Consider the following 56,781-nt stretch of genomic DNA (forward strand, 5'->3'; position numbering starts at 1 on the left):
AGGTTGGACGGTTGAAAAGTACGTTTCATGATTCGATTCCGTATTTCTGTACAGTTTTGATTGTCACACTTAGCCGACGCGCCAGCTATAGCGTGTGACGACTAGCAAAAGAGGCCGAATTCTAAACAGAGTTCGGCTTTTAGTCAATCCGCCGTTCCCTCTCATCCTGCCGTGGTCTTGAAAAGGCCACTGCCGAGCGTGAGGATCCAGAGGATCAAGGGCTCCGGATTATACTGGCTACCTGGGGTTAAACAAGGGATCCCTCAATAAAAAAGGCGGCCAGGCCGCCAAAGAGAGAGCTATTTAAGGACTTTCCGCAAGAACTCCCGGGTACGGGGATCCTTGGGATCGACCAATATCTGATCCGGCGGGCCCTGCTCGACGATCCGCCCCCCTTCCATGAAGATCACTCGATCGGCAACATCACGAGCAAATTCAATCTCATGAGTCACCACCACCATGGTCTGGTGCTGGCGGGCCAACTCCTTCATCAGTCCCAAAACCTCGTCGACCCACTCGGGATCGAGGGCCGAGGTGGGCTCATCAAACAGGATCACCTTGGAGTGGGCCGCCATGGCGCGGCCAATGCCGACCCGTTGTTGTTGGCCACCGGAGAGAGAGGCCGGATAGGCATCCTGCTTGTCGGCGAGGCCAATGTCCTTGAGGATGCCGAGCGCTGTGGCGCGGGCCTCCGCTTTTGGCTGCTTCCAGACGGTGATCAGCCCTTCGGCGATGTTGTCGAGCGCTGTTTTGTTGGCAAAAAGGGCGTAGTTCTGGAACACGAAGGAGGCCCGCTTGCGCAGCTCGATCGCCTGCTGTTCGCTGGCCTTGGCCAGATTCAGCTCGAGATCGTCGATGGCAAGGGTGCCCGCATCCGGGGTCTCCAGCAGGTTCAGGCAGCGCAACAGGGTCGACTTGCCGGTGCCGGAGGGGCCGATGATGACGACAATTTCCCCCTTTTTGACCTCCAGATCGATGCTGTTGAGCACCTGATTGCCGTGATATGCCTTGGAGAGGCCGGTTAGCTTGATCATGAACGCCCTCCTTTAATAGGCACGGTTGAGACGGACTTCCAGCAGATGCTGCAAGCGGGTAAAGAAGATCACCACTACCCAGTAGATCAGCGCCACCGCCATAAAGCTCTCGAAGAACTTGAAGGAGGAGGAGGCTTCCATCTGCGCCTTGCCCATGATCTCGGCCACCCCCAGGGTGAACGCCAGCGAGGTGCTCTTGATCATATCGATGAAGTAGTTCATCAGCGACGGGGTGGCGATACGGGCCGCCTGCGGCAGGATGATCCGCTGCATCGCCTGATAACGGCTCATGCCGATACTGAGCGCCGCTTCCATCTGGCTTTTGTGAATGCCGAGGATGGCTGCGCGGATCGACTCGGCCATGTAGGCGGCGAAGTGCAGGGTCAGACCGACGATGGCGGCAGTAAAGGCATCCATCCCCACGAAGATCGGGAACAGCTGCGGCAGTCCGTAGTAGAGCAGGAACAGCTGAACGAGTAGCGGTGTACCCCGAAAGAACGAGATATAGAGCATTGCCAGCCAGTGAATCGCGGGGACGCGAAACACCCGTACTATCGCCAGGGCCAGCGAGAGTACGAGTGCCAGCACGAATCCCCACAGGGCCATTTCCATCGTGGTGCCCAGATATTTGAGCAGGATGGGAAACAGCCCCAGCGTGTATTCGAGGTCAAATTCCATCATTTATTTGTCGGTGATGTCGGAAGCGAACCATTTCTCGGAGATCTGACGCAGGGAGCCATCCTTGCGCATGGCGGTCAGGGCCTCGTCGACCTTCTTCAGCAGCGCCTGTTTCTCCGGGGTCTTCAGGAAGGGCAGGGCGTTCTCGATAGTCTCGAACGGTGCGCCAGCCTGTTGCAGCGGCAGCTTGGACTCTTTGATCAGCTGGGCGGTGGAGACGCGGTCCATCACGAAGGCATCGATGCGACCCAGCGCGACATCCTGCTCGAAGGCGGAGTCATAGGTGCGGATGTCGATCTTTTTGTTCGGGTCGTTCTTGCGCAGCAGCTCTTCGAAGTTGGAACCCAGGTTCACGGCCACCTTCTTGCCTTCCAGATCCTTGATACCGTGGATGGTGCTGTTGCCCTTGCGTACCACGATCTGGGCGCCGTCATAGACGTAAGGCTGGGAGAAGTCGTACTTCGCCTTGCGCTCGTCGGTGATGGTGATCTGGTTGGAGATGGTATCGATGCGGCCGGTTTCCAGCATGCCAAACAGGCCGGAGAAGCTGGCGGTCACGAATTCGACCTTGTAGCCGGTACGCTCGCCGATCTGGTTCCACATATCCACTTCAAAGCCCTGCAGCTTGTCCTGCTTGACGAAGGTGAACGGGAAATATTTGCCAGACATGCCGACCTTGATGGTCTCCTGGGCGATGGCCTGACCGGACAGGGTGGCGAGCAGGATGGCTGCGCCGGAAATCAGTTTGATGGATGTTTTCATGGTGTTTCTCTCTCTCAATGTCTTGTATTTGTAGTTGTAATAACTGGTTTGACCCTGATGTTATTGGAATAAAATTTAAAAAATAAATGACATTTGGTTATATGAAATAACAGGAGAGAAGTAAGGGATCGACCAATCCGGACGGTGGATCAAGCTGTGGGTAACTTTGGGGATGAAATCCGATCCAAAGGCGCTGGATCCTTGAAAGTCAAGGATCTTATTTGCTGGATCCACCGGGCGATGGCTGGAGATCCGGCGGCTAAAAACGTAGAATAGCCGGTCTTTAGTTAATCAATCGACAGGAGTTTAGAGTGACTGCTTCGCTATGGCAGCAGTGCCTTAACCGGCTGCAAGATGAGTTGCCCTCGGCAGAATTCAGCATGTGGATCCGGCCGCTTCAAGCGGAGTTGAGTGACAATACTCTGACCCTGTATGCACCGAATCGCTTTGTTCTGGACTGGGTACGAGACAAGTATCTCATCCGGGTTAACGGCATCATCAACGAACTCTGCGGGGTCGACGGCCCCGCCCTGCGTTTTGATATAGGCAATCGTCCTCATCCTGTTGCTGTCGCCAGAGCGCCGGTACAGGGTGCCGCGCCTGTGAATAACTTGCAGAAGAGCTGGGAAAGCAAGGCTGAAGCCAAGCCCGAGCCGAACCACAAGAGCAACACCAACGTGAACTATACCTTCGAGAATTTCGTCGAGGGTAAGTCCAACCAGTTGGCGCGTGCGGCTGCCCGTCAGGTAGCGGACAATCCGGGTGGTGCTTACAACCCGCTGTTCCTCTATGGCGGCACTGGCCTGGGTAAAACCCACCTGCTGCACGCCGTTGGCAATGCCATCAAGGAGAGTAAAAAAGATGCCAAAGTCATCTATATGCACTCCGAGCGGTTTGTTCAGGACATGGTGAAAGCGCTGCAAAACAACGCCATTGAAGAGTTCAAGCGTTACTACCGCAGCGTCGATGCCCTGCTCATCGATGACATCCAGTTCTTCGCCAACAAGGAGCGCTCCCAGGAGGAGTTCTTCCATACCTTCAATGCCTTGCTGGAAGGTAACCAGCAGATCATCCTGACCTCGGATCGCTATCCGAAGGAGATCAACGGTGTCGAGGATCGCCTCAAGTCCCGCTTCGGCTGGGGCCTGACCGTGGCGATCGAACCGCCGGAGCTGGAGACCCGTGTCGCGATCCTGATGCGCAAGGCAGACGAGAACCAGATCCATCTGCCGGACGAAGTGGCCTTCTTCATTGCCAAACGTCTGCGATCCAACGTCCGTGAACTGGAAGGCGCCCTCAACCGGGTGATCGCCAACGCCAACTTCACCGGCCGTGCCATCAATATTGATTTCGTGCGCGAAGCGCTGCGCGACCTGTTGGCACTGCAGGAGAAGCTGGTCACCATCGACAACATCCAGAAGACGGTGGCGGAGTACTACAAGATCAAGCTGGCGGATCTGCTCTCCAAGCGTCGTTCCCGCTCTGTTGCCCGTCCGCGCCAGCTGGCGATGGCTCTGGCCAAGGAGCTGACCAACCACAGTTTGCCGGAGATAGGTGATGCCTTTGGTGGCCGTGACCACACTACCGTTCTTCATGCCTGCCGCAAGATCGAGCAGCTGAAGGAGGAGAGTCACGACATCAAGGAGGACTATTCCAACCTGATCCGTACCCTTTCTTCCTGATAACGGAATCGAGTGGACAGATGCAGCGCGAATATTCCAACCTGATCCGAATCTTTTCCTCCTAATCACAACGGAGAGCACAGATGCAGCTCGAAATTAGCCGTGAGGCCCTGTTACGTCCTCTGCAACTGGTGTCCGGCGCCCTCGGCGGCCGACCGACCCTGCCGATCCTCGGCAACGTGCTGCTTGATGTCAGCAACGGTCTGCTGTCACTGACCGGTACCGATCTCGAAGTAGAGATGATCGGTCAGGTCTATCTGAATGGGGCCAGCGAAGATGGCCGCACCACAGTACCGGCGCGCAAGCTGCTGGATATCTGCCGTGGTCTGCCGGAAGGCGCCGAGATCCGTCTCAATACCGAAGGCGAGCGCCTGATCATCCGGTCCGGTCGTTCCCGCTTCAACCTATCGACCCTGCCGGCGACCGAGTATCCGAACATCGAGGATTGGGAATCCGTGCTCGAGTTCGATATCAGCCAGCTGGAGCTGAAGAAGCTGATCGATGCGACCCAGTTCTCCATGGCCAGCCAGGATGTTCGTTACTACCTGAACGGTATGCTGTTCGAGAGCGAAGGTCACGGTCTGCGCACCGTGGCGACCGATGGTCACCGTCTGGCTACCTGCCGCCGCGAGGTGGTCGGGGAATCGCTGCCCGATCATCAGGTTATCCTGCCGCGCAAAGGGGTACTGGAGCTGGTGCGTCTGCTGGAAGCGGAAGACAAGCCGGTACGTCTGCAGATCGGTCGCAGCAACCTGCGTGCAGCCCTCGACGGCTTCATCTTCACCTCCAAGCTGGTGGATGGTCGCTTCCCGGACTGGCGCCGCGTCATTCCGCGCAACAGCGACAAGGCCTTGATCGCCGGCCGTGAGGATCTGCGTCAGGCGTTTGCCCGTGCCGCTATCCTCTCCAACGAGAAATTCCGTGGGGTGCGTCTCAATCTGCAGGAAAACCTGCTGCGCATCACCGCCAACAACCCGGAACAGGAAGAAGCCGAAGAGCTGCTTGACGTACAATATGCCGCTGGCGAGATGGAGATCGGCTTTAACGTCTCTTATGTGCTCGACGTGCTGAATACGTTAAAATGTGACCAAATTCGGATTAGCCTGAGCGATTCCATCAGCAGTGCCATTATTGAGGATTTTGAACATCAGGATGCTCAGTACGTGGTGATGCCGATGCGGATCTAGTCGTGTCCCTGGTCAAACTCCAGCTCAGCGATTTTCGCAATATCCAGCAAGCCAGTCTCAAGCTGTCGCCCGGCCTCAACATTCTGGTCGGGTGCAATGGCAGCGGCAAGACCAGCGTGCTGGAAGCCATTCACTACCTTGGTCTGGGGCGCTCCTTTCGCACTCATTTGACCGGGCGGGTCATCCGCCAGGGGGAGAGGGCCTTTACCCTGTTTGCCCAGTGCGAGCTGGAGGGACGTCAGGTACCGATCGGTCTTGCCAAAGACAAGAGTGGCGAGACCCAGCTCAAGATTGCCGGGGCACAGGCCCAGCGGCTGGCCGATTTGGCGGAGCTGTTGCCGGTGCAGTTGATCCATCCCGATGGTTTCAACTTGCTGACGGGCGGGCCTCAGGCTCGCCGCGCCTGGCTCGATTGGGGCGTTTTCCATCAGGAGCCAACCTTCTTTGCCCTGTGGGGGCGAGTGCGGCGGCTGCTGAAACAGCGCAATGCGCTGCTGCGCCAGAGCACCCAGTACCGCCAGCTGGCGTTCTGGGATCAGGAATTGGTGCGGCTGGGTGGTGAGCTGGCCGAGTTTCGCGCCAGTTATTGTCAGGCCATTACGCCCCTGATCAAGGAGATGACGGCGGATTTTCTGCCGGAATTCGATATCAGTCTCGGCTTTTACCGGGGCTGGGAGAAAGATACTCCCCTCGGCGATCTGCTGGAGGCGGGGTTTGAGCGGGATCGGGCGCTGGGCTATACCGGTGTCGGTCCACAGAAAGCCGATGTGCGCCTCAAGGCGAACGGGGTACCCGCTCAGGATATTTTGTCCCGGGGTCAGCTGAAGTTGCTGGTCTGCGCCATGCGACTGGCCCAAGGGCTCTATTTGAATCAACATAGCAGCCGTGGCTGTATTTTTTTAATTGACGATTTTGCCTCTGAACTGGATGTCGACAAGCGCCGCTTGCTGGCCGCAAGGCTGAAGCAGTGTGCGTCCCAGGTGTTTATCACTGCCATCGACACCGGTCAGCTCGCAGACATGATGGATGCGAATGACTGTAAGTTGTTCCACGTGGAACAGGGTAAAATCTCCGAAACGTTAGAGAAGGCAGAGAGTAAGCTATGAGTGAAAATACTTACGACTCCTCGAATATCAAGGTGCTGAAGGGCCTGGATGCGGTCCGCAAGCGCCCGGGGATGTATATCGGCGATACGGATGATGGCTCGGGTCTGCACCACATGGTGTTCGAGGTCGTCGATAACTCCATTGACGAGGCGCTCGCTGGCTACTGCTCCGATATTCTGGTCAAGATCCATTCCGACGGTTCTGTCTCTGTGCGTGACAATGGCCGGGGTATCCCGGTAGACATGCACGAGGAGGAGGGCCGCTCCGCCGCAGAGGTCATCATGACCGTGCTGCACGCAGGCGGTAAGTTTGATGACAACTCCTACAAGGTATCCGGCGGCCTGCATGGCGTGGGTGTCTCCGTCGTTAACGCCCTCTCTGACAAGCTGTTGCTGACCATTCGTCGTAACGGTCACGTCTACGAGCAAACCTATCATCTGGGTGAGCCACAAGCGCCGCTCAAGCAGATTGGCGACAGCACCGGCACCGGTACCGAAGTTCGCTTCTGGCCGAGCCCTGCCATTTTCAGCGATACCCTGTTCCACTACGAGATCCTGGCCAAGCGCCTGCGTGAGCTCTCCTTCCTCAACTCCGGTGTCTCCATCCGTCTGCAAGACGAGCGTGATGGCCGCGAGGCGCATTTCTGCTACGAGGGTGGCATCAAGGCATTCGTTGAATACCTGAACCAGAACAAGACCCCGATCCATCCGAAGGTGTTCCATTTCACCACCGAGCAGGATGGTATCGGCGTGGAAGTGGCGATGCAGTGGAACGACGCCTATCAGGAAGGGGTCTACTGCTTCACCAACAACATCCCGCAGCGGGATGGTGGTACTCACCTCGTTGGTTTCCGTACCGCGCTGACCCGTACTCTGAACTCCTATATGGACAAAGAGGACTACAGCAAGAAGGCCAAGTCTGCCGCCAGTGGCGACGACGTGCGTGAAGGTCTGATTGCCGTTATCTCCGTCAAGGTGCCGGATCCCAAGTTCTCCTCCCAGACCAAAGACAAGCTGGTCTCTTCCGAAGTGAAGACCGCAGTTGAGCAGGCGATGGGTGAGAAGCTGGCGGACTTCCTGCTGGAAAACCCGGGCGATGCCAAGATCGTGGTCAACAAGATCATCGATGCGGCCCGTGCCCGTGAAGCGGCCCGCAAAGCCCGCGAACTGACCCGCCGCAAAGGCGCGCTGGATATCGCCGGTCTGCCCGGCAAGCTGGCTGACTGTCAGGAAAAAGACCCGGCTCTCTCCGAACTCTACATAGTGGAAGGGGACTCTGCTGGCGGTTCCGCCAAGCAGGGTCGCAACCGTAAGAACCAGGCCATCCTGCCGCTCAAGGGCAAGATCCTGAACGTAGAGAAGGCCCGTTTCGACAAGATGATCTCCTCGCAAGAGGTGGGCACCCTGATCACCGCACTGGGTTGCGGTATCGGTCGCGACGAGTACAACCCGGACAAGCTGCGTTATCACAACATCATCATCATGACCGATGCGGACGTCGATGGTGCGCACATCCGAACCCTGCTGCTGACCTTCTTCTATCGTCAGATGCCGGAAATCATCGAACGTGGCTACGTCTACATCGCCCAGCCGCCGCTCTACAAAGTGAAGAAGGGCAAGCAGGAGCAGTATCTGAAAGACGAAGACGCGCTGCTGCAGTACCAGACCGCCATGGCGCTGGATGGTGCCACTCTGCACGTCAACGAGTCTGCCCCGGCTATCGGTGGCGAGGCACTGGAGCGCCTGGTCAACCAGCACCGCTCGGTGACTCACCTGATCACCCGCATGTCTCGTCGTGCGCCGGAAGCCGTGCTGACCCAGCTGATCTATCAGCCGGAGTTGAACGAAGCGCTGCTGAACAGCGAGAGCGATCTGCTGGCCTGGTGTCAGGGGATGGAAGCCGTGCTCAACGAGAGCAACCACGGTATCCAGTACCAGATCCAGGTTCGTCGTGATGAAGAGCGCAGCCTGTACGTGCCGCACGCAGTGGTACGTCAGCACGGGGTTGACCGCGAATACCCGCTCAGCTACGACTTCCTGCAGTCCGGTGAGTACCGTCAGCTGGTTTCTCTGGGCAAGGAGATCGCCAACCTGATCGAGGAAGGTGGTTTCATCAAGCGTGGCGAGAAGGTCAAGCCGGTTGCCAACTTCGTGGAAGCCGTCGAGTGGCTGATGGGTGAAGGCAAACGCGGCATCTATATCCAGCGCTACAAAGGGCTGGGCGAGATGAACCCGGACCAGCTGTGGGAAACCACCATGGATCCGGAAGCTCGCCGCATGCTGCGCGTCACCATCGACGATGCCGTCGGTGCCGACCAGCTCTTCTCCACCCTGATGGGGGATGCAGTAGAGCCGCGTCGCGACTTTATCGAGACCAACGCCCTGCGCGTAGCCAACCTCGACGTCTAATTCGACGCTGTCAGTTCGATATAAAAAAGCCGCTCCCTGTGAGCGGCTTTTTGTTTTTCTGGCGAAGGAGGTGCACGTTCCACGTGAAACATGGCTCCGTCTTGATGGTGCCGGCTCAGCCCAGTTCGGGGGTCGGGCAGTAGAGGCGCAGACGATGGCCATCCGGATCGAGCGCCATGCAGGTGTAGCCAAACTCCATCTTGGTCGGCGCCTGGATCAGGGGGAGCCCGCGCGCCAGCCACTCGGCAGACAGGCGATCGACGGCATCATCATCGGGGAGGGCGAAGGCCAGCTCCATTGCTCCGGCCGTTTGGGTCACGGCAGGTTCAACTGTGGCGCTGGACCAGAGTGCCAGTCTGGCGCCAGATTCGAATACGAACATGGCAAAGGTAGGTGACTCCTCCACCGGTTCACGCCCGAACAACTCGCGGTAGAAGAGCGCGCTGCGGGTCGGATTGGTAACGTAGAGGATGGTGAACTGGGGGACTAACATGGTGATGCTCCTTGCTGATGAGATGGCGCATCAGCGCCGACCCCGTCAGCATGGCGCTACCTGCTGTCAGTTTCTGTCAGCAATGAATTTCGGCTGCGGGATCTGCTGGGTGGCGCGCCACTCCTTCAGCAGGCTCTCTCTGCTTTTTGGATAGCGGCAATCTTGCGGTTGCATCCGGGTGATGCGATCCACCCGAAAGTGGCGAAAGCCCTGACGCAGTTCGCACCAGGCCACCAGTACCCGTACCTGGTCGAAGTAGCCGAGGGCACAGGGCCAGACGGTGCGCTCCGAACTCTCCTCATTGAGATCCCGATAGCTCAGGCTCACCTTGCGTTGCTGGCGGATGGCGCTGCGCAGCGGGGCTTCATCGGTGAGGCTGTCGTCGCGGGAGGTGCCGATCAGCAGGGCATTGCTCTGGAGCTGCTGGCGATAGCCGGCGGGCAGCACGGCTTCTATCTTGGCCAGCGCACTGCTGGCCGATGCACTCAAGGCTCCGTCACCGTGGGCGACTACCCAGCGCGACCCCAGCACCAGCGCATCCAGCTCCTCTTCACTGAACATCAGTGGCGGCAGCATGAAGCCGGGACGCAGCACATAGCCGATCCCCGGTTCGCCTTCGATATGGGCACCTTGTGCCTGCAGGGTGGCGATATCCCGATAGAGGGTGCGCAGGCAGATGCCAAGCTGGCTGGCCAGCTCCGCGCCAGTGATGGCGTAACGGTGGCCGCGCAGCAGCTGGAGCAGGGTCAGCAGGCGTTCGGAACGGGACATGGAATGACTCCTCGGGATCTCTGGTTAGCCTGCCATAGCGGAGTGAGCGGGTATAGAGGATGTCATCAGACATTGTTGCCGCGAAAAGATCGTCGCCACTCGCTGGGGGAGATGGCAAAGCGGCCGCGGAAGTGGTTGCGCAGAGAGGTGGCACTCTTGAAGCCGACCAGCTCGGCGATGCGCTCGATGGAATGGCCGCTTACCTCCAGCAGCTCCTGACTGCGCCTGAGCCGCTCCGCCAGCAGCCATTCACCCACCGAGAGGCCGGTTGCCTGATGAAAACGGCGGGTAAAGGTGCGCCGACTCATCAGGGTATGGGCTGCCAGAGAATCCAGGGTGTGAGGCTCGGCCAGATGGGCACGCAGGTGGTCGAGCAACTGGTTCATCCGGACATCGCGGGTGGAGGCGGGCACCGGCTGCTCGATAAACTGGGCCTGACCCCCTTCCCGGTGGGGCGGGATCACCAGCCGCCGCGCCACCTTGTTGGCGATGGCCGAGCCGTGGTACTGGCGTACCAGATAGAGGCAGCAGTCCAACCCGGCGGCAGTGCCTGCCGAGGTGACCAGCCCATCGTCATCGACATAGAGGGCGTTGGTATCGAGCTGCACGCAGGGAAAGCGGCGGCAGAAATCCTGTTCGTACTCCCAGTGGGTCGATGCTTTGCGACCATTAAGTAGGCCGGCGTAGGCGAGCACATAGGTGCCAAGACAGAGCCCGACCAGCCGGGCACCTCTGGCTCTGGCGGCAATCAGGGCATCGAGCAGCGCTGCGGGTGGCCGTGCTGCCGGGTCGTGCCAGAAGGGGATGACGATGACCTCCGCCTCGGCCAGCACCTCCAGCCCATAGGGAGCCTGAATGGTGAAGCCTTGTGCCGAGTGTGCGTGGCGGTTGCCATCGCCGCAGCAGATCTTGAGCTCGAACAGCGGCTGGCCCGGCAGAATATCGCCGAAGATGAGGCAGGGGACGGCGCAGTGAAAAGGGCTGAAGTGATCAAAGGTCACCACGGCAACGATCGGGGTGGTCATGGAGTTGGCTCCTCTCTACGCGCAGACCTCTCATCATAAGCATTTGGCAGTGAAAGCCGAAGGGCCGTGCGCGCTGTTCGGCATGGCCCAGTCAGTTACAGCGAGAGAGCCTCGCCATCCGCCGGTATCCGCACCCGATCCATCATGCCTCGCTCGGTCAGATAGGTATGAAGTTCCTGACGTGACAGCACGGCGTGGTTGACCGCCTCCATATGGCTGGCGATCAGCGTGGCTTGCGGTGCGGCCTGATAAACGGCGGCGACATCCTCCTTGCCCATGATGATGGAACCGAGCCCGGGCACCTGTGCATCGCCACAGTTGAGGATGATGACCTCGGGCTGATGCTGTTGCAGGGCTTGCTCGACCCGGGGATGCCAGATGGTGTCACCGGCCAGATAGAGGCACTGTTCATCGGGGTGGGAGAAGACCACGCCGCATACCTCTCCCATGCGTTCGCCCAGTACCGCCATCAACTGGTCGCTGCCGTGCTGGCCACCAGTCTGCTGCAGGCGAATGCCAGCAAACTCGGGCTGGTCGCTCAGCAGCCTCACATCCTCAAAGCCACTGGCACGAATGGCATCGGCATCTTTCTGATGTTGCACCAAGAGCGGCAGATGCTTGGGGATCAGGGCTCTGGCGGCATCATCCCAGTGGTCTGGATGGTCGTGGGTGACGATAACGGCATCCACATCGACCAGCTCATCGATCGGTAGCGGCAGCTCGACCAGCGGATTGCGCAGATGGCTGTTGGCGGTGCCCTCAAAGCCGGGGAAGGCTCCCTTGGCCGAGAGCATGGGGTCGATCAGAAAGCGGGTGCCGGCATAGTCGAGCAGCAAGGTGGCGTTACGAACCTGGGTAATCTTCATGAGATGGCTCCATGTTGGCTGGTGGATATGCAACCAATTATGGAGTGCGGAGCGCATTGCCATCAGTGGCCCACGGGTCGATTATCATCACTATCGGGCCAACAGGTTGATGTTCTACAGGTCGGTGCGGCCATTTAAAAAATTTGAAAAAATCCCCTTGAAAGGAAAAAGTGAGCCCCTATATAGGTAACAAGGCCGGAACGCTCGACAGAGGTTTCGACCAGGCGCCCGTCCATAAGGAGGGCAAACAATCCGTTATCGCTCATAAGAGGGTAATACTATGCGTTCTATCGACTTTTCTCCGCTCTATCGTTCTGCCATCGGTTTCGATCGTCTGGCCAATCTCATCGAATCTGCGGCCAGCAATGGCAATGCCGGTTATCCCCCGTACAACATCGAGCAACTGGGTGACAACGACTACCGCATCAGCATGGCGGTAGCGGGCTTTACCCAGGAAGAGCTGGAGCTGAGCTTCCAGGAAAATCTGTTGACGGTGAAGGGCAACAAGCAGGCCGATACCGAGCGCAACTATCTCTATCAGGGGATCGCCGAGCGTGGTTTTGAGCGCCGCTTCCAGCTGGCCGACTATGTACGGGTGAAAGGGGCCGACCTGAAAAACGGCTTGCTGCACATCGATCTGGTGCGTGAAGTGCCCGAGGCGATGAAGCCGCGCAAGATCGAGATTAACGGCTGATAGTCTGAATTCACTGAAATTTTAAAATTTCCCGGGTGCCGATGACGGGCCTGTGGAGAGTTGAACCTGTTGCTTATTAGAAGGATAGGAATATGCGTAACCTCGATTTTTCTCATCTCTATTCCAACGCCGTCGGCTTCGAGCGGATGGCCCGTGAGCTGGAAGGTCTGTTCGAGCAGAAGACCGCGGCTTACCCCCCTTACAACATTGAAAAGCGCGATCAGGATGGCTATCGCATTACGGTCGCCGTGGCTGGCTTCGAGCGCGAAGAGCTGGAGCTGGAGACCGAAAACGGCACCCTCAAGGTGAAGGGGTGCAAAGGGGCTGCGGCCGGTGAGCGTCAGTTCCTCCATCAGGGGATCGCCGAGCGCGACTTCGAGCTCGCCTTCAAGCTGAGCCAGCATGTGGAAGTGCAGGGCGCCAAGCTGGAGCATGGTCTGCTGACCATCGAGCTGGCGCGCGAACTGCCGGAGGCGCTCAAGCCTCGGGCCATTCCCATCGGTAAACCCGAGCAGCTGGCGTTGCCCGGCTAAGCAAACCGGATCGCGATAAACAATAAAGGCCTGCATCTGCAGGCCTTTGTGTTTTTGTATCGCTGGATTGGATTAACCGGCGTAGAGGGTGTTGATCTCGTCGGCCAGAATGGCGATGCCGCGACGCACCAGCTCCTCGCTCTGGGAGTAGTTGAGGCGAATGCACTCCTGGCTGTGGCGCCACTCGGGGTCGTCGATGCCGGGGAAGAAGTAGTGACCCGGCACGATCAGCAGGTTCTTCGCCTTCAGTCGCTCGTACAGCTCCTGACAGTGGATCGGCAAGCCTTCAAACCAGAGCCAGAGGAAGAGGGCACCTTCCGGTTTGTGAATATGGAAGCGCGGGTCAGGGATCGCTTCGCGCAGCAACTGCACCGCCAGCTCCGCCTTCTGCTGATAGAAGGGCTTCACCACCTGTTCGCTGAGGGCGATGATCTCGCCGCTCTCGATCATCGGGATGGTGATGGCGGGGCCCAGACTGCCCGGCGCCAGATTGATGATGCCGCTCAGGTTGGTGATGGCCTGAATGATCTTCTCGTCAGCGATGACGATGCCGCAACGGGTGCCCGGCAGGCCCAGCTTGGAGAGGCTCATGCAAAGGATGGTGTTGGCGTTCCAGAATGGCTTGGCTTCGCTGAAGATGATGCCCGGGAAGGGGACGCCGTAGGCGTTGTCGATCAGCAGCGGGATTCCCTTGTCGCGGGCGATCTGATCGAGGTGTTCGATCTCTTCGTCGGTCAGCACATTGCCTGTCGGGTTGGTCGGGCGGGAGACGCAGATCACCCCGATATCGTCACCTACCTGCAGACTCTCGAAATCCACATGGTATTTGAACTGGCCATCGGGCAGCTTCTCGATGGTGGGTTTGTAAGCCACGAAGTAGTCGTCGGCCAGCGCCGAGTCGGCATAGCCGATGTATTCGGGGGCGAGCGGGAACAGCACCTTTTTCTTGCGGCCATCGGCAAATTCACCGGCCAGCAGGTTGAACAGGTAGAAGAAGGCATTCTGACTGCCGTTGGTCAGGGCGATATTGCGAGCCGAGATATCCCAGCCCAGCTCCTTGCTGAGCAGGGCTGCCAGCGCTTTGGTGAACCTGTCTTTGCCCTGTGGGCCGTCGTAGTTGGCCATCGCTTTGACCAGCTCGCCGTTGTCGAGCAGGCTCTTGGCCTCGGCCTGAAAGCGTTCCAGCATGGCGGGGATGGGGGCTGGATTGCCGCCACCCAGCATGATGGCGTCCGGATTGGTCAGCCCCTGATTGAGGTCATCCATGAGTTGGGTAATGCCGGCGTGGCGAGTGAACTTCTCGCCGAACAAGGAAAATTCCATTCAGTGACAGATCCAGATTTGAGTTACGGGGATGTAGCACCATAGCTCAGTTTAAAAGCGGGTGTCGATCAAAAAGATGGGACGTTCCACGTGGAACATGGTGCAAAAATCAAGCGTGGTTAAAAGCACCAACTGTTGGTTTAAAAATGACCGCGCGGGATGCATTTTGCGACTCAATTTGGTATCGAGATATAGTTAATTTAAACAAAATCATCATGTTATGAATTGCGTGAGGATTGGCACAACTATTGGAATAGCTATCTGGTCATCTCAACCATACCGGAGCAAACCAGATGAAAAGCCTGATCGCTACCCTGATTGTGAGTGCCCTGAGCCTGAACGTGATGGCCAACGAAAACCCGCGGCCCGAGCTGGAGAGTGCCCAGCTGGAGCAGGATGTGCAGAGCGAGTTGCAACAGGCATCCCATGCCGTGGTGAAGGATGCGTTGCACAATCTCAAGCCGCTGGCGCTGGATACCCTGGTGGTGGAGGCGAGTCAGGCTGTGGCGACTCACCCCGAGAGTTGAGGTAGCGCAGGGGGGTCTGTCCTGTATGTTGTTTGAAGAAGCTGATGAAGGCGCTGTCGCTGGAGAACTCCAGCGCAGCGGCAATCCGGCTGATGGGCTCGCTTTCTGCCAGCAGCTCCATGGCGCGCAACAGCCGCCACTGCTGACGCCACGCCTGATAGCTCATGCCGGTCTCCCGCATGAAGATGCGGCCAATGGTCTTGTCACTGGCACCCACCCGCTCGGCCAGCCGGTTGAGCCGATCGGGCAGGGCATCCCCCCGTTTCAACTGCTGTAGCCAGTCGCCCAGTCTGGGATCGGTCGGCAGCGGCAACTGCCACGACTCCCGCGGCGCCTGCCCCAACTCCTCCATAAACAGTGCAACCGTCCGTTGCTGCTGCTCTTGCGGTTTGTCCCACGGCCAGAGCGCCATCCGCTCGATCAGTTCGTGCAGCAGCGGATTGACCGCCAGCACTTCGACCGTGCCGGGCAACTCGGGGTGCGGCTGGAAGTAGAGGGAGCGGTAGGCCACCACACCGCGCATCAAGATCCGGTGTGAGGTGCCTGCAGGCAGCCAGGCGGCGCGGGTGGGTGGCAGCAGGCAAACCCGACCTTCCAGCTCCATGGTCATGCAGCCGGATTGGGCGAACAGCAGCTGATGGCGCTGATGCTGATGCAGGCCCGAGTCGTGCCAGCCGAGGGCGGAGGCGATGCCGATCACGCTGCCGGTCAGCTGGTCGGGGTCAAAAGGGTGATCGGGAAGAATAAAGGCCATATGTCCGATTTTTGATGTTTATAGTCCTGATTATTGTAATCAGACAGTCGGCATCTCTCTAGAATGGCGACCTCTTGTGAAGGAGGTTTGTCATGAACAACAAGTTGCCACCGCTCTGGCTGGTGGTGGGATTGATGATGTTTCCCCAAATTGTGGAGACCATCTACAGCCCGGTCCTGACCCACATAGCTACCCAGTTTCGGGTGAGCGAAGGGCAGGCATCCCAGACCCTTTCGGTCTATTTTCTGGCGTTTGCGGTGGGCGTGGTCTGCTGGGGACGGCTCTGCGATCTGGTCGGGCGGCGTCCCGCCATGCTGGCGGGTCTGCTCACCTATGGCGTCGGCACCTTGCTGGCACTGCTGGCCAATCAGTTTGAGACCCTGCTGCTGGCCCGGGTTATCTCGGCCTTTGGCGCTGCGGTGGGATCCGTGGTGACCCAGACCATGCTGCGCGATAGCTATCAGGGCTGCGATCTGGCGCGGGTCTTCTCGGTGATGGGCATTGCGCTCTCACTCAGTCCGGTGCTGGGGTTGCTCAGTGGCGGCCAGCTGGCGAGCGGGTTCGGCTATCTCGGGGTGTTCAGCGGTCTGCTGGTACTGGCGGTAGGCTTGCTGCTGGTGACCTGCTGGCAACTGCCGGAAACCCGTCCGGCCACCACCCGGCAAGTCGCACTCTGGCCGCTGGCATGTCGGATGATGAAAGATGGCGGGCTCTGGCGCAGTGCCATGCTGGTCGCCCTGTTCAACACCATGCTGTTTGGCTACTACAGTCTGGCCCCGTTCCTGTTTGCCGGATTGGGATTGAGCACCGGCGAGTTTGGCTATTCGGGGATCTTGCTGGCGCTGGCGACTCTGCTCGGCAGCCTGCTTAACAAGCATCTGCTGGGGAGGGGGTGGCTGCCGTCCTCTCTGGTCAGGTTGGCTTGCGCTCTGGCGCTGGTCGCCGGGCTGCTGGTCTGGGCGAGTCAGTCCAGCCTCTGGTTCCTGTTGCCCATGATGGGTGTGGTGGTGGCCTTCGGGCTGGCTATCCCCAATGTGCTGAGTCAGGCGCTGCTGGCCTATCGCGAAGTAGCGGGCAGTGCTGGCGCTCTGTTTGGGCTTGGTTATTACCTGATGCTCAGTCTGGGGTTGGCGGTAGCGGCCGGATTGCAGGATCTCGGCCTGTTGCTGAGTGGTTGCGGTCTGCTGGCGCTGATTTGCTGCGGGCGCCGTTCCACGTGAAACATCAGTTGCCGATAAAGCGGTAGCCGATACCGGATTCGGTCTCGATAAGCGTCGGTTGCTGGGGGTTATCCCCCAGCTTTTTGCGCAGGCTGGCGATGACGATGCGCAGGTAGTGGGTGTCCTCCTTGTGGCTCGGCCCCCAGATGTCATTGAGCAGCTGGGTCTGCATCACCAGCTTGCCTGGGTGGCACACCAGCGCCTGCAACAGGGCGAACTCCTTGCGGGAGAGAGGGATCTCCTCGTCTTTCATGGTCACCTTGTGGCTGCTGATATCAAGCGTCAGGCCGCATTGGGGGAAGTGGCGCTGCTCGCCGCTGCTGACGCCAGCCCGCTGGCGCAAGAGCACACGGATGCGGGCCATCATCTCGCCGATGCCGAACGGCTTGCTCATGTAGTCGTTGGCGCCGGCATCCAGCAGCCGCACCTTCTCCTGCTCCGAATCGCGGGCCGACAGCACCAGCACCGGATTGGGGTGGTGTTCGCGAATGGCCTGCAACACCTGAATGCCATCGCCATCCGGCAGACCGAGATCGAGGATCACCAGATCGGGGTTGAGGTGGCGATACTGCTCCAGCCCTTCATTGACCCCCACCGCCTCACTCACCTGATGCCCCTCGGCAATCAGGCTGATCCGCAGAAAGCGACGGATCGCCGCTTCATCATCTATGACCAGAATGTGCGCCATCGAACCTCCAGAGGCGAATGGTGGGAGGGGCTGAGTGACCCGAGCTGGCGGTCAGCCATCAGACCTCCGGTGAATTGAGAGCGAGCGGCAGGGAGATGCGCATGCAGGTTCCGTTGCCATTGGGGCCGGAGAAGGCCCAAATCTTGCCGCCGTGGGCCTCTATCATAGCGCGGGAAATGGCGAGGCCAAGCCCGGTGCCACGGCTGCCGCAATCGCCCACCGGCTGGGTGTAGAAGAGGTTGAAGATCTTCTCCCGATCCGACTCGGCGATACCGACCCCGATATCGATGATGTCGATGATGAGGTCGGGTTCGGCCACCATCACCTTGAACTCGATGGGGGTGCCTGCCGGCGAGTAGCGGGAGGCGTTGTCGAGGATGTTGACCAGCACCTGCTCGATCAGGGCGCCATGGACATAGAGCTGGGGCACATGCTGATCGAAATGGACCAGCAGCTTGTGCTGGCGCCAGGAGGAGTCGAGCCGCTTGCGGGCGCTCTCCACCAGATCCGCCAGATCGACCCAGTCCCGTTTCAGCTGGAAGTCGGGGGAGCCGATGCGGGTCATATCCAGCAGATTCTGCACATAGCTGTGGAGGCGGCGTGCCTCCTCCTGTACCGAGTGGAGCAGTTCGTCACGGTCTTCGGCGGGAATCCGGTCACCATATTCCAGCAGGGTGCTGCCAGCCCCCATGATGGTCGCCAAGGGGGTCTTCAAATCGTGGGAGACCGAGGAGAGCAAGGCTGCGCGCATCCGGTCGGTCTCAGCCTGCAACTGGCTGTCGGCCAGCCGCTCGTTGAGGTCGATCCGCGCCAGTGCGGCGCGAATGTCGGTGAGCAGCGCCTGCAGCTGATGCTCGGCAGAGGAGGAGAGCGGATTGGCCAGCGTTATACCGATCACCAGGTCATCGCTGAGATGGTGATACTGGGCCTCGGCGGCATTGAGGGTGGCGGTGTGGGCCCCGGCGCTCTGCTTCTGGGCCAGACACCAGTCGATGGCCGCCTTGTCGGTCTGGCCGGGCCTGTGCTTCTCGTTGCCGAGCCTGTCGTTGAACTCTTTGTCGATCACCACGGTTGGCTGGCCTAGTGCCAGTGAAATGGCCTGGGCACCTTGTCTGAGCACCTCCTCCGGGCTGCTGGCGGTCGCCAGCCCCTGACTGAGGGAGAGCAATGCATTGCCCAACTGCTGGGTCTCGCGCAGACCGATCAGCTGTTGCCGCTGGCGGGAGGCTAGGCGCCCCGCCGTCATGCCGACGATAAGCAGCACAAACAGGGTGAGCAGATCGCTGTGGTTGGCGACGCTCAGGGAGAAGTAGGGGGCGGTGAAGAGCAGATTGTGGGCGATAAAGCCCAGCACCGCCGCCAGCGTGGCGGGTACTAGGCTGGTGGTGAGGGCCGTCGCCAGCACCCCCAGCACGAAGATGAGCGGCAACGCTGCGGGTGGTAGCCAGTAGGAGAGCCCCCAGGCGGCAGCCGAGGTGATCCCCATGATGGTCACCGCCAGCAGGCTGTGGTGAATATCCTTCGGGGTCGGGATGCGCATCCCCACTTCGGGCTTCTGCTTCTCGGTATCGACCAACGTGATTTCGAGCCCCTGAGCCTGCTTGAGCAGGTGTTGCACCAGCGAGCGACGCCACGGTGCCTTGTGGGGTTTGCCGAGCAGCAGCTGGGAGACCTGCTGCTGTTCGGCGGTCTCCAGCAGGGTGTTGGCGACCGCCGGACTGGAGAGGGTCAGCACCTTGGCACCGAGGTGGGAGGCGAGCGCCAGCGCCTGCTCCACATCGGCCGAGCGGCGGCCATTGCTGTCGACATGCACTACCAGCCAGGGGAGTTGGCGGCGCTGGGCAAAGCGGTGGCCGTAGCGCACCAGCGCCGAGCCGTGCAGGTCACCGAGGCAAACCATCAGCTTGCCCCGTAGCGGCAAGGTGCTCTTGCCTGCAGCCTGCCACTGCAGTTGCAGATCGCCCTCCACATGGCTGGCGGCGGTCTGCATCGCCAGCTCCCGCAATGCGGTGAGGTTGTTGAGGGAGAAGAAGGATTGCAGGGCAGCCTTGGCCTGATGGGGCACATAGACCTTGCCCTCCTTGAGGCGGCCGAGCAGCTCCTTGGGGGGCAGGTCGATCAGCACCAGACTGTCGGCTTCCAGCAGCACCTGATCGGGCAGGGTCTCTTTCACCCTGACCCCGGTCAGCTGCCACACCAGATCGTTGAGACTCTCCAGATGCTGCACGTTGAGGGTGCTGTAGACGTCGATCCCGGCGTTGAGCAGCTCCTCTACATCCTGCCAACGCTTCTCGTGGCGGCTGCCGGGGGCGTTGCTGTGTGCCAGTTCGTCCACCACGGCGATGGCCGGTTTGCGGGCGAGCAGGCCGTCGAGATCCATCTCCTCCAGTCGCTGCTGGCGGTGCATGTGGATCTTGCGCGGCATGATGGCGAGCTTGTCGAGCAGAGCCAGGGTCTCCTGCCGGCCGTGGGTCTCCACCACGCCGATCAGGATGTCTACCCCCTCTTTGGCCTGCTCCCGCACCGCCTGCAGCATGGCGTAGGTCTTGCCGACGCCGGGAGCGGCCCCGAGAAACACCTTCAGCTTGCCCTTGTGCTCCTGTTCCAGGCTCGCCAGCAGGGCGTCGGCCCTTACCTCATCACGCATCCCCATGCTCCTGCATCAAACTTGTCAGCAGGGCGTCAGCGCTTGCTACATCAGCCATTGTTATCCCTATCGAGCCAACCGCCCGTTGCGAAAATCGAGGTCATCACCAAACCGGAATGGGCACCATCAGGCGCCCTTTTGATGATCCAGTTGCAGATTCAGCTGGAGAATGTTGACCACCTGCGGGCCAAGGATACCAGCTTGTGTGGCCGACTTGACCTGCTCCGTCAGTTGGGCGGGATCCAGTCCACGTTCTTTGGCGACGCGGTCGACCTGAGCCAGTACCGCATCCAGCGGCAGGTGGGGATCGAGGCCGGAGGCGGAGCGGGTCAGCATGGCGGGGGAGCTGGTTCCCGGCTGTGCCTTGGCGGCCTGTTCAGCAAACTCTGCCCGCAGCGGTGAGCTCATCCCCAGATTGCTGGCGCTGCCGCCTATGGTGTTGAAATCGCTGGCGGAGGGACGGGGATGGAAGTAGTCAGCCCGCTCGAATTTCTGCCCCAGCAGGGCGCTGCCGATCAGTTGCTGCTTGCTGTCGGTCAGCTGGCTGCCGTTGGCCTGCCAGGGGAACAGCAGTTGGGCCAGCCCGGTCACCGCCAGCGGATAACCCACGCCCAGCAGCAGGGTCAGGGTCAACAGGGTTCTGATTGCTATCATGATTCTCTTGCTCCAAAAGGATGGTTGGGGATGCGGGTCTGACCCGCATCCCGGTTATGTCGTTACACCAGACCCAGGCCGGTAATGACCAGATCGATCAGCTTGATGCCGATAAACGGCACCAGCAGGCCGCCGACACCGTAGATCAGCAGGTTGCGGCGCAGCAGGCTGGCGGCCGAGCCTTTCAGGTCGACACCACGCAGTGCCAGCGGCACCAGCGCCACAATGATCAGGGCGTTGAAGATGATGGCCGACAGGATGGCGCTCTGCGGGCTGCCCAGCTGCATCAGGTTCAGTGCCCCCAGTTGCGGGTAGGCGGCGATGAACAGGGCTGGCAGGATGGCAAAGTACTTGGCCACGTCGTTGGCGATGGAGAAGGTGGTCAGGGCGCCACGGGTCACCAGCAGCTGTTTGCCGACCAGCACCACATCCAGCAGCTTGGTGGGGTTGGAGTCGAGATCCACCAGATTGCCCGCCTCCTTGGCGGCCTGGGTACCCTCGTTCATGGCCAGCCCCACGTCAGCCTGTGCCAGCGCGGGCGCGTCGTTGGCACCGTCGCCGCACATGGCAACCAGACGGCCATCGGCCTGCTCCTGCCGGATATAGGCGAGCTTTTTCTCCGGCGTTGCTTCGGCGATGAAGTCATCCACCCCGGCTTCGGCGGCGATGGCGGCGGCGGTTTTCGGGTTGTCGCCGGTGATCATCACGGTACGGATCCCCATATGGCGCAGGATCTGGAAGCGGGCTTTGATTCCGGGCTTGATGATGTCCTTGAGGTAGACCACCCCCAGCAGTTTCTCCTGAGTGCAGACCAGCAGCGGAGTCCCACCCTGACGGGCGATGCTGTCGACTGACTTGAGCACCAGCTCAGGTACCGCCTTGCGGTCGAGGCTGAGGTAGTTCAGCACGGCATCTACCGCCCCCTTGCGATATTGATGACCGTTGCGATCCAGTCCGCTCAGCCGGGTTTCGGCGCTGAAGGGGATCACCTTGTCGCTCTCCAGCTGACTCGGCTTGGCCATGCTCTTGCTGGCCAGAGTCAAGATGGATTTGCCCTCCGGGGTGTTGTCACCCAGCGAGGCCAGCATGGCCGCTTGTGCCAGCAGGGCAGGGTCGACACCCGGTGCCGGGATCAACTCGTCGGCCATCCGGTTACCGAAGGTGATGGTGCCGGTCTTGTCCAGCAGCAGGGTGCGCACGTCACCGGCCGCTTCGACGGCACGGCCAGACTTGGCTATGACGTTCAGTTTCACCAATCGATCCATACCGGCAATACCGATGGCGGAGAGCAGGCCACCAATGGTGGTCGGGATCAGGGTGATAAAGAGGGCAATCAGGTAGAGGCGCGGGACCTGGGTGCCGTTGTAGTCGAGGAACCAGGGCAGGGTGGCGACCACCAACAGGAAGATCAGGGTCAGGCCCACCAGCAGGGCGTCGAGCGCCATCTCGTTGGGGGTCTTCTGGCGCTTGGCCCCTTCCACCAGTGCGATCATCCGATCCAGCGTGCTTTCGCCCGGATTGTTGCTGACGCGCACCCAGATCTCGTCTGAAACGACGGTGGTATTGCCGGTTACACCGCTGCGATCGGTACCCGACTCGCGAATGACGGGGGCGGATTCGCCTGTGATGGCGGCCTCGTTGACCGAGGCGATGCCGGCGATCACCTCGCCGTCGGCCGGGATCATCTCGCCGCTGCGTACCAGCACCAGATCCCCCTTCATCAGGCTGGTGGCGGGTACCCACTCGCCCTGACCATCTTTGGCATTCGCCACACGACGGGCCTTGAGCTGGCTCATGCCCGCTTTCAGGCTGTCGGCGCGAGCCTTGCCGCGCCCCTCGGCCAGGGTTTCCGCGAAGTTGGCAAACCAGAGAGTAAGCCAGAGCCAGGCGGTCAGCTGCCAGGCCAGCGAGGGGGCGACGCCGGAGAAAGGCTGCCCCAGCAGGGACTCCACGGTCGCCATGACTGCGGCCAGCCAGAGGGTAAACAGGATAGGGCTGCCAAACAGCGCCTTGGGATTGAAGCGATAGAGGGCCTCAACCATTGCCTGGATGATTTGTGATTTCTGTTTTTTGCCCTTCACCAACATGGTGTCGGTGCTCATTGCAGTGGACTTGCTCATTGGAAAGCTCCCAGCATCAGATAGTTGGCCATTGGCATCCGGATGGTGATCGACAGGGTCAGGTTCATCAGAATGCACCTCCGATCAGACTCAGATGTTCGGCCACTGGGCCCAGTGCCAGTACCGGCAGGAAGGATAGGCCACCTATCAGCAGGACGGTGATGATCAGCAGGGTAACGAACAGCGGGCCGCTGATGGGGAAGTCCCCTTCGCTCGTCTCCTGACGGGGCGCGCGGGCCAGCTGACCGGCAATGGCCAGTACCGGAATGATGTAGCCGAAGCGACCGAGCAGCATGGCCAGACCGATGGCGATGCACTGCCAGTTGTCACCGGCGGCAAAACCGGCGAAGGCGGAGCCGTTGTTGCCGGCAGCCGAGGCGTAGGCATAGATGAGGCGTGACAGACCGTGCGGGCCATCATGGCCGATGATGGTGCTGGCATCCGGCATCAGCAGGGTGACACCACCGATCACCAAAACACCGACCGGCATTACCAGCATGCTGGCGACCACCCACTTCATCTCGGTGATACCGAGCCGTTTGCCCAGATAGGTCGGGGTACGTCCCACCATCAGGCCGCACAGGAACACGGTCAGCAACACGAACAGCATCATGCCGTAAATACCGGAGCCGACGCCGCCGAAGATAACCTCGCCCAGCAGCATATTGATCATGCCCACCATGCCACCGAGCGGAGTAAAGCTGTCGTGCATGGCATTGACGGCACCGTTGGAGGCGGCAGTAGTCGCCACTTCCCAGATGCTGGAGAGCACAGGGCCGAAGCGGCTCTCCTTGCCTTCCCAGTTGCCAGTCATGTTGCTGGCGTCAGTGGTGAGCTGGGCGAGGGCGTGATCCGGTTTCAGCTCCTGGGAGAGGGAGACGAAGAGCCCCAGCACCAGCATGAGGGTCATGGCGCCGAGAATGGCGCGGCTGTGGGCCATGTCTTTCACATAGCGGCCTAGAGTAAAGACCATGGCGGCGGCGATGGTAAGCAGGGCGACCATCTCCAGCCAGTTGGAGAGGGCGGTCGGGTTCTCGAACGGATGTGCCGAGTTGATGCCGAAGAAGCCGCCGCCGTTGGAGCCCAGCTGCTTGATGGCGATCTGAGAGGCCGCCGGGCCGAGGGGCAGCAGCTGCTCCTGACCCTCCACACCGTGGAACGGCAGATATGCGGAGAGGCTTTGCGGCACCCCTTGCCATACCAGCACCAGCGCCATGATCAGCGCGATGGGCAGCAGCACATAGAGGCAGAAGCGCACCAGATCCTGCCAGAAGTTGCCAAGGTTGATGGTCTGCTGACGGGCGATACCGCGGAACAGGGCAATGGCGACGGCTGCGCCCGTCCCTGCGGAGACGAAGTTCTGGGTGGTCAGGCCCACCATCTGGCTGAAGTAGGAGAGGCTGGCCTCACCGGAATAGGCTTGCCAGTTGGTGTTGGTCATAAAGCTGACTGCGGTGTTGAAGGCGAGTTGCCAGCTCAGACCCGGCAGTTGTTGCGGGTTGAGGGGCAGCAACCCCTGCGCCATCAGGATCAGGAACAGCAGACCGAAACCGGCGCCGTTGAAGGCCAGCAGGCTGAGGGCGTAGGACTTCCAGTCCTGCTCCCGCCCATCGGTGCCACAGCAAGCCAGTGTGGCGCGCTCGACCGGTGCCAACCAGCGGATTTTGCCTTCAAATACCCGGTAGATGTAGTTGCCCAGCAGCGGTGCCGGCAGCAGAACCAGCAGCACGAAGGCCACCGGATAGATTATTTCTTGCCACATGTTCTAGTTCCTCACTCGTGGTCACGGTGCGTCAGGGCACGCATTGGATTGCTCACGAGGCTCGGCAGTTTGCTGGCCACCGGGTAGATAATTTCTTGCTGCATATAGGTAGTCCCTCACTCGTGACTGCGCGTGAGTGCGCGCATCAGATAGGCCATCAAGGCGAGGACGAGCAGCAGATATAGCCAATTCATATCGACTCCATTGAGATAATTAGCTGCGAGAGCCGATGTAAGACCATATCGACTCTGTTGGTGTCATTGACGCTGGAAAGGGTATGTAAAACAGGCGTAAAGGCGCCATAAAGCGCCATGTGGCAGGCGTAAAATCGGCGTAAAGAACGACGGATTTGCGAGAGAAATAGCGAGGAGGGATCAAAAAACCCGGCCTGAGCCGGGTTTGGGGGAAGGGGTTACATGGCTGTAGAAGCAGGCTGCTCGTGACAGGCCAACTTCAAACGTACCTATCGCATTGTCACGAACTCTTCAGCGCTGGTCGGATGGATAGCCACGCAGTTGTCGAAGTCCGCCTTGGTGGCACCCATCTTCATGGCGACGCCGAAGCCTTGCAGGATCTCGTCCATCGCAAAGCCGATACCGTGCAGACCGACCACCTTCTCTTCCGGGCCGACACAGACCAGCTTCATCCGGGTGGGCTGGCGATGCTGGGTCAGTGCAGAGTACATGGCGGTGAACTGGCTGCGGTAGACCTTCACCTGGTCCTCGCCGTATTCGGCGATGGCTTCCGGTTCGGTCATGCCTATGGTGCCGATGGGCGGGTGACTGAACACCACGGTCGGCACCAGATCGTAGTTGAGGTGTTCGTTCGGCTTGTTGTTGAACAGCCGCTCGGAGAGGCGACGGCCCGCAGCGACGGCCACCGGGGTGAGCTGGATGCGACCCGTGTTGTCACCCACTGCATAGATGTTGGCGACGGAAGTGTTCTGGAACTTGTCGGTCGGGATAAAGCCCTTCTCGTCCAGCGCGATGCCTGCGGCGGCCAGATTGAGGTTGTCGGTAGCCGGTACTCGGCCGATGGCCCAGATCAGGCAGTCGACGGTGAGGTGGCGACCATCTTCCAGTTGCAGGGTAAGGCTGTTGTCAGCGTTCTTGAGCACGGCTTTGGGAATGGCGTGGGTGTGCAGCTTGGGCCCTTCCTGCGCCATGATTTCGACCAGAGTCTCGTGGATCATGGGGTCGAAGTTGCGCAGCGGCGCGTGCTTGCGCACCACCAGATGGGTCTCTGAGCCGAGCGCCTGCATCACCCCGGCGATCTCGACTGCGATGTAGCCAGCACCCACTACGGCAACCCGCTTCGGTTGTGCCTGCAATTCGAAGAAACCGTCGGAGTCGATACCCAGCTCGGCACCCGGGATAGCCGGAATTTCCGGGCGGCCACCGGTAGCGATCAGAATGTGAGCGGCCGTGTAGTGCTCGCCATTGACCTCGATGGTGTTGCTGCTGACGAAGCGGGCGAAGCCCTTGATGACGGTGATCTGGTTCTTGCCCAGCACGTTCTGATAGGACTGGTGAATGCGGCCGATGTAGGCCTGGCGGGACTCGACCAGCTTGGCCCAGTTGAAGTGGTTGAGGGTGGTGTCAAAGCCGTAGTCGGCGCCATATTTCAGGGCATCGGCGATCTGGCCTGCATACCACATAGCCTTCTTCGGTACGCAGCCTACGTTGACGCAGGTTCCACCCAACTCTTTGGCTTCAATCAGGGCAACTTTCTTACCGTACATGGCAGCCCGGTTGGCAGAAGCAATACCGCCGCTGCCGCCGCCGATGGCGATATAGTCAAAATGCTGTGCCATTGCGAGGTTCTCCGCTCATTAAGAATGCAATCACAGCATGATGGGGATAAAGCGGCTGGCTCACAAGAGCCAGCACTCAGTTATGTTGGATCGGCAGGCGAATATGGAACTGGGCGCCCTGGCCCGGTTCGCTGGCACAGCTGATACGGCCTTTCAGCAGTTGCACCACCAGGTTGTAGATGATGTGGGTGCCCAGACCGCTGCCACCCTGACCCCGCTTGGAGGTGACGAAGGGATCGAAGATGCGCGGCAAGATTTCGGGCGGGATGCCGCGGCCATTGTCCGAATAGTCGATAAACAGCTCCTCTCCCTGCTGTTCCACCTTGATGGTGATCTTCTTCGGTTTGTCCCAGTTGTCGAACCCGTGGTTGATGGAGTTGAGGATCAGGTTCGAGTAGATCTGGGTAAAACTGCCCGGGAAGGAGAATATAGACAGCTTGGGATCGCACTGGATATCCACTTCGCACTGGCTCTTCTTCAGTTTGTGGCCAAGCGAGACCACCACCTGATGGAGGTTGTCGGCGAGGCTGAAGTTGTAGCGTGCTTCCGATGACTGGTCGACCGCCACCTGCTTGAAGCTGGCAATCAGCTCGGAGGCGCGCCGCAGGTTGCTCTGCAGCAGCTGCATCGACTCGTCGAGGTTGACGGTGAACTCGTTGAGATAGGAACGCGACAGCTGTTTTGACTCTATATGAGATTTGAAATCGGCAACCCGTTCCTGCAGGTAGGAGGAGGCGGTCACACTGATGCCGATTGGGGTATTGATCTCGTGTGCCACCCCGGCCACCAGCGAGCCGAGGGAGGCCATCTTCTCCGACTCCACCAGGGTTTGCTGGGCTTGTTTCAGGTCGTCGTACGCCTTGCCCAGCTGGTTGTTGGCTTCGCTCAGGCTGCGGGTACGCTCCACCACTTTTCCTTCCAGCTGCTCGTTGAGCTGGATTATCTCCCGCTCGACCTTTTTCAGCTGGGTGATGTCGTAGCCGAAGCCGATCTGGTACTTGAGGTTCGGCCCTTCATAGAAGGGTACGAAGGTCCACTGCAGCACCAGCTCGTGGGCCTGCTGGTCATGCATGATGACCTCTTTGTCCGCCAGTGAACCTTCCGCCGCCAGAATATCGTTCAGCTCTTCCCGTTGCGCCGGGCTGACAAAGAGATCCAGCCAGTTGTGTTGCAACAGCTCCTGCTGGTGGTAGCCGGTCAGCAGTATGGCTGCCGGGTTGATGCTTGCGATGGTCAAGTCTGGTTCCATGCAGCAGATGACCATGTTGGCGGAGTTGATCAGGGTGGCGGAGAAATCCCGCTCCTGTTGCAGCTGTTCCACCGCCTGATGACGAGCGACCAGCTCGTCACGTAGCCGGGTGCGCATCTGGTTGAGGGTGGATACCAGGGTATCCAGTTCGTCGGGTTTCTTGCGCGGCTGCGGGCGGCCTTCCAGCTCCAGCGCCATGTCGAGCCGATCGAGGTTGAACTTCTGGGCGTAGTTGGCGATGCGGTTGATGTGCCTGACCACCAGATAGTAAATGATGATCAGGATACAAAATGAGACCACCAGGGTCTTGATGGTCTGGCTGACCATGATCAGCACTGACTTCTCAATCAGACGCTGGTAAATCTGCTCCAGCGACGCGGCGACAAACAGCTTGCCGACAATTTCCCCCTGATAGGTGAGATTGAACTCCTGGGAGATGTCATAGCTTTCCCGTTCTACTCCCTGGGTCAACAGTGGCACTTCGGAGTTGCCGAGCATCTCCTTGACCATCACAAACTGCATGTTGGGCAGGTTCATGATCCCTTCGATCTGCACTTTGACCTGCTCCTCATCGAGGTTCCACAAGCTGGCGGCAATAGGTTGCAAAAAGGAGGCTTCGATCTGGCCGATGCTGTCTTCGATGACGGCGACATCCTTGCGGTAATCCCAGGCGAGTTGCAGCACCGTAATGATCATCGCCAATACAGTACTACACACCAGAATATAGGAGAGCAGGCGGTATGAGAGTCCGTTGCGGCCTACGGCCTCGGCGGTCTTGGAGATGAGTCCTGACATGGCGTCCTTGCGGTCTGGATGTTGTGTTTTTTAGTTTAACTGCTTCATGGACTTATGTCGTCTTTCCTGCGAACCATAAAAAAGGCCCCGTATCGGGGCCTTGGCAAGTGATTGATGATCAGTGTCCGCCGTTTGCCTTGGGCGGAATGGTTTCATCGAATACCGGCAAGGGTTTGTGCTCGGAAGCCAGATAGGTGTAGATCACCGGCAGTACGAACAGGGTGAACAGGGTACCGATGGCAAGGCCTGCCACGATGACGATACCGATGCTGAATCGTTGTGCTGCACCGGCGCCTGCGGCGTAGAGCAGCGGGATCAGACCGGCAATCATGGCGGCGGTGGTCATCAGGATCGGACGCAGACGCACCTTGGCGGCTTGCATCACGGCTTCCATCCGGTTCATGCCGCGCAGCAGCTGCTCTTCCTTCGCTACTTCACAGATCAGGATGCCGTGCTTGGTAATCAGACCCACCAGGGTGATGAGGCCCACCTGGGAGTAGATGTTCATGGTCGCCAGTCCCCAAGCCAAGGCAATCAAGGCCCCGCTGATGGCGAGCGGTACAGAGACCATGATGACCAGCGGGTCACGCACCGACTCGAACTGGATCGCCAGCACCAGGAAGATGATCGCCAGTGCCAGCGCGAAGGTGGCATAGAGCGCATTGCCTTCGGTGACGAACTGACGGGCTTCACCCATGAAGTCGTAACGATAGCCTTGCGGCAGCTTCTCGTCGGCGGTGGTCTGGAACCAGTTGATCGCATCACCCATGGCCACACCCGGAGCCGGAACGGCACCGATAGTGGCGGAGTTCAGCTGGTTGAAGTGGGGCAGGGCGCGGGGCTCGCCAACCACTTCAATGGTGATCAGGCTGCCGAGCGGGATCGACTTGCCATCTGCGGCCCGCACGTAGTAGCCCTTGATGGACTCCGGATTGAGACGGTATTTGCGCTCGACCTGCGGGATCACCTCGTAGGAGCGGCCATCCAGGTCGATACGGTTGACGTAACCGTCCGCCATCATGGTGCCCATGGTGATACCGATATCCTGCATGGTGATGCCGTAGGCACCCGCCTTGTCCTTGTCGATGCGGATCTTCATGGTGGCGGAGTCGTAGTTCAGATCGAGATCCGAATAGACGAACTGACCGTTACTCTGCGCCGCGGCCAGAATTTCACCGGCCACCAGGAACAGGCTTTCGAAGCTGTTCGGGGTGGTGATGACGAACTGGATCGGCAGACCACTCGATGCTCCCGGCAGTTCCGGGAACTGGAAGGTGGTGATGGCCATACCCGGGATGTCTTTCACCAGATTGGCGACCCGATCCAGCACCTCTTTCTGGCTCGCTTCACGTTGGCTCCAGGGCACCATGGAGGCGATACCGAACGCCTGGTTGGCGTTGAACACCCCTGAGAAGACCTGGGAGAAGGCGATCTCGGGCTGCTCGTCCAGGATCTTGTTCACATCCGCCATGGTGTTTTCGATGTAGTCCAGGTTGGCGTTGGACGGTGCGGTACCCAGCACGGCCATTACCCCCTTGTCCTCTGACGGTGCCAGTTCGCTCGGGATGAACTTGAACAGCAACGGCAGGCTGGCGAACACGATGACGGCGAACACCACGATGACGGGGCGCTTTTTCATCACGGCGTGCAGCATGCTGTCGTAGCGATCGGTCATCCGTTCCAGCAGGTGGTGGACCGTGCTCTCGAATTTGCCCGGTTGCTCGTTGGCCTTGAGCATCTTGGAACACATCATCGGTGACAGGGTCAGGGCGATGATGCCCGAGACGAACACGGCACCTGCCAGGGTCAGGGCAAACTCCTTGAACAGGGAGCCGGTGATACCCCCCATCAGGGCGATAGGTGCGTATACCGCCGCCAGGGTGACCGTCATGGCGATAACCGGCACCGCAATTTCACGGGTACCGATAATGGCGGCCCGGAACGGCTCTTCACCTTCTTTGATATGGCGGTCGACGTTCTCCAGCACCACGATGGCGTCATCCACCACCAGACCGATCGCCAGCACCATCGCCAGCAGGGTCATCAGGTTTATCGAGAAGCCGAACATATCCATCATCATCACCACGCCGATAAGACTGAGCGGAATGGTGATGATCGGGATGATGACCGCGCGGAACGAGCCGAGGAACAGGGTGATGACCACCAGAACGATGGCGGCTGCCTCCAGGATGGTCTTGATAACCTCGTGGATGGACTCGTTGATCGCCACGGTGGAGTCATACATCACGTTGAGACGCATGGTGCTCGGCATATTGCGCTCAAGGCTCGGCAGCAGTGCCAGCACATCGCGGGCGATGTTGATGGGGTTGGCTGTCGGGGCGGCGTTGACCGCCATGACCACGGCTTCGCGACCATTGGCGCTGGCACGATAGACATCGTGACTCTTCTCGAGGGTTACCTTGGCGATGTCCGCCAGACGGATCACCTTGCCGTCGCGGGTAGCCACCACCAGTCGCTTCAGCTCGTCGACATCCTTGACCTGGGTCTCGGCATTGCCATTGAACAGGGTGAAGTAACCGGTCGCCTGACCTGTCGCGGACTGATAGTTGTTGCTGTTGAGCACCGTCATCACGTCGCTGGCAGTCAGGTTGAAGGCCGCCATCTTGGCCGGATCCAGCCATACCCGCAGGGCAAACTCGACACCGCCGTAGAGGTCAACCTTGGAGACCCCGCCGACAGTAAAGAGCTGCGGCTTGATAACCCGCTCCAGATAGTCGGTGATCTGGCTGGAGTTGAGCTCCGGGCTGGTAAAGCCGAGGTAGAGCACCGCCGTGGTTGAACCGGTGGAGGAGGTGACCGAGGGGTCTTCCGCCTCTTTCGGCAACTGAGAGCGCACCGAGTTCACCTTCGCCAGGATGTCGGACAGCGCGGCGTTGGGGTCGGTATTGAGCTTCATGTATGCAGTGATGGTGGAGCTACCCAGCTGGCTGGAGGAGGTCATGAAGTCGATGTTGTCGGCTTGCGCGACCGCCTGTTCCAGCGGCTGGGTGATGAACCCCTGGATCAGATCAGAACTGGCGCCATAGTAGCCAGTGCTGACGGTGATCACCGTGTTGGTCACCTCGGGGTATTCCCGTACCTGCATCTTGAAGATGGCCTGAAAGCCCAGCAAGGCGATCAGGAAGCTGAGCGAGATCGCCAGCACAGGCCGTTTTATAAATATGTCAGTAAATCGCATCGCAGATCTCCGCGCTTACAGCATCGGGGTTTGTGCCGGAACGGCCAGGGCATCGTTCTCGACCACATGCACCTTGGTGTCGTTGCTCAGGCGAACCTGACCCGACAGTACGATCTGGTCACCGGCCTGGATGCCGGAGAGCACATGCACATCGTTGCCACGGCGCTCACCCGCCTTGACCACAACCTGCTTGGCTCGCAGCACTTTCACCTTGTTACCCTCTTTGTCGGTCTCTTCGCCCTCTTTGAGCACATAGACGTTCTGACCGTAAAGGGTGAAGGAGATAGCGGTCTGCGGGATCACGATCTGATCTTTCACCGTCGGCAGAATGATGCTGGCGCGGGCGAACATACCGGAACGGAGCTGACCGTCGTTGTTCGGAATGTCTGCCTGTACCTGGATCAGGCCGCTCTGGAAGTTGACCGCAGGCTCGATGGCGGTGATATGGCCGTCAAACTGGGTTTGCGGATAGGCATCCACATTGATCTTGATGGTCTGGCCCAGCTTGATTTTGGAGATATCGGTCTGGGGCACGGTGAAGCGCAGACGCATCACGCTGGTATCTTCCAAGCGCACGATATCTGTGCCTGGTTGCAGATACTGGCCAAGGAACACATTGCGCAGGCCGACCACGCCGCTAAAGGGCGCGCGCACTTCACGACGGGCAATGGTCGCCTTCAGACTCTCGATATCCGCTTCCAGCGAGCGATAGGCCGCTTCGGCTTCATCCAGCTGCTCTTTGGAGATGGAGCTGGTCTTGTAGAGGTTCTGGAAGCGTTCGAATTTGGCTTTTGCCGCTGGCAGCTTGGCCTGGGAGGCGCGCAGATTGGCCTTCTCCACGGTGGAGTCCAGGCTCAGCAGCAGTTGGTCAGCCTTGACCGGTTTGCCCGACTCAAAGGTGATGGCATCAATGGTGCCAGCCAGTTCGGTGGAGAGGGTCACCCCCTGATTCGGCTCGATGAAGCCGATCGCTTCGATGGTCGGTACCCAATCCTGCGCCTTGGTCACCATGGCGGTGACGGGGAACTCGGGTTCCGGCCGGTTGGCCATGTATTGGGCAATCATCTTCTGTTTGAACAAATTGAAGCCGATGACGCTGCCAAACAAGGCGATCGCTATCAGCAACATAATGGCCATCCACTTTTTCATGAACAGGCTCCTGAGGTGGAAAGATTGGGGGATAAAATGGCATTCCAGCTGGCCCGGATCGCGGTTTCCAACTGCGATTCGGTCAGCGTGATGTTGTGCACCCTGCACTGCAGGGCCAGATGCATGACACTGTCCAGACTCAACACCTGGAGTGCCCGTATCGGTAAATCAATAAACAATCCTTGTTCAACGCCCTGTTCAAAAAATCGGTCCAGAGGCTCCCAGGCGGCCAGAATGACAGGATTGGTCTCCAATTCTGCCCCTAGCGGAGAGCTCTCGTACTGCAATTTGCACCGGATAGCGTTGGGTTCGTTAACAAAAATGGCATGAATATTGAGCCATAATTGGCGAAATTGTTGAAATGAAACTTTATCGATTGCTACATCGGCCATGACCATGGGCACACACTGCAAGATAGTGTGCTGGTGCAGTTGCCGGATCAGATCATCCTTGTCGCCGAAGTAGCGATAGATGGTGCCGGTGGCAACATTGGCCTTCTTGGCGACTTCTGCAATCGACAGACCATGAAAACCCCGTTCACCCAGCACCTCATGGGCCGCGTTGAAGATGCTCTCTTTTTTATCCAGAATCATCAGTGTGACTTTCGATTGAATGAACGTTCATTCATTCTAGATGGGCATCAAATCAAGTCAAGGCAGCAAGGTGATTTGTGACAGCGATCTGCCCCTTTTCGGCTGGCAGCAGGGGAATAGTGGAAGAAAAGTGCGCAATGTGCTTGAAAAAGCAACGAACAGTGTTTCGGTGACAGAAAAGTGTAGACAAACCAGCAACCATCATTAATAATGCGCCCCGTTCGACAGCGTAGCGCCCGTAGCTCAGCTGGATAGAGCGCTGCCCTCCGGAGGCAGAGGTCACAGGTTCGAATCCTGTCGGGCGCACCATCAAAAGTGCGTCGGTTAAACGGGCGTTGTTGTGGAACGAAAACAGCTGTGGTGGCTGTAGCTCAGTTGGTAGAGTCCCGGATTGTGATTCCGGTTGTCGTGGGTTCGAGCCCCATCAGCCACCCCATTTTACAGCTTGTCAGGTACGCGAAGGTGGCGGAATTGGTAGACGCGCTAGCTTCAGGTGTTAGTGCCCCCCGGGTGTGAGGGTTCGAGTCCCTCTCTTCGCACCATACTTGCTGCATGACGAGGATGGCCATCAGGTCGTCTTTGTTTTTTTGAAGTAAACTATTTTGAAAGAAATAGCCTCGGTGATTAGCGCAGTCCGGTAGCGCATCTGGTTTGGGACCAGAGGGTCAAAGGTTCGAATCCTTTATCACCGACCACATTTAGAAAAACCTCGCTTCGGCGGGGTTTTTTGCTTTCCGGCCTCCGCCGTGCCAGTACTCTCTCCCTGTTACGTCTGTTTACACTCTATTTGGGCAGCGCGCCCCGCCTTTCGGTTATGCTTCAGCCTCGAGTCACTGACAACCGGATGTCATCGGCCCATTTCAGGCATTTTTCCATGAATAACAAAATTTCCTTTGCTTGCTCTCCTGCCCTGCTGGCTGCCTTGCTGCTGGGGGGGTGTACCATCAAGCCGCTATCAACCGATGAAATTATGGACTCAATCGCTTCGAGACCGTCGGAAGATCGGGTGATCTCTCCCTTGCTGACCAGCGGCGGCTTTTGTGTCGCAGTATCCCGACAGAAGGTGTTGGCACAACCTTGCAGCGGAAAAGACGATCAACTGTTCGAGTGGGATCTGGGTGAGTTGCGCCTGCAGGATCTCTGTTTGCAAGCTAAAAACGACAGCGAAGTGATGCTGGCCCCCTGTGACGGTCAGGCGCAGTGGGAGTGGCAGAAAGACAAGCTGTTCAATAGCAAGGTCTCCCGCTGCCTCGATGTGGCCGGGCGACGCCATACCCCCGGCACGCCGCTGCGGCTGGCCGAATGTTACGGTGGCGCAAACCAGAGCTTCAGCTGGCAGCGGCCCAATCCCTGGCTGGAAACCCTGAAAAAACAAAGCCTCACATGGTGAGGCTTTGTTGAATCGAATGTCGGGATGAAGAGGATCAGGCGGCGCTGACGCTCTCCAGCTCGAACAGCTTCTCCAGATAGACGGCGACGCCATCTTCGTCGGAGGTGAGGGTCTGCTCATACTCCGGCAGCGCCATTTTCAGGCGGTCATGGGCGTTGCCCATCACGATACCGCGTCCCACCATGGTCAACATCTCGAAGTCGTTCATGCCATCCCCGAAGGCGATCGCCTCGGACATATCGAACCCGTTCTGCTCCAGCACGGCACGCACAGCATTGCCCTTATGCACCCCGGCGTGCATCACTTCGAGGCAGTCCGGCAGGGAGAAAGTGACGTTGAGCTGATCGCCATAGCGCTGGTTGAGGTGTGCCTCGATTTTCAGCAGCTTCTCGTGGTCGCCGATGTAGAACACCTTGTTGATCTGCTCTTTCGGTTCCTGTTTCAGGTCATCGACCAGACGGTAGGTGAACCCTGACTCGTCGTGGAACTGCAGCAGCCAGGGCAGCTCCTCTTCCACCACCCAGTCATCACCCTGATAGACATTTAGGTGGATAGAGGGGTCGCGCTCCAGCGCAATCAGTTCGGCGGCGATCTCGGTCGGCAGCGGCTGGTTGAAAATCAGCTGATCCTGTTTGTCATGGACCACGGCGCCATTGGAGGTAATGAGGTAGATGTCCATCCCCAGCGCATCGCGGAAGCTGCGTACGTCAACGTGATGACGGCCGGTGGCGACCACGAATTTCACACCTTGTTCTACCAGGCGGTGCAGGGTATCCCGGGTACGGGGAGAGATCTGGTGCTGCTTGTTGAGCAGAGTGCCATCGAGATCGGATACAACTACCTTGAACATCATTACCTCGGCATCGATTGAAAACAGGGGCAGTTTACCTTAGCCCGCACTGTCACCCCATTTATTTAGGGTTACAAAAAATAGCCAGCTCAGAAGCGGGCGAAAAAGTCGACCATCGTGGTCAGGGCGGGCTGGCGCTTGTCGTCGGATTCGATAAACAGCTCGTGCCAGGCACCCTCGATGCGCAGCGGTTTGCCCCCTTCACACTTGGCAATGGTGCAGAAGCGATCCTGCGCGGCATTGTCTACCACGCTGTCGCTGCCAGCCTGCAGCACCAGCAGCGGGGTTTTGATAGCGCCCGCATCGGCGATGGCGGCATCGGCACCGGTGATCCCCTGATAAATCCAGTGCGCGGTAGCACCACCCAGCTTGATCTGCGGGTGCTGCTCGTAGATTTGGCGAAACGCCTGATAGCGGGACTGACTGTGAGTCAGCTCGTTGTCGGCAAAGCCGTGATCCTGATAGGCGCCCTGACCGGGGCCGTAGGGAGGCTCGCCAAGCCAGCCGCCGACCGTGCCTATGGTGCTCGCCAATCCCTTGGCCAGCCACTTGGGCAGACCGCCGAGATTGATGCCCAGCATGGGGGAGGAGAGCACGGCCGCCTTGATATCATCGGGCCAGCGTTCCAGATAGCGGGCCGAGATGGCGCCGCCCATGGAGTGGGCCAGCAGGAACAGCTTGGCAGGCTGGTCCGCCATGATGATCTGGTCGTGAAACTGCTTGAGATCGACCACATAATCGTCGAACTGGTCGACATATCCCTTCTGCGGGTCATTCAGCATCCGGTCGGACATCCCCTGACCACGATGGTCGATGAGATAGAGGCTGTAGCCCTGACGCCAGAGATCCCACGCCAGCTCCTGATACTTGAGGTAGCTTTCGACCCGGCCATTGACGATCAGGATGGCGCGATCAACCTTCTCCTGCCGCAGCGCGGCATAGCGGATGGTCACCCCGTCCTTGCCCTTGAACTCTCCTTCAACCGCATGCTGGCGCCAGAAGTCGGGTAGGGTTTGCTGGTAGAGGCTGGGTACATCGGCTTCGCTGGTGAGCTGATAGGTATTGGTCACGGCAAGGGCTCCGGCAGAAAACAGGGTCAGGGCCAACAGGGAAAGAGAGAGGGGGTTCATCAGGCACACTCCTGTTGCCAATGGTGATAAAGGGCGGCGATATCCCCCGAGCAGAGTAGCGCCATGCTGGCTTGCAAGCGGGGCAAGGGCCAGTCCCACCACTGCATCTCTTGCAGCATGAGGATCTGCTCATCGCTGAAGCGACGGCGGATCGGTTGGGCCGGGTTGCCGCCGACTATGGTGTAAGGGGCCACATCTTTGGTCACCACGGCGCGGGTGGCGATGACGGCGCCATCACCTATGGTGATGCCGGGCATGATCATCGCTTCCGAGCCGATCCAGACATCGTTGCCAATCCGGGTGTCCCCCTTGCGCAGAAAGCCGCTGCGGGCCCCTTCGCCAAAGGTGTCGGGATTGAACGGGAAGGTGGAGACCCAATCCAGCCGGTGGCCCTGATTGCCCGCCAGCATGAAGGTGGCGCCCGAGCCGATGGAGCAGAACTTGCCGATGATCAGCCGGTCCACCTCGCCCCAGAGGCCGCTCTCCCAGGTGTCGCGGGTCGAGCCATCGCCGAGCAGGTAACGGACGCAGTGATCCTCGAACGGCTTACCGTGGTAGTAGCCGGAGTAGTAGCTGTAGTCGCCGGCCTCTATGTTCGGGTTGGTCAGGTGATCCCGGATGATTTGCGATTCCAGCCAGCTGCCAAAAGGGTTCTCCATCACTCCTCCTGCGGATTGTCCTGCTCGCTCTGCTTTGCCCACCCTTTGCGGGTCAGCTGCATCCGTTGCCACCACTCTTCGTCTGCCAGAATTTCACCGGCCGGGCCGAGCTGGGGGTAGGGCATCTCTTTCTCTTTGCAGAGCTGGGCATAGATAGGATAACCCCCCTCGAACAGGATGCTGTTCTGCTCCTCCAGCGTGAGCGGGCAGCCGCGTTGATAGCAGCCGGCCAGCTCGCGCTGGCGTTGTGCCTCGTAGAGGATGGCGGCGGCAGCCACCGAGACGTTGAGGGACTGCACCATGCCCACCATGGGGATGACGATATGGTGATCGGCCAGGGCCAGCGCCTCTTCACCGATGCCGTGCTTCTCCTGACCCACCAGAATGGCGGTCGGTTTGGTGTAGTCGATAGCGCGAAAATCGACGGAGCTGTCGGAGAGGTGGGTTGCCAGGATCTGCATGCCTGAAGCTTTCAGCTCGGCAACGGCTGTGCCGATATCCGGGTGCAGTTTTACATCCACCCAGTTCTGGCTGCCGCGGGCGGTGCCTTTGCGTTTGTGGATCCAGGTTTTGGGCCAGACGGCGTGTACCCGGTGGATGCCGATGGCATCGGCGGTACGCACGATGGCGGCCAGATTGTGAGGTTTATGGACCTCTTCCATGCAGACGGTCAAATCGAGCTGACGCTGGGCCAGCATGTCGGTGATGCGCTTGAAGCGTTCGGGGGTCATGGCTTGTCTCTATAAAAGCAGCAGGCGGCTTGCGCCGCCTGTGTTCAGTTCTTCTGTCGGCTCACCTTGAGCACGTTGGGCATCACGCGGATCTTGCGCATGATGTTGGCCAGGTGGATGCGGCTCTTGGTGGTGATGAGCAGGCTGACCTGATAGACCCGGCCATCCTTCTCTTCGGTGCTGATGGCGTGAATGTTGGCGCCGGTGGCGGCAATCACGTTGGCCAGCTCGGCCAGCGCACCCTGATGGTTGACGATCTCGATGCTGATGCCGGTGCGGAACTCCTGTTCCTGCTCCTTGTCCACTTCCCACTGCACCGGCAGGTACTTGTCCGGCTCCTTGCTGTAGCCCTTGATGTTGCGGCAGGCTTCCTGGTGAATCACCAGACCCTTGCCCGGGCTGATGTGGGCGATGATGGCATCCCCCGGGATCGGACGGCAGCAGTTGGCGAAGGTGACCAGCATGCCGTCGGCACCCTTGATCGGCATCTTCTTGCTGCTGGACTTGGGTTGCTCTTCCGGCGGCAGTTCATCCCCCAGCATGCGGCGCGCCACCATGACACTCATGGCGTTGCCGAGGCCCACATCGGCCAGCAGCCCCTGCAGGTTCTCATGCTTGGTATCGGCCAGCACCTGCTTGATGCGCGGCTCGGGGATGTCTTCGATATTCTTGGCGCCCAGCGCATGGTTGAGCAGGCGGCGACCCAGCACCACCGACTCTTCGGTGCGCAGGTTCTTGAGGAACTGGCGGATTTTGGATCGTGCCTTGGTGGTCACCACGAAGTTGAGCCAGGCCGCGTTGGGGCGAGCGCCCGGCGCCGTGATGATCTCCACCGTCTGGCCCGAGTGCAGCGGGCTGCTGAGCGGGTAGGGGTGGCGGTCGACCCGCGAACCGACGCAGGCATGGCCGATATCGGTGTGCACCGTGTAGGCGAAGTCCACCGGCGTGGCGCCAGCGGGCAGCTCCATGATGCGTCCTTCCGGCGTGAACACGTAGATCTCGTCGGGGAAGAGGTCGGTCTTGACCCCTTCGATAAATTCAAACGAGCTGCCGGCGCTCTGTTGCAATTCCAGCAGGCTCTGCATCCAGCGCTGGGCGCGGATCTGGGCAGTGGTGCCCGAGCTGTCGCCATCCTGCTTGTAGGCCCAGTGGGCGGCAACCCCTTTGTCGGCCATCTGGTCCATGAACTCGGTGCGGATCTGCACCTCGACCGGTACCCCGTGCGGCCCCACCAGAGAGGTGTGCAGCGACTGGTAGCCGTTGGTCTTGGGGATGGCGATGTAATCCTTGAAGCGGCCGGGGCGCGGCTTGTAGAGGCTGTGCATCTGTCCCAGCACCCGGTAACAGGTATCTATGTCCTTCACCTTGACACGAAAGGCGTAGATATCCATTACCTCATGAAATTGCAGCTCTTTTTTCTCCATCTTGTTGTAGATGGAGAACAGATTCTTCTCGCGGCCACTGACCTGATGCTCGATCCCTGCCTCTTTCAGGCGACCGCTGATTTCGCTCTGGATGGAGTCGATGATCTCGCGGCGATTGCCACGAGCGCGGCGCACCGATTCGCGCAACACGCGGGATCGCATGGGATAGAGCGCCTCGAAACCCAGCTCTTCCAGCTCGTTCTTCATGGTGTGAATACCGAGGCGGTTGGCGATGGGGGCGAAGATTTCGAGGGTTTCCCGGGCGATGCGGCGGCGCTTGTCAGGGCGCAGCGAGCCTAGCGTGCGCATGTTGTGAGTGCGGTCGGCCAGCTTGATCAGAATGACCCGGATATCCTGGGTCATTGCCATCACCATCTTGCGGAAGTTCTCGGCCTGCGCCTCTTTGCGATCGCGAAACTTCAGCTTGTCGAGCTTGGAGACCCCGGCCACCAGTTCTGCAACCGCATTGCCAAACTGCTCGGCCAGATCGGCCTTGGTGACAGAGGTGTCTTCGATGACGTCGTGCAACACGGCGGCCATCAGGGTTTCATGGTCGAGGCGCATGTCACCCAGGATCCGGGCAACGGCAACAGGGTGGGTAATATAGGGTTCGCCACTGGAACGCATCTGACCCTGGTGGGCATCACGGGCCACCACATAGGCTTGCTTGAGCTTCTCAACCTGCTCTGGCGGCAGGTAGGAACTGGCTATTTCTTTAAGGTTTTCAAATAAATACAAGACAGTCCCCGCAGCGGTGAAACGGCAATTCGTGGAATTGAGGGTATAGCCCTGAGTTTGCGAGGTTTTCGAGCGGTTGTAAATGGGGATGAACAGTCGGCACCCGGGCGGGTGCCAACCGGAGGAATAACTTAACCGCGGCCTTCGGCGATGGCAGCAACGGCAGCCAGCTCGGCGGCTTCCTGCTCTTGCTGTTCGTAGCGGTCCTGGGTGTCCATCACTTGATTGTTCACCAGACCCAGTTCGATCTCACGCAGGGCGATCACGGTCGGCTTGTCGTTCTCTTCTTCAACCAGGGGATCTTTGCCTTGTACCGCGATTTGACGAGCGCGGCGCGCGGCGACCAGCACCAGGTCAAAACGGTTACCTACCTGTTTTACAGCATCTTCTACAGTAACGCGTGCCATGCAGGACTCCAGTGTTTGGGCTTTCTGTATTTAGAAAAGCAGTGTTTAAAAATGACGCAAAAGTTTACTTGTTTTTGGCTTACTCTGCCAGTAGCTGTTGCAGCAAGTTTTTTTGAGCCTGTTGCTGGTGACGCATCTCCAGCCGTTGGCACTCAATAATGGACCTGAGCTGGAACAGCGCCTGCTCGAAGTCTTCATTGATAATGACATAGTCATACTCGTCGTAGTGCACCATTTCGGCAATGGCTTTCGCCATCCGGCCGGCGATCACTTCGGCGCTGTCCTGACCGCGCCCAATCAGGCGGCGTTCCAGCTCTTCGCGGCTGGGGGGCAGGATGAAAATGGATTTGGTCGGCATCTGCTCGCGGATCTGGCGGGCACCCTGCCAGTCGATGTCGAGGAATACGTCGATCCCTTTGGCCAGACAGGCTTCGATGGCGGCGCGGGAGGTGCCGTAGTAGTTGCCGAACACTTCGGCCCATTCCAGAAAATCACCACGCTCGATCAGCGCCTTGAACTCTTCCACCTGAACGAAGTGGTAGTGTACGCCGTGCTCTTCGCCCGGGCGGGTGGCGCGAGTGGTGTGGGAAACCGATAGCTGCATCTTGCCAGCTTGATTGTGGTTGGTCAGCAAGGCATTGAGCAGACTGGATTTACCCGCGCCGCTCGGAGAAGAGATGATATAGAGTGTGCCTTGTTGCGCCATATTATTACCTTTAATCGAAACCGCTGTTTTGGTTGTAGCAGAGACCGCCGTCTTGTGCCCGAAAGGGAGACAGCCAAACGCAAAACGCGGAAAATTCTTGAGTCAGGGGGATGTAAAGGCGGCGAATTTTACCAGAATGCGGCGAATAAAAAAACGGCCGGAATCATATTCCAGCCGATCAAAGTATTCGTAGCTTGCTGCGGGAGCGTAACCCACATCAGCCTGCATTGTGCCTTTGGCTGAGGGCAGAGGCTATCAGGTTATCCCTGCCTGATGGCTCGGAATTCCCGAGGTGCCCTGTCATTACGGCAGTTGACGATCTGCACAGAGGCGGTCGAAGGCGGTGATCACCTGCTCGCTGGTGATTTTTCGCATGGCCTCCGGGTCTTTGAGACGGGTGCGCCAGCTCAATTCGGCCAGCGGCTTGCCGGTCTCCTGTTCGACCAGCTCCTGATAGACGCTGACCACGTAGTCGCGGCACAGATAGGGGCCGGTGCGGGCCGGATTGTGGTGGGCATAGAGACCGATCACCGGCGTGCCCACTATGGTGGCCATATGGGTGGGGCCGGTATCGGGGGCCAGCACCAGACTCGCCTCACCAATCAGCGCCAGCAGTTGCTTGAGGTTGGTCTGCCCCACCAGATCGACCGGTTTGCTCTGGCTTAAGCGCTGGATCTCGGCAGCCAGGTCCCGCTCCAGTTTGGCAGGCCCGCCACAGAGATAGACCTGAAAGCCCTTGTTGGCGGCGTGATCTGCCAGCGCGGCATAGCCTGCGGCCGTCCAGTTTTTGAATGCCTTGCTGGCGGCTGCGCAGATAAGCAGAGTCGGTTTGCCGCCAATCTTCTCCCTTGCCCACGCCTGATGATCGGCGCTGATGGGCAGTTGCCAGTCCGGGGTCAGATCCTTGATGCCGAGCTCTTTGGCGAAAGCGAGGAAACCGTCCAGCACATGGGGAGAGGCAGGCGAAGGCACCTTGTGGTTGGTGAACAGCCACTGGCCGTCGTTGGCCCGCTCCCGATCAAACCCGAGTTTGACCTTGGCCTTGATGCCGAGGGTGGCGATGCTGGCCCGCATCGCCGCCTGCAGGTGGAGCAGGGCATCGAATTTGCGCCCCTTGAGGGTCTGCCAGAGATCGCGATAGCCGCGCCACCCCTTGCTCTTGTCGAAGGGGATCACCTCGACGCCGGGCAGATCGGCAAACAGGGTTGCCTCGATTTTGCCGGTGATCCAGGTGATACGGGTCTGTGGCCACTCCCGCTGGATGACGCGCACCAGCGCCAGTGCGTGGCAGCAATCCCCGATGGCGGAGAGCCGCAGGATGCAGATGGAGGAGGGGGGCGTTTGAAATAGCGGCATGTTGTGGCGCACGGCTGGCAAAAAGGGTGGATGGCATTATGCAAACTCCCCTGTGGATTGTAAAATTGCGCACAATCGTCAGCCAGGATAGGCCGGGCCCAGCGCCATGACCTGTCTCTGCACGTCGTTGATTAAAGGCCACTATTGCGGGCATGCCAGAGCGGCAGCCTCATCGCCAATTGAAAAATTGCGATCCATGACCCACCGAGCGGGATCTCCACGATGCGAGTACAGACCGAACACAACCAGATCTGCTGGTATGCCGAAGGGGCCTTTCGCGACCCCTCTCCCCAGTTATTCGATCCTGCCTGGTGGCAGAACAACCGTCAGGTGGTGGGAACCTCCATCGGGCGGGGGGTGACCTGGTTCGTCAAGGATGAGTCCCGCCATCTGGTGCTGCGCCACTACTATCGCGGCGGCATGGTGGGCAAGGTGGTGCGGGATCGCTTCTGGTTCGAAGGGGTCGAGTCGAGCCGCGCCATGGCCGAATACACCCTGCTGGCCAAGCTGTGCGAGCTGGGGCTGCCGGTGCCGCGTCCGTTTGGTGCCCGCATGGTCAAACAGGGACCCTTCTATCGTGCCGATATCCTGATCGAGCGAATTCGCGGTGCCAAGGATATGGTGGCGTTGCTCAAGCAGGGGCCGGTGGCGACCGAGGTGTGGCACAAGATAGGTCAGACAGTGCGTCAGCTGCACGATGCCGGGGTCTATCACGCCGATCTCAACAGCCACAACCTGCTGCTCGATAAAGAGGGCAAGGTGTGGGTGATCGATTTTGACAAGGGTGCGATCCGCTCCCCCGGCGAATGGCAGAAGGCCAATCTGGAACGCTTGCTCCGTTCATTCAATAAAGAGTCTCAACTGCATACCAGTTTCCACTTCGTACCGGAGAACTGGCAGACCTTGATGAACGGGTATCAGGGAAAAGCGATCTGACCCTGTTGCTCGGCGTGAACGCCAATGTTACTTATTGAGCAGGTATTCAGATCCTGTTTCGAGGCGCCCCATGGAAATGCTCAAGACACCTTTGGTCGATGTGACTGCCCGGCTTGATCCGGGTCTGCTGTCTGATGCCATGGCGCTGCTGGAGGCGGGGATCTGGAGCTGGTCAGCCCAACACGGACTGCAGCGTGATCCCTCCTGCCTGCGCCTGTTGGGATTGGGAGAGTGCTGGCCGGATGATCTCGGCTGGCTGGATCGGGTTCATCCCGACGATGTTGCCCGGCTGGAGGATGCCCTGCTCGCCTGCCAGAGCGGCCGCAGCAGCGGTCTGCGCCTCGAATACCGCATTCTGCATCATCACGGTCACTACATCCGGCTGGAAGAGCGGATGCGTCGCGATGAGCGGGGTTATCTGCTGGGGGTCGTCCGTCACCTCGATCCCGCTGCCGTGCTGGTGGAGGAGCGACATGGCACCGATCCGCTGACCGGTCTGGAGAGCCGTGGCCGTTTCGAGCAACTGCTGGAGGAGCGGCTGGCGACCGAGAGTGGCACTTTCAGTCTGCTGCAGTTTTCGGTCGATCACATGGCCAAAATCCAGCAACTGTTTGGCGAAGCGGCTTGCGACGCCATGCTGGCCAAGCTGGCGCGTATCGTACGCCACGAACTGCGGCGGGAAGATCCCTTTGCCCGCTGGGATGAGGACGGTTTTATCCTGATGCTCTCCCAGACCGAGCGGATGAGTGCGCTGGAGATCGCCGAGCGGCTGCGCCTCGAGATTGCCGATGCCAGCCTGCTGTCACAGCGGCCGGTCACCGTCAGCATCGGGTTGGTGCAGAGTCAGGCTGGCGAGCAGCTCGATCATCTGCTGGCCCGGCTGGCCAGCTGTCACAGTCAGGCCAGACGGGAGCACAACACCGTCGTCGGCTGAGTGAGGTCAAGGTTGGCCGCGCTTGTCACGCTGGCAGACCCAGAGCGAGGCCAGCATCAGCAGGCCGCCGATGGTTAGTCGGGTCAGGTCGGTATCCTTGCCCCAGAGCAGCAGATTGACCAGCAAGCCGGCCGGAATGAGCGCATTGTTCATGATGGCCAGCACCCCGCTGGTGACCAGTGTCGCCCCCTTGTTCCAGAGGAAGTAGCCTAGGCCGGAGGCACCCACCCCCAGCCAGAGCAGAATGCCCCACTGCAACCCTGACGTTGGGTATTGCGGCTTGCCCAGCAGCCACCAGGCGGGCAATGCGATCACCAGCGCTCCCAGATAGAAGCAGCCGAACACCGCCAGTTGCGGCGGTTGCTCCGCCTCCCGTGCCAGCAGTACCTTGTAGCCCACTTGACCCAGGGCGAAACAGAGGTTGGCCCCCTGCACCACCATAAATCCCAGCACATAGCTTTCGGTCAGGCCGTCGAAGCGGATGACGGCAGCCCCGAGCACCGCCAGCAGGGCGCCCCACAGATAGGTGGGCTTGAAGCGCCCCTCCAGCAGATCGTGGAGCAGGGTGACGTAGATGGGGGTGAAGATGGTAAAGACCAGCACTTCCGGCACCGTCAGCAGCAGGAAGGAGTGGTAGTAGAAGAGATACATGATGCCGAGCTGGATGGCGCCCAGCGCCATCAGCTTGGCCGCCAGATCGGGGCGCAGCCAGCGGCGGCGCAGGAAGGGGAGAAACACCAGACTGGCGAGGGCGATGCGGGTCAGCACCGAGAAGTAGGCATCGACCTGACCAGCGAGGTAGACCCCGATCAGGCTGAAGGAGAATGACCAGAGCAGGGTGACCCCTATCAAGTAGTTCATGTGTTTGATTTATCGTCAGTTGTCAATTTTAAGGGGGCTATGATGGCCGAGATGGAAGCGGCAATCCAGCGTTTATGGGGGCGATTGCCACAGGTCGGAGCATTTTCCTTTACCGCCAGCAATGGCAAGGGGTCGGCGACCGACTGGAATGGTCGGGGCGAGGGGCGTGTGCAGGTGACCGATCATCAGGGAGGCTGGCTGTTTAACGAGCAGGGCCGTTACATCACGCCTCATGGTAGGGAGCTCGCCATGCACAACCGCTTCTGGTGGCAGCGCAGTGCGCGGGGGATCCGTCTCTCCCATCTGCGTTATGAGGAGCCGGTCGAACTGTTCGAGCTGCTGCCGCAGGGGGATGGCTGCTGGCTGACCGCCGAGCCCCATCTGTGCGGGGCGGATCACTACAGCGCCGAGCTGACCGAGATAGACGGCGGTTTTCTGCTGAGCTGGCAGATCACCGGGCCGCGCAAGAACGAGCGACTCAGCTATCGCTATTCGGTTTGAGTTTCAGATGGTTGTCGTTGGCTTTTTTGGCCAGTCAGTCTGATATATCAGGCTGACTGGTGGAATGTGTATCAGTCTGGCGAGCTCGGCTAAGTTTCCCGTGAAGGTGTTGCTCACACTCTATGTTGTCAGTAGCTCTGCAAAAGCGTTTATCAGCCTTATCAGGGCAAACGCTGCTACGGCAACGCATAGGTTTTCTAACGGACTATTGGTCGCCAAGGCATGAAGGGTATCGGATATGACAAGATCAGTACGCATGTAAATTACCTTAATGAGTCGGTTTTATTCCTAATACCCAGTTCTTTAAGGATTCACTGTTGGTGAGAAACCACTGTTAGATCAGCCCCCCATCAAAACAGTTGATAACAGGTAACGGTCTTCTCCTGATCTCGAACATAAAAAAACCGGCGCAGAGCGCCGGTAGCGGGGGACAAATCGGAGGTTTTTTAAAACAGTCCCAAAAACAGGAGAGATAGACTCTCGTCACACATTCAGAGATGGACTTCAGGCATTCAGGGCATAGCTCAGCATGGCTTGCAGCTTGCTATCGAAGAGCCAGGGCAGCAGTACCATCAGCAGGCCCAGGATCCCGGCCAGCCGCTGGCGATACTGCCAGCCGGCAATCAGTACCAGACCACCGCACAGTGTGGTCAGGATGCCTGACATAGGGAGACCTCGCGCTGCATGCGACGCTGCTGCGCCCACTGGTTCATGGCGACCGAGCCGAGGATCAGGGCCAGAGCAACACCTGTGGTGGGGTGGATCTGCTCGCCGAGGAACAGGGCACCCAGCATCACGCCGAACAGCGGCACCAGATAGTTGCTGAAGGAGGCGAACGTCGGGCCGGCCTTCTGGATCAGCGCCATGTAGAGGAAGTAGACCAGACCGGTGCAGAGGGTACCCAGCACGGTGATCGCGCTCAGGGCCTGGGTGCTCGGCAGGGTCAGGCTGCTGAGGTCAACCATGAAGGGGGCGACCAGCAGCAACTGGATTGCCGAGGAGATCAGGATATTGCGGGCGACCACGACCGGATGGTCCTTGGCGAAGCGCTTGATCATCAGCAGGCCGATGGCGAAGCAGCTGGCACCCAGCAGGATGGCCATGGCACCGAGCAGACCAGCGTTCATGCCCTGGGAGAGTTTCGGCCAGAACAGGGTGAGTACACCGGCAAAGCCGATGATCACGGAAAGCAGCCCGGTTTTGGTGATTCTTTCACCAGAAATAAACAGCGGTGCAGCCAGAATGGTCACAAACGGGATACAACCCATGACTACGGCGGCGATGGCGCTATCCACATACTGCTGGCCCCAGGCGACCATGATGAAGGGGATGGTGGCATCCAGCAGGGCGATCAGCATATAGGTGCGCCACGGGGTGTGCTCACTCTTGAGCCGCATGAACAGGCAGAGCAGACCCAGGGTCAGGCTGCCGCACAGGGCACGACCGGCAGCCACCAGAATGGGGGGCAACTCGGCAACGGCCTGGTGCATGAAAATGAATTGGGAACCCCACAGCAGGCCAATGGCCAGCAATAACAGATAGCTACGCATTTGAATCTCCGATGTATTAAGCCAGCGCATTCTAGGCAATCTGTTACTATGGTAAAAATGAATTGTTGGCATTTAACTATGGCAAATATCGATGGATAGCTCGCTCGCCCGTCTCGACCTCAACCTGCTCGCCGTATTCGACATGCTGATGCAGGAACGCAATGTCACCCGTGCCGCCGAACGGCTGCATCTCTCCCAATCCACCGTCAGTCACGCCTTGGGGCGGCTGCGGGTGGCGCTGGATGACCCGCTGTTCGTGATGAGTCGGCGCGAGATGATGCCGACCGAGCGAGCCAAGGCGCTGGCCGGTCCGGTACGGCAGGCGCTGGCGATGCTGGAGCAGGGATTGCGGCAGGCCAAGGGGTTTGATCCAGCCACTGCGCGGCGGATTTTCCGCATCGCCACCCCGGGTTCGGTAGAGCACGGACTGGTACCGGTGCTGGTGGAGCGGCTCCATCGGCAGGCCCCTCACTGTCGGCTGGAGGTGTGCGAGCTGGCCGACAGCAACTACGAGCGGGAGCTGGAGAAGGGGGAGCTGGATCTGGTGATCGGTTTCGCCGGGGCGAATCACCTCTCACCCCGCTTGTGGCGGGAGGAGTGGTTCAACAACCCGCTGGTCTGCCTGTCGCCGCTCGGCAGCGAATTGCCCGATGTGCTGACTCCGGTCGAGCTGGTGAGCCGTCCCCACATCCACACCTCCAGCTGGGGTCACAGTCAGGCGATGGTGGAGCTCTGGCTGGCCCGCTTCGGGGTGGAGCGGGAGCTGGGCGTGCGGTTGCCGAGCTTTATGGCGGTGCCGCCACTGATGGCGACCGGCCGCTATCTGGTGGTGGTGCCCGAGATGATCGGGCGCCACTTCTGCCGCTACTACCCGCTGCGGATGCACCAGCTCGACCCCGCAATCCCCATCGTCTACCTGATGGCGGGGCACCCGCTCACCGCCCACGACGAGGCGATAGGCTGGTTCAAGAGCTTGTTGCACCAGCTGGTGTTCGACCTCTACGGCGACGATGCGCTCGGGACCCCCGCTCAGCGGATGTTGGCGAAGTAATCCAGCCCCATGGCGCTTTTCACCTCCGCCAATACCTCATCGGTGATGATGCGAGCCTGCTCGGTGCCTTGATAGAGCAGCTCCAGCAGCATCTTCTTGTCGGCGATGGCCGCGGCACGGCGCTCCCGCATCGGGGCGAGCAGGGTCTGCAGGCAGTCGTTGAGCACCTGTTTGCAGCGCATGTCCCCCAGTCCACCGCGTCGGTAGTGCGCCTTCATCTCGGCGACCAGCGCCTTGTCGGGGTGAAAGGCATCGAGATAAGCGAACACCGTATTTCCCTCCACCTGACCCGGATCGCTCACCTTGAGGTGGTTGGGGTCGGTATACATGGCGAACACCGCCTGTTTGACCTCTTCCGCCGACATGCCGAGCTCGATTGTGTTGCCGAGGGATTTGGACATCTTGGCCTTGCCGTCGATGCCGGGCAGGCGGCCGGTGTCGCTCAGGATCGGTTGGCATTCGGTCAACACCTCTTTGCCTACCAGAGAGTTGAAGCGGCGGACGATCTCGTTGGTCTGCTCCAGCATCGGCAGCTGATCTTCCCCAACCGGCACGTGGCTGGCGCGAAAGGCGGTGATGTCGGCGGCCTGACTCACCGGATAGACCAGAAAACCGGCCGGCAGCGTGCGTTCGAACCCTTTTTGCTGGATCTCCGCCTTGACGGTGGGGTTGCGCTCCAGCCGGGCGACGCTGACCAGATTGAGGTAGTAGCAGGTGAGCTCGGCGAGGGCGGGCAGGGCGCTCTGCAGACAGAAGGTGGTCTTGGCCGGGTCGAGGCCGACTGCCAGATAATCTGCCATTACCTCCAGTACGTTGTCGGTCACCTTGGTCGGGTTGTGGCCGTTGTCGGTCAGCGCCTGCAGATCGGCGATCATCACGAATTGACGGTAGTGGTGCTGGGCTTCGACGCGCTGGCGCAGGGAGCCGACATAGTGGCCGATGTGCAGTTTGCCGGTGGGACGATCGCCAGTCAGGATAACGGGGTCGTGCATGTCACTCTCTCCAGTTGGGTGAGCCGGGAGGCGACAAAGGGATAAAAACAGTTGACCGCCTCTCGGCGGTCACGGTGTTTTCTTTGGGAAATTTACAATAGAAACGCGGTGCCGCCTGTTTAGGAGCAGCACCACCAGTAGTTGTGATTGAATGCGGTCATATTCATAGCAAATCACACTACGCCGGTTTCATTACTTCTGCAAGGGGACGACTAGCAGATCGCAGGGCACTGTATTCATCAGCTGACGGGCGCTGGAGGTGAGCAGGCTCCAGAAGCTCTGGCGATGGCCGCACACCAGCAGGTCGATCTCGTACTCCTTGACTGCCTGATTGACCCGCTCGCTCAGATCGCCGCAGATCACCAGCTTCTTCTCGATGGGATAGTCCACCGAGGCCAGAAATGCCTCCAGCTTCTCTTTCGCTTCGGCGATCACCTGATCCTGCACGTTGTCGATGTCGATATCGATCATCTCGGTGTAGAGATCCTTGAGGTCCACATCGACATGGATAACCGACAGCTTGGCGCCGTTGGAGCGGGCTCTGTCCACCGCCTTGTCGATCACCTTGCGGTTGTCTTCAGAGAGGTCGATCGCGGCCAGAATATGCTTGTAATAGGTTGTTCCACTCATGGGGGTTCTCCTTACCGATCCTTCAGTCCACTATACCAATCTCTGCTGAAACTAAAATGGTGCCTCAGGCACAGTTTTGGGATTTAAATGAGTTTAATGACGTGTGACACAGGGTCAGCCACTCAGTTATTAACCACTATTTGCCTATAAATTAAACAAGAGTTTGACGCCGGTCACACCCCTCGGCTTGCCGATCAGGGGGGAGAGGCATAGGATGGGCCCGTGCTTCGCAATGAACACAAAACAACAAAAAGCATCTGAATACCGCTTTGGGGAGCCACGTGCTCCCTTTTGTTTTTCTGCCTCAATTCCCGCTGATTTTCTGACTGATAGCGATCCGGCATCAAGTTAATCTCCTTCGATTTGGTTATGCTGTAGCCAGTTTCTTTGGAGGCCTTCCCATGATCATTCATCCCCAGATTCAAGGTTGTGTTGCCCGCAACTGTCACCCCATCGGCTGTCGCGCCGCCGTGCAGCAGCAGATCGAACGGATCAAGGCCGCTGGCCCGTTCAACGGCCCCAAGCGGGTGCTGGTGCTGGGGGCTTCCTCCGGGTTTGGACTGGCGTCGCGCATTGCACTCGCCTTCGGGGCTGGTGCCGACACCATCGGCATCTCCTTCGAGCGCGGCCCTTCCGACAAAGGATTGGGCAGCGCCGGTTGGTACAACAACATCTGGTTTCGCAAGGAGGCGGAGCAGGAGGGGCGTATCGCCATCAACCTGATTGGCGATGCCTTCTCCGATGGCATGCGCCAGCAGGCCATCGACACCATCCGCCAGCAGCTGGGGCAGGTGGATCTGGTGATCTATTCGCTCGCAAGCGGCATCCGGGTGCTGCCCGATGGCACGCAAGTGCGCTCGGTGCTCAAGACAACAGGCCAGCCATTTAGCGGCTGGGGGCTGGATCTGGAGCGCGATACCCTGGTGCAGCAGTCGCTGGCGCCAGCAACGCCGGAGGAGATCCGCGACACCGTCACCGTGATGGGGGGCGAGGATTGGCAGCTCTGGATGCAGGCGTTGCAGCAGGCCGGTTGTCTCGCCCCCGGTGCGCAAACCGTGGCCTACTCCTACATCGGCCCCGAATCCACCTATCCCCTCTATCGGGATGGCACCATCGGTTATGCCAAGGAGCATCTGCACGCCACCGCCGAGACCATCAACCTGCAACTGGCCGAGATTGGCGGCCACGCCTGGGTATCGGTCTGCAAGGCGCTGGTGACCAAGGCGAGCGCCTATATTCCAGTGCTGCCGGTTTATCTGGGCCTGCTGATGGGGGTGATGAAGGAGCGCGGTGTACACGAAGGTTGCATTGAGCAGATGCAGCGACTGTTTGCCGCCAAGATGTATGGGGCCAATGGGGTGGTGGCCGATGGCAACCGGCTGATCCGGATGGATGACCACGAGCTGGACCCGGCTATTCAGGCCGCCGTTTCGGCGCTCTGGCCCAAGGTGACGCCGGACAATTTCCATGCGCTGGGGGACTTTGCCGGGCTGCGGCAGGACTTCATGCAGCTCAACGGCTTCGAGCTGCCGGGCGTCGATTATGCTGCGCCGGTGGATGTCGCCTCCCTTAGGGAGCTGACCCCCTGAGCTGAAAGAAACGGGATCTCCCTCTCGTTGGCGGGTTGATTCGCGGCGGGAGTGTGGCGACAATCGATACCAAATCACTGAGGAGAAACAAGATGCTGGCCCAAGCCATGATCGAGAAGTTGAACGAGCAGATTAACCTGGAGTTCTACTCCTCCAATCTCTATCTGCAGATGAGCGCCTGGTGCGAAGACAAGGGCTTTGAAGGGGCGGCGACCTTCCTGCGCCAGCACGCGGTCGAGGAGCGCCAGCACATGGAGCGTCTGTTCACCTACGTGAGCGAGACCGGCGCCATGCCCAAGCTGGGTGCCATCGATGCCCCTCCCCACGAGTTCAAGTCGCTGGGTGACGTGTTCCGTACCACCCTGGAGCACGAGTACCACATCACCAAGTGCATCAATGGTCTGGCTCACGTAGCCTTCACTACCCAGGACTACTCCACCTTCAATTTCCTGCAGTGGTATGTGGCCGAGCAGCATGAAGAGGAGAAGCTGTTCAAGAGCATCGTCGACCGTCTGGGTCTGGTGGGTGAAGATGGCAAAGGCCTCTACTTCATCGACAAGGAGCTGGCCGAACTGGCCAAGGGCGCCCCTGCCAGCATCATGGACAGCAACGCCTGATAGTCGTGGACACTTAGTGTTCAGCCAGTACAATAACGGCCCTTTTAAGGGCCGTTGTTTATTCTGGTGGGCAGTCACCGTTGTGATGTCAGCCAGAGGCAATCTCGGTTCTGGCCAGGTGCCGTTTCTATTTTGATAAGTGAGTGATGATGAAGCAGGTCGATGTGGTGGTGATCGGGGCCGGTGCGGCCGGATTGATGTGTGCGGCGCAGGCGGGCTACCGTGGCCGCTCCGTGCTGGTGCTCGATAACGCCAAGAAGCCGGGCCGCAAGATCCTCATTAGTGGCGGTGGTCGCTGCAACTTCACCAACCATCAGGCGGGCGCTCACGCCTACCTGTCGGAGAATCCCCACTTCAGCAAGTCGGCGCTGGCCCGCTACACCCAGCAGGATTTCATCGATCTGGTGGATCGCCACGGGGTTAACTATCACGAGCGCACCCTGGGGCAGCTGTTCTGTCTCGAGAGTGCCAAGGATATCGTCGATGTGCTGCTCACCGAGTGTGACTGGGCCGGGGTGACCCTGCAGTTCCAGACCGAGATCCTCACCGTCAGCAAGCAGGACGAAGGCTTTGTGTTGACCACCAGCAAGGGTGAGATCGGCTGCCACTCGCTGGTGGTGGCGACCGGCGGTCTCTCCATGCCCAAGCTGGGCGCGACCCCGTATGGCTTCAAGCTGGCGGAGCAGTTCGGTCTCAACGTGCTGCCGACCCGTGCCGGTCTGGTGCCCTTTACCCTCCATCAGGCGGAGAAAGAGGCCTTTGCCGATCTGGCGGGCATCAGCCTGCCGGTAGCGGTGACCGCCGAGGATGGCACCCGCTTCAAGGAGGCGATGCTGTTCACCCATCGCGGCCTCTCCGGCCCCGTCATCCTGCAGATCTCCTCCTACTGGCATGCCGGCGAGAAGATCCACATCAACCTGCTGCCGGAGCTGGATATTCCGGCTGCCCTGCGTGAATGGGCGCAGGCGCACCCGGCGCAGGAGCTGAAAACCGTGCTGGGGCGCGAGCTGCCCAAGCGCTTCGTCGACAAGCTGGTGGAACTGGGTCTGCTGGTCAGCAAGCCGATGCGTCAGTACAACGAGCGGGAGCTGGAGGCGGTGGCCAACCTGCTGGGTGACTGGCAGATCCTGCCCAACGGCACCGAGGGGTATCGCACCGCTGAAGTGACCTTGGGCGGCGTCGATACCAACGAGCTCTCCTCCAAGACCATGGAAGCGCGCAAGGTGCCCGGCCTCTACTTCATCGGCGAAGTGGTGGATGTGACCGGCTGGCTGGGTGGCTACAACTTCCAGTGGGCCTGGTCCTCCGGCTGGGTGGCTGGCCAGTTCTGTTGATAGGAAGAAAAATCTGTGCAGAGATCTTGCCATACCTATTCATGTAAGAACTTTCCTTTTTGTGTGGCGAGCTCTTTTATTGTTCAACTGAGTGCAATGAAATATGCCCCTTATGAAAAAGGGGTATTAGATGATTGCTCGGGTGATAGGGTTGTTATGTATTTTTCAATGGTCATGGGCTGCAGAGTCATTTCAGTTCCAAAGCTATCGGGATGGATTCTTGCGCATGATGCTAATCACACCCAGCGTCCAGGGAGAGCTATTTTTACGGGGTGATGATAAATTGGTGCCATTACAAGGCGGTATAATCGAAGATTTGTTTACCCTGCGTATTCCAGTATCCTGTCAGTTATTAAGTTCGCAAAAAACTATCTATTGGTCATCGCCAGGACGGCCACTAATCAAGGGTCAGGTGCCGGCACAGTCGTGCAAGCGTCTCCCTGAGTTGCCATTGAAATTGCCGGTTCGGGTTTTTTCCAAAGGTGGGAAATGCCTGATCGATACTGCGGGTAATACTTTGTGGCATACAGCATCTGAATTGGCAAAGAAAAATCGTGCGTCTGTCTATCAAAATATTTACGCACTATTTCTTACAAATAAACCCGCCTTTGCGGGGCAAGACATTCATCGGTTACGTGCTCAGGTTCTTCATTGTCCTGATCCAGCATTGTTTGAGCATATCAATGCTAGTCATGCCCAACAGCTGTTTGAAGAAGCTCTGCTGTTGCGGAAATAATAAAGTATTTAAAAAACTGAAAAGGTGTTTAATCCAGGTGTTGCTGCTATTTCTTTGTGATGTTAACGGTACTTCCAACATAACCTCTACCACAATAAAACAGTTAAAACTACAGTACTAATAAGCGCTAAGTAGTCATGTCGTTTGCAGGCAAGTTGTAATGTGGTAGTGAACTAAATCCGGGGATTTGGTTTGGCCGAACATAGGCTTTTGCCAGTGGCATCTATCCAGACTTCGATCCATTGAAGGCCCATATGCGGGCCTTCATCACAGCTTACAACTTCGCGAAGCATCTAAAAGTCTTGAGATGGAGAGCCCCGTTTAAAACTATCTGAGATACTGTGATTAAAAAAACACCGATTGTTTCAGACTTCAACCGAATCACCTCATTTAAGGACCATAGATCTAGGTCTGGGGATATCATGACTTGATGGCGAATATGGTCAACCACGCCGGATTAATGTCTACATTATTTTTCCTATCTAACATCACCTGTTAGTCCATGAGTTAATGTTTCCCACAGATAGTGGAAATAACCTTTGGTTGGCCTAGATAATTTTAAAAACTGTTCAGTTTGTGGAAGGTTCATTCCTAAACGCATTGCGTAGTGATTAAAGCCAACCTCGAAAGTGCCTTTCACGCTATTGTTAAAATGCTCACTATTTTTACATAGTCTCCCTAACCCAGGCTGACGATTTTCATAACTACTATGTAGCTCCATCGCTTTTGTAAGACGCTCTTCTGCTAGAGATTCTTGATCTTGGTACAGATCTATTCCTTGTAGACGTGCTGTTTCTGCCACATTTATGATCGCTGCCAGACCATAGGCTGTATGTTCAAAATCTCTACAACTTTCCAATGCGAGTCCATCAATATACGTTGCTGGATAGTACCATTTCTTTTCTATTTCTGTGGGGGGTAGTGAGCACCCTACGGGGTTGTTGGGGCGTGGTCCATCTGATGTTAAATATATATAAGCGTTTACCAGACCTCGCCACTTATAAATGGCCTCTGTAAAAAGGGTTTGGTTATCAGTAAACACAGCAATGTTTGCCATTGCCTCAATACCGCTGGCATGCCAATTACTGTTGTTGCATTTATTATTAAACATGGCACGAATATTAGGCAAATATTGCTCTGTAAGCCATTTGGAAACGATATATTTTTCTGCTGGGGGCCACTCTTTATAACTATATTTGATAATTTCTGCTGCGCGGGTAAACATCTGCGCAGCCCAGGCTGCCTGTAATGGCGCATTACTATTGGTGTGCCCTTCCGTTAGGGTATTAGCCCAAGCATTTAGAATGTTCCGTACATTTTCTGCATAGCGTGCATCTCCGGTTAAACGCCATAATATAGCTTGGGTGTAGGCAGCCTGAGAGTCTCTGGTTTCATCAGTACAACCAATATCAGGTTTAGAAAATGGGCCACACTCAACTATTTTATGTGCAGTGGGTTTATAACTCAATTGAGCTCGATTATCTTTTAGTATATTGACATATGCTGTCTGCCATGGCTCTTCTGTTAAGCTATATCGAACAAATTGTAATTGTTTGTAGCTAATGAAAACACCTGGATGAAAAAACGTTTTTTGCTCAGCTTGACTCACAGGTGAGAAAAGCCAAAATAAAATTGAAAATAAAGCAGCTTTTTTTGTCATTTTACGTATCCATTTTATCTTTTACCGTAACCATTAGGAGATTCTAGCTATTGCGAAAATAAATTCTTCTATTTTTATAAAGTTCTAATTTGATCTAGATAACGAAACCGCAGCATAACAGGGGCGAGATGTAAATCCAAAATTAATATATAAAGGCATCAATGAGACTGATGCCTTTATATAGACGATGTTTGTTACATATTGTAAGAGAGACCGAAGTATATTTCCTGCTCTGTCAGGTGCGCTTTCAGTTGTTCATCTTTTAAG

At 58.6% G+C, this 56,781-nt stretch carries 52 protein-coding genes, 4 tRNA genes and 1 pseudogene (2 of these 57 running past the window's edge); 22 read left to right on the top strand and 35 right to left on the bottom strand.

What is annotated here, in order from left to right:
• The 4 genes from rpmH to G5306_RS16135 form a co-directional block, all read right to left on the bottom strand.
• Positions 1 to 29, bottom strand: partial view of a 50S ribosomal protein L34 gene (gene rpmH, locus G5306_RS16120; RefSeq protein ID WP_005307156.1) — the 5' end (the start) only. It extends 106 nt beyond the left edge of the window; the window shows 29 of its 135 coding nt (coding positions 1-29); it begins with the start codon at positions 27 to 29; its stop codon lies off the left edge, out of view.
• Positions 30 to 299: 270 nt separating this feature from the next.
• Positions 300 to 1,034 (bottom strand): amino acid ABC transporter ATP-binding protein, encoded by a 735-nt coding sequence (locus tag G5306_RS16125; RefSeq protein ID WP_069555114.1) that lies wholly within the window; start codon positions 1,032 to 1,034, stop codon positions 300 to 302.
• 12 nt (positions 1,035 to 1,046) lie between these two features.
• Complete coding sequence (locus G5306_RS16130; protein WP_019445518.1) at positions 1,047 to 1,715, bottom strand: amino acid ABC transporter permease; 669 nt, start codon at positions 1,713 to 1,715, stop codon at positions 1,047 to 1,049.
• The gene (locus tag G5306_RS16135; RefSeq protein WP_005339308.1) at positions 1,716 to 2,474 is read right to left on the bottom strand and encodes an amino acid ABC transporter substrate-binding protein; all 759 of its coding nucleotides are present in this window, start codon (positions 2,472 to 2,474) and stop codon (positions 1,716 to 1,718) included.
• Between the two features lie 311 nt (positions 2,475 to 2,785).
• Here G5306_RS16135 and dnaA point away from each other — a divergent pair, with 311 nt between their 5' ends.
• From dnaA to gyrB, 4 genes are all read left to right on the top strand, one after another.
• Entirely contained in the window at positions 2,786 to 4,156 is a 1,371-nt protein-coding gene (gene dnaA, locus G5306_RS16140) for a chromosomal replication initiator protein DnaA (RefSeq protein WP_005339307.1), read from the top strand.
• A gap of 83 nt (positions 4,157 to 4,239) precedes the next feature.
• Positions 4,240 to 5,343 (top strand): DNA polymerase III subunit beta, encoded by a 1,104-nt coding sequence (gene dnaN / locus G5306_RS16145; protein WP_005339306.1) that lies wholly within the window; start codon positions 4,240 to 4,242, stop codon positions 5,341 to 5,343.
• Positions 5,344 to 5,345: 2 nt separating this feature from the next.
• Positions 5,346 to 6,449, top strand: coding sequence for a DNA replication/repair protein RecF (gene recF, locus G5306_RS16150; RefSeq protein WP_005339305.1), 1,104 nt, complete (start codon positions 5,346 to 5,348; stop codon positions 6,447 to 6,449).
• Positions 6,446 to 8,857, top strand: a complete 2,412-nt coding sequence (gyrB, locus tag G5306_RS16155; RefSeq protein WP_005357188.1) for a DNA topoisomerase (ATP-hydrolyzing) subunit B — start codon at positions 6,446 to 6,448, stop codon at positions 8,855 to 8,857. Before recF ends, gyrB begins: the two co-directional genes overlap by 4 nt.
• A gap of 115 nt (positions 8,858 to 8,972) precedes the next feature.
• Here the strand turns inward: gyrB and G5306_RS16160 are convergent, their stop codons facing one another.
• From G5306_RS16160 to G5306_RS16175, 4 genes are all read right to left on the bottom strand, one after another.
• Positions 8,973 to 9,350, bottom strand: coding sequence for a VOC family protein (locus G5306_RS16160; RefSeq protein ID WP_421313158.1), 378 nt, complete (start codon positions 9,348 to 9,350; stop codon positions 8,973 to 8,975).
• Between the two features lie 66 nt (positions 9,351 to 9,416).
• Entirely contained in the window at positions 9,417 to 10,121 is a 705-nt protein-coding gene (locus tag G5306_RS16165) for a helix-turn-helix transcriptional regulator (RefSeq protein WP_421313160.1), read from the bottom strand.
• A gap of 65 nt (positions 10,122 to 10,186) precedes the next feature.
• Complete coding sequence (locus G5306_RS16170; protein ID WP_421313161.1) at positions 10,187 to 11,146, bottom strand: helix-turn-helix domain-containing protein; 960 nt, start codon at positions 11,144 to 11,146, stop codon at positions 10,187 to 10,189.
• Positions 11,147 to 11,241: 95 nt separating this feature from the next.
• Positions 11,242 to 12,012: an MBL fold metallo-hydrolase gene (locus tag G5306_RS16175; protein WP_421313163.1), complete on the bottom strand. Its 771-nt coding sequence runs from the start codon at positions 12,010 to 12,012 to the stop codon at positions 11,242 to 11,244.
• 280 nt (positions 12,013 to 12,292) lie between these two features.
• Here G5306_RS16175 and G5306_RS16180 point away from each other — a divergent pair, with 280 nt between their 5' ends.
• Positions 12,293 to 12,706 carry an Hsp20 family protein gene (locus tag G5306_RS16180; RefSeq protein WP_005307125.1) on the top strand — a complete coding sequence of 138 codons (414 nt, stop codon included), beginning with the start codon at positions 12,293 to 12,295 and terminating at the stop codon, positions 12,704 to 12,706.
• Positions 12,707 to 12,798: 92 nt separating this feature from the next.
• Positions 12,799 to 13,239, top strand: coding sequence for an Hsp20 family protein (locus G5306_RS16185; RefSeq protein WP_100644735.1), 441 nt, complete (start codon positions 12,799 to 12,801; stop codon positions 13,237 to 13,239).
• Positions 13,240 to 13,311: 72 nt separating this feature from the next.
• On the opposite strand, the gene G5306_RS16190 is transcribed toward G5306_RS16185, so the two are convergent.
• A complete protein-coding gene (locus G5306_RS16190; RefSeq protein WP_127007973.1) occupies positions 13,312 to 14,562 on the bottom strand; it encodes a valine--pyruvate transaminase in 1,251 nt (416 codons plus the stop codon).
• Between the two features lie 293 nt (positions 14,563 to 14,855).
• Between G5306_RS16190 and G5306_RS16195 the strand changes: the two genes are divergently transcribed.
• A complete protein-coding gene (locus G5306_RS16195; protein WP_100652158.1) occupies positions 14,856 to 15,089 on the top strand; it encodes a hypothetical protein in 234 nt (77 codons plus the stop codon).
• On the opposite strand, the gene G5306_RS16200 is transcribed toward G5306_RS16195, so the two are convergent.
• Positions 15,019 to 15,843 (bottom strand): AraC family transcriptional regulator, encoded by an 825-nt coding sequence (locus G5306_RS16200; protein WP_108614335.1) that lies wholly within the window; start codon positions 15,841 to 15,843, stop codon positions 15,019 to 15,021. The genes G5306_RS16195 and G5306_RS16200 overlap by 71 nt on opposite strands.
• A gap of 92 nt (positions 15,844 to 15,935) precedes the next feature.
• Between G5306_RS16200 and G5306_RS16205 the strand changes: the two genes are divergently transcribed.
• Positions 15,936 to 17,063: a multidrug effflux MFS transporter gene (locus G5306_RS16205; RefSeq protein ID WP_421313164.1), complete on the top strand. Its 1,128-nt coding sequence runs from the start codon at positions 15,936 to 15,938 to the stop codon at positions 17,061 to 17,063.
• A 4-nt stretch (positions 17,064 to 17,067) separates the two neighbouring features.
• Here G5306_RS16205 and G5306_RS16210 read toward each other — a convergent pair whose 3' ends face one another.
• The 10 genes from G5306_RS16210 to G5306_RS16255 form a co-directional block, all read right to left on the bottom strand.
• Positions 17,068 to 17,751, bottom strand: a complete 684-nt coding sequence (locus G5306_RS16210) for a response regulator (RefSeq protein ID WP_421313166.1) — start codon at positions 17,749 to 17,751, stop codon at positions 17,068 to 17,070.
• A gap of 58 nt (positions 17,752 to 17,809) precedes the next feature.
• Positions 17,810 to 20,398: an ATP-binding protein gene (locus G5306_RS16215; protein WP_421313167.1), complete on the bottom strand. Its 2,589-nt coding sequence runs from the start codon at positions 20,396 to 20,398 to the stop codon at positions 17,810 to 17,812.
• Positions 20,399 to 20,524: 126 nt separating this feature from the next.
• Positions 20,525 to 21,052 (bottom strand): potassium-transporting ATPase subunit C, encoded by a 528-nt coding sequence (locus G5306_RS16220; protein WP_201991000.1) that lies wholly within the window; start codon positions 21,050 to 21,052, stop codon positions 20,525 to 20,527.
• A gap of 62 nt (positions 21,053 to 21,114) precedes the next feature.
• Positions 21,115 to 23,172, bottom strand: a complete 2,058-nt coding sequence (gene kdpB / locus G5306_RS16225; RefSeq protein ID WP_005355771.1) for a potassium-transporting ATPase subunit KdpB — start codon at positions 23,170 to 23,172, stop codon at positions 21,115 to 21,117.
• A 67-nt stretch (positions 23,173 to 23,239) separates the two neighbouring features.
• The gene (gene kdpA / locus G5306_RS16230) at positions 23,240 to 24,934 is read right to left on the bottom strand and encodes a potassium-transporting ATPase subunit KdpA (RefSeq protein ID WP_213390397.1); all 1,695 of its coding nucleotides are present in this window, start codon (positions 24,932 to 24,934) and stop codon (positions 23,240 to 23,242) included.
• Between the two features lie 463 nt (positions 24,935 to 25,397).
• Positions 25,398 to 26,747, bottom strand: a complete 1,350-nt coding sequence (gorA, locus tag G5306_RS16235; RefSeq protein WP_421313169.1) for a glutathione-disulfide reductase — start codon at positions 26,745 to 26,747, stop codon at positions 25,398 to 25,400.
• A gap of 76 nt (positions 26,748 to 26,823) precedes the next feature.
• Entirely contained in the window at positions 26,824 to 28,791 is a 1,968-nt protein-coding gene (locus G5306_RS16240) for an ATP-binding protein (protein WP_245148451.1), read from the bottom strand.
• A 118-nt stretch (positions 28,792 to 28,909) separates the two neighbouring features.
• On the bottom strand, positions 28,910 to 31,990 hold the full coding sequence (locus G5306_RS16245) for a multidrug efflux RND transporter permease subunit (protein ID WP_216952542.1): 3,081 nt from the start codon (positions 31,988 to 31,990) through the stop codon (positions 28,910 to 28,912).
• A gap of 15 nt (positions 31,991 to 32,005) precedes the next feature.
• A complete protein-coding gene (locus tag G5306_RS16250) occupies positions 32,006 to 33,139 on the bottom strand; it encodes an efflux RND transporter periplasmic adaptor subunit (RefSeq protein WP_216952544.1) in 1,134 nt (377 codons plus the stop codon).
• Complete coding sequence (locus G5306_RS16255; RefSeq protein WP_005339267.1) at positions 33,136 to 33,732, bottom strand: TetR/AcrR family transcriptional regulator; 597 nt, start codon at positions 33,730 to 33,732, stop codon at positions 33,136 to 33,138. Before G5306_RS16255 ends, G5306_RS16250 begins: the two co-directional genes overlap by 4 nt.
• Before the next feature lie 232 nt (positions 33,733 to 33,964).
• Here G5306_RS16255 and G5306_RS16260 point away from each other — a divergent pair.
• The 5 genes from G5306_RS16260 (at position 33,965) to G5306_RS16280 (ending at position 35,122) form a co-directional block, all read left to right on the top strand.
• Positions 33,965 to 34,041: transfer RNA gene (locus G5306_RS16260), tRNA-Arg, on the top strand.
• Between the two features lie 51 nt (positions 34,042 to 34,092).
• A tRNA-His gene (locus G5306_RS16265) sits at positions 34,093 to 34,168 on the top strand.
• A 20-nt stretch (positions 34,169 to 34,188) separates the two neighbouring features.
• Positions 34,189 to 34,274: transfer RNA gene (locus G5306_RS16270), tRNA-Leu, on the top strand.
• A 76-nt stretch (positions 34,275 to 34,350) separates the two neighbouring features.
• Positions 34,351 to 34,427: transfer RNA gene (locus G5306_RS16275), tRNA-Pro, on the top strand.
• Positions 34,428 to 34,606: 179 nt separating this feature from the next.
• Positions 34,607 to 35,122, top strand: coding sequence for a ricin-type beta-trefoil lectin domain protein (locus G5306_RS16280; protein WP_421258371.1), 516 nt, complete (start codon positions 34,607 to 34,609; stop codon positions 35,120 to 35,122).
• 34 nt (positions 35,123 to 35,156) lie between these two features.
• On the opposite strand, the gene G5306_RS16285 is transcribed toward G5306_RS16280, so the two are convergent.
• From G5306_RS16285 to G5306_RS16320, 8 genes are all read right to left on the bottom strand, one after another.
• The gene (locus G5306_RS16285) at positions 35,157 to 35,972 is read right to left on the bottom strand and encodes a Cof-type HAD-IIB family hydrolase (protein WP_005339262.1); all 816 of its coding nucleotides are present in this window, start codon (positions 35,970 to 35,972) and stop codon (positions 35,157 to 35,159) included.
• An 89-nt stretch (positions 35,973 to 36,061) separates the two neighbouring features.
• Complete coding sequence (locus G5306_RS16290; RefSeq protein ID WP_421313171.1) at positions 36,062 to 37,102, bottom strand: alpha/beta fold hydrolase; 1,041 nt, start codon at positions 37,100 to 37,102, stop codon at positions 36,062 to 36,064.
• Positions 37,102 to 37,761, bottom strand: a complete 660-nt coding sequence (locus G5306_RS16295; RefSeq protein ID WP_005355745.1) for a CatB-related O-acetyltransferase — start codon at positions 37,759 to 37,761, stop codon at positions 37,102 to 37,104. Before G5306_RS16295 ends, G5306_RS16290 begins: the two co-directional genes overlap by 1 nt.
• Positions 37,761 to 38,492 carry a tRNA (guanosine(18)-2'-O)-methyltransferase TrmH gene (gene trmH, locus G5306_RS16300; RefSeq protein WP_421313173.1) on the bottom strand — a complete coding sequence of 244 codons (732 nt, stop codon included), beginning with the start codon at positions 38,490 to 38,492 and terminating at the stop codon, positions 37,761 to 37,763. The genes G5306_RS16295 and trmH overlap by 1 nt, the downstream gene beginning before the upstream one ends.
• A 44-nt stretch (positions 38,493 to 38,536) precedes the next feature.
• A complete protein-coding gene (gene spoT / locus G5306_RS16305) occupies positions 38,537 to 40,654 on the bottom strand; it encodes a bifunctional GTP diphosphokinase/guanosine-3',5'-bis pyrophosphate 3'-pyrophosphohydrolase (RefSeq protein WP_019446267.1) in 2,118 nt (705 codons plus the stop codon).
• Positions 40,655 to 40,785: 131 nt separating this feature from the next.
• On the bottom strand, positions 40,786 to 41,061 hold the full coding sequence (rpoZ, locus tag G5306_RS16310) for a DNA-directed RNA polymerase subunit omega (RefSeq protein ID WP_026456240.1): 276 nt from the start codon (positions 41,059 to 41,061) through the stop codon (positions 40,786 to 40,788).
• A gap of 79 nt (positions 41,062 to 41,140) precedes the next feature.
• A complete protein-coding gene (gene gmk, locus G5306_RS16315; protein ID WP_005339253.1) occupies positions 41,141 to 41,767 on the bottom strand; it encodes a guanylate kinase in 627 nt (208 codons plus the stop codon).
• A gap of 303 nt (positions 41,768 to 42,070) precedes the next feature.
• A complete protein-coding gene (locus G5306_RS16320) occupies positions 42,071 to 43,123 on the bottom strand; it encodes a glycosyltransferase family 9 protein (RefSeq protein WP_266135178.1) in 1,053 nt (350 codons plus the stop codon).
• A gap of 222 nt (positions 43,124 to 43,345) precedes the next feature.
• Between G5306_RS16320 and G5306_RS16325 the strand changes: the two genes are divergently transcribed.
• Both G5306_RS16325 and G5306_RS16330 read left to right on the top strand, forming a co-directional pair.
• A complete protein-coding gene (locus tag G5306_RS16325; protein WP_005357122.1) occupies positions 43,346 to 44,059 on the top strand; it encodes a 3-deoxy-D-manno-octulosonic acid kinase in 714 nt (237 codons plus the stop codon).
• A gap of 70 nt (positions 44,060 to 44,129) precedes the next feature.
• Positions 44,130 to 44,993, top strand: coding sequence for a GGDEF domain-containing protein (locus G5306_RS16330; RefSeq protein ID WP_040069586.1), 864 nt, complete (start codon positions 44,130 to 44,132; stop codon positions 44,991 to 44,993).
• A gap of 6 nt (positions 44,994 to 44,999) precedes the next feature.
• On the opposite strand, the gene G5306_RS16335 is transcribed toward G5306_RS16330, so the two are convergent.
• Positions 45,000 to 45,854: a carboxylate/amino acid/amine transporter gene (locus tag G5306_RS16335; protein WP_139741965.1), complete on the bottom strand. Its 855-nt coding sequence runs from the start codon at positions 45,852 to 45,854 to the stop codon at positions 45,000 to 45,002.
• 39 nt (positions 45,855 to 45,893) lie between these two features.
• On the opposite strand from G5306_RS16335, the gene G5306_RS16340 reads away from it, so the two are divergent.
• The gene (locus G5306_RS16340) at positions 45,894 to 46,355 is read left to right on the top strand and encodes a DUF6314 family protein (protein ID WP_421313175.1); all 462 of its coding nucleotides are present in this window, start codon (positions 45,894 to 45,896) and stop codon (positions 46,353 to 46,355) included.
• Positions 46,356 to 46,859: 504 nt separating this feature from the next.
• On the opposite strand, the gene G5306_RS16345 is transcribed toward G5306_RS16340, so the two are convergent.
• Together G5306_RS16345 and G5306_RS16350 are read right to left on the bottom strand one after the other, a co-directional pair.
• Entirely contained in the window at positions 46,860 to 47,021 is a 162-nt protein-coding gene (locus G5306_RS16345; protein ID WP_158111039.1) for a hypothetical protein, read from the bottom strand.
• A complete protein-coding gene (locus G5306_RS16350; protein ID WP_005355734.1) occupies positions 47,006 to 47,905 on the bottom strand; it encodes a DMT family transporter in 900 nt (299 codons plus the stop codon). The genes G5306_RS16345 and G5306_RS16350 overlap by 16 nt, the downstream gene beginning before the upstream one ends.
• A gap of 91 nt (positions 47,906 to 47,996) precedes the next feature.
• Here G5306_RS16350 and G5306_RS16355 point away from each other — a divergent pair, with 91 nt between their 5' ends.
• Entirely contained in the window at positions 47,997 to 48,956 is a 960-nt protein-coding gene (locus G5306_RS16355) for a LysR family transcriptional regulator (protein WP_005339232.1), read from the top strand.
• Here G5306_RS16355 and trpS read toward each other — a convergent pair.
• Positions 48,935 to 49,948: a tryptophan--tRNA ligase gene (gene trpS / locus G5306_RS16360; protein WP_421313177.1), complete on the bottom strand. Its 1,014-nt coding sequence runs from the start codon at positions 49,946 to 49,948 to the stop codon at positions 48,935 to 48,937. The genes G5306_RS16355 and trpS overlap by 22 nt on opposite strands.
• Positions 49,949 to 50,140: 192 nt before the next feature.
• Positions 50,141 to 50,578 carry a universal stress protein gene (locus tag G5306_RS16365; protein WP_005339229.1) on the bottom strand — a complete coding sequence of 146 codons (438 nt, stop codon included), beginning with the start codon at positions 50,576 to 50,578 and terminating at the stop codon, positions 50,141 to 50,143.
• A gap of 401 nt (positions 50,579 to 50,979) precedes the next feature.
• Here G5306_RS16365 and fabV point away from each other — a divergent pair, with 401 nt between their 5' ends.
• From fabV to G5306_RS16390, 5 genes and pseudogenes are all read left to right on the top strand, one after another.
• Positions 50,980 to 52,167: an enoyl-ACP reductase FabV gene (gene fabV / locus G5306_RS16370; protein ID WP_421313179.1), complete on the top strand. Its 1,188-nt coding sequence runs from the start codon at positions 50,980 to 50,982 to the stop codon at positions 52,165 to 52,167.
• Between the two features lie 92 nt (positions 52,168 to 52,259).
• Positions 52,260 to 52,784, top strand: a complete 525-nt coding sequence (gene ftnA, locus G5306_RS16375; protein ID WP_005339225.1) for a non-heme ferritin — start codon at positions 52,260 to 52,262, stop codon at positions 52,782 to 52,784.
• Positions 52,785 to 52,933: 149 nt separating this feature from the next.
• Positions 52,934 to 54,118, top strand: a complete 1,185-nt coding sequence (locus G5306_RS16380) for an NAD(P)/FAD-dependent oxidoreductase (protein WP_421313181.1) — start codon at positions 52,934 to 52,936, stop codon at positions 54,116 to 54,118.
• Positions 54,119 to 54,248: 130 nt separating this feature from the next.
• Positions 54,249 to 54,854, top strand: coding sequence for a hypothetical protein (locus tag G5306_RS16385; protein ID WP_421313183.1), 606 nt, complete (start codon positions 54,249 to 54,251; stop codon positions 54,852 to 54,854).
• 224 nt (positions 54,855 to 55,078) lie between these two features.
• Positions 55,079 to 55,186: pseudogene (locus tag G5306_RS16390) on the top strand (IS481 family transposase); the annotation flags it as partial.
• A 146-nt stretch (positions 55,187 to 55,332) separates the two neighbouring features.
• On the opposite strand, the gene G5306_RS16395 reads toward G5306_RS16390, so the two are convergent.
• Positions 55,333 to 56,514, bottom strand: coding sequence for an alginate lyase family protein (locus tag G5306_RS16395; RefSeq protein ID WP_201931626.1), 1,182 nt, complete (start codon positions 56,512 to 56,514; stop codon positions 55,333 to 55,335).
• Between the two features lie 194 nt (positions 56,515 to 56,708).
• Positions 56,709 to 56,781, bottom strand: partial view of an outer membrane protein gene (locus tag G5306_RS16400; protein ID WP_421313186.1) — the final stretch only. It continues 599 nt past the right edge of the window; only the last 73 of its 672 coding nucleotides appear in the window; its start codon lies beyond the right edge, outside the window — the gene reads right to left on this strand; the stop codon is at positions 56,709 to 56,711.

The organism is Aeromonas sp. 603404 (assembly GCF_049171775.1).
GTDB lineage: Bacteria > Pseudomonadota > Gammaproteobacteria > Enterobacterales > Aeromonadaceae > Aeromonas > Aeromonas veronii_A.

Bases quoted from the DNA above. Each gene is read 5' to 3' on its own strand.
- G5306_RS16160 (WP_421313158.1), bottom strand. From the start codon at position 9,350: ATGTTAGTCCCCCAGTTCACCATCCTCTACGTTACCAATCCGACCCGC.
- G5306_RS16240 (WP_245148451.1), bottom strand. From the start codon at position 28,791: ATGTCAGGACTCATCTCCAAGACCGCCGAGGCCGTAGGCCGCAACGGA.
- kdpB (WP_005355771.1), bottom strand. From the start codon at position 23,172: ATGAGCAAGTCCACTGCAATGAGCACCGACACCATGTTGGTGAAGGGC.
- gmk (WP_005339253.1), bottom strand. From the start codon at position 41,767: ATGGCGCAACAAGGCACACTCTATATCATCTCTTCTCCGAGCGGCGCG.
- G5306_RS16330 (WP_040069586.1), top strand. From the start codon at position 44,130: ATGGAAATGCTCAAGACACCTTTGGTCGATGTGACTGCCCGGCTTGAT.
- G5306_RS16130 (WP_019445518.1), bottom strand. From the start codon at position 1,715: ATGATGGAATTTGACCTCGAATACACGCTGGGGCTGTTTCCCATCCTG.
- G5306_RS16195 (WP_100652158.1), top strand. From the start codon at position 14,856: ATGAAAAGCCTGATCGCTACCCTGATTGTGAGTGCCCTGAGCCTGAAC.
- G5306_RS16320 (WP_266135178.1), bottom strand. From the start codon at position 43,123: ATGCCGCTATTTCAAACGCCCCCCTCCTCCATCTGCATCCTGCGGCTC.
- G5306_RS16285 (WP_005339262.1), bottom strand. From the start codon at position 35,972: ATGTTCAAGGTAGTTGTATCCGATCTCGATGGCACTCTGCTCAACAAG.
- G5306_RS16175 (WP_421313163.1), bottom strand. From the start codon at position 12,012: ATGAAGATTACCCAGGTTCGTAACGCCACCTTGCTGCTCGACTATGCC.
- G5306_RS16190 (WP_127007973.1), bottom strand. From the start codon at position 14,562: ATGGAATTTTCCTTGTTCGGCGAGAAGTTCACTCGCCACGCCGGCATT.
- G5306_RS16220 (WP_201991000.1), bottom strand. From the start codon at position 21,052: ATGATAGCAATCAGAACCCTGTTGACCCTGACCCTGCTGCTGGGCGTG.
- G5306_RS16205 (WP_421313164.1), top strand. From the start codon at position 15,936: ATGAACAACAAGTTGCCACCGCTCTGGCTGGTGGTGGGATTGATGATG.
- G5306_RS16395 (WP_201931626.1), bottom strand. From the start codon at position 56,514: ATGACAAAAAAAGCTGCTTTATTTTCAATTTTATTTTGGCTTTTCTCA.
- G5306_RS16125 (WP_069555114.1), bottom strand. From the start codon at position 1,034: ATGATCAAGCTAACCGGCCTCTCCAAGGCATATCACGGCAATCAGGTG.
- rpoZ (WP_026456240.1), bottom strand. From the start codon at position 41,061: ATGGCACGCGTTACTGTAGAAGATGCTGTAAAACAGGTAGGTAACCGT.
- G5306_RS16335 (WP_139741965.1), bottom strand. From the start codon at position 45,854: ATGAACTACTTGATAGGGGTCACCCTGCTCTGGTCATTCTCCTTCAGC.
- fabV (WP_421313179.1), top strand. From the start codon at position 50,980: ATGATCATTCATCCCCAGATTCAAGGTTGTGTTGCCCGCAACTGTCAC.
- dnaN (WP_005339306.1), top strand. From the start codon at position 4,240: ATGCAGCTCGAAATTAGCCGTGAGGCCCTGTTACGTCCTCTGCAACTG.
- G5306_RS16385 (WP_421313183.1), top strand. From the start codon at position 54,249: ATGATTGCTCGGGTGATAGGGTTGTTATGTATTTTTCAATGGTCATGG.
- G5306_RS16325 (WP_005357122.1), top strand. From the start codon at position 43,346: ATGCGAGTACAGACCGAACACAACCAGATCTGCTGGTATGCCGAAGGG.
- G5306_RS16245 (WP_216952542.1), bottom strand. From the start codon at position 31,990: ATGCGATTTACTGACATATTTATAAAACGGCCTGTGCTGGCGATCTCG.
- G5306_RS16350 (WP_005355734.1), bottom strand. From the start codon at position 47,905: ATGCGTAGCTATCTGTTATTGCTGGCCATTGGCCTGCTGTGGGGTTCC.
- gorA (WP_421313169.1), bottom strand. From the start codon at position 26,747: ATGGCACAGCATTTTGACTATATCGCCATCGGCGGCGGCAGCGGCGGT.
- G5306_RS16180 (WP_005307125.1), top strand. From the start codon at position 12,293: ATGCGTTCTATCGACTTTTCTCCGCTCTATCGTTCTGCCATCGGTTTC.
- G5306_RS16210 (WP_421313166.1), bottom strand. From the start codon at position 17,751: ATGGCGCACATTCTGGTCATAGATGATGAAGCGGCGATCCGTCGCTTT.
- G5306_RS16215 (WP_421313167.1), bottom strand. From the start codon at position 20,398: ATGCGTGATGAGGTAAGGGCCGACGCCCTGCTGGCGAGCCTGGAACAG.
- trmH (WP_421313173.1), bottom strand. From the start codon at position 38,492: ATGACCCCCGAACGCTTCAAGCGCATCACCGACATGCTGGCCCAGCGT.
- G5306_RS16170 (WP_421313161.1), bottom strand. From the start codon at position 11,146: ATGACCACCCCGATCGTTGCCGTGGTGACCTTTGATCACTTCAGCCCT.
- G5306_RS16365 (WP_005339229.1), bottom strand. From the start codon at position 50,578: ATGAGTGGAACAACCTATTACAAGCATATTCTGGCCGCGATCGACCTC.
- G5306_RS16380 (WP_421313181.1), top strand. From the start codon at position 52,934: ATGAAGCAGGTCGATGTGGTGGTGATCGGGGCCGGTGCGGCCGGATTG.
- G5306_RS16290 (WP_421313171.1), bottom strand. From the start codon at position 37,102: ATGAACCCCCTCTCTCTTTCCCTGTTGGCCCTGACCCTGTTTTCTGCC.
- G5306_RS16255 (WP_005339267.1), bottom strand. From the start codon at position 33,732: ATGATTCTGGATAAAAAAGAGAGCATCTTCAACGCGGCCCATGAGGTG.
- G5306_RS16135 (WP_005339308.1), bottom strand. From the start codon at position 2,474: ATGAAAACATCCATCAAACTGATTTCCGGCGCAGCCATCCTGCTCGCC.
- ftnA (WP_005339225.1), top strand. From the start codon at position 52,260: ATGCTGGCCCAAGCCATGATCGAGAAGTTGAACGAGCAGATTAACCTG.
- G5306_RS16185 (WP_100644735.1), top strand. From the start codon at position 12,799: ATGCGTAACCTCGATTTTTCTCATCTCTATTCCAACGCCGTCGGCTTC.
- trpS (WP_421313177.1), bottom strand. From the start codon at position 49,948: ATGCACGACCCCGTTATCCTGACTGGCGATCGTCCCACCGGCAAACTG.
- G5306_RS16250 (WP_216952544.1), bottom strand. From the start codon at position 33,139: ATGAAAAAGTGGATGGCCATTATGTTGCTGATAGCGATCGCCTTGTTT.
- G5306_RS16295 (WP_005355745.1), bottom strand. From the start codon at position 37,761: ATGGAGAACCCTTTTGGCAGCTGGCTGGAATCGCAAATCATCCGGGAT.
- G5306_RS16345 (WP_158111039.1), bottom strand. From the start codon at position 47,021: ATGTCAGGCATCCTGACCACACTGTGCGGTGGTCTGGTACTGATTGCC.
- gyrB (WP_005357188.1), top strand. From the start codon at position 6,446: ATGAGTGAAAATACTTACGACTCCTCGAATATCAAGGTGCTGAAGGGC.
- G5306_RS16200 (WP_108614335.1), bottom strand. From the start codon at position 15,843: ATGGCCTTTATTCTTCCCGATCACCCTTTTGACCCCGACCAGCTGACC.
- G5306_RS16340 (WP_421313175.1), top strand. From the start codon at position 45,894: ATGATGGCCGAGATGGAAGCGGCAATCCAGCGTTTATGGGGGCGATTG.
- G5306_RS16355 (WP_005339232.1), top strand. From the start codon at position 47,997: ATGGATAGCTCGCTCGCCCGTCTCGACCTCAACCTGCTCGCCGTATTC.
- G5306_RS16280 (WP_421258371.1), top strand. From the start codon at position 34,607: ATGAATAACAAAATTTCCTTTGCTTGCTCTCCTGCCCTGCTGGCTGCC.
- G5306_RS16165 (WP_421313160.1), bottom strand. From the start codon at position 10,121: ATGTCCCGTTCCGAACGCCTGCTGACCCTGCTCCAGCTGCTGCGCGGC.
- kdpA (WP_213390397.1), bottom strand. From the start codon at position 24,934: ATGTGGCAAGAAATAATCTATCCGGTGGCCTTCGTGCTGCTGGTTCTG.